The organism is Paenibacillus ihbetae, assembly GCF_002741055.1.
Classification (GTDB): Bacteria; Bacillota; Bacilli; order Paenibacillales; family Paenibacillaceae; genus Paenibacillus_AQ; species Paenibacillus_AQ ihbetae.
Genome location: NZ_CP016809.1, coordinates 1,384,117 through 1,441,787, shown reverse-complemented (window position 1 = coordinate 1,441,787; position 57,671 = coordinate 1,384,117). Strand labels below are relative to the sequence as shown.

Below are 57,671 nucleotides of genomic sequence, written 5' to 3'. Positions count from 1 at the left end.
GGACGAGAGGCAAACTGGAGCAGTACAACAGACCAAGTGGCGCATTCGGCAACCCCACTGCTGATCTAACACGGAGGCGTTGGCTTATTGGGTGTGGGAAATTCTTGAGCATCCCCGCAACTGCTAGAATTAAAGGAAATTCTCCCCCAGGTTAAGACCTGGGGGAGAATTTTTTGTGCCCGGGCATAACGAGCCGAGTATTAACGAGTGAATACGAAGGAAGCAAGGCATAATGAGCCAACGCATACGAGCCGACACATATGGAACCAACGCATACCGGGCTAACACATAACGAGCCAACGCATACAAGCCGACACATATGGAACCAACGCATACCGGGCTAACACATAACGAGCCAACGCATACAAGCCGACACATATGGAACCAACGCATACGAGCTAATGCATAACGAATTAACACATAACGAATTAACACATAACGACCCAACGCATTAACGAGTCAATGCGAACGAATCAACGCGTAACCAGTCAAGTACAACATGTAACCGCTATGTATTACCCTACAGCATTACATTACAGCAAGGCTACAGGTCGTAACCCGATCGCTGGTACGAACCGTCGCATCATGATTCTCCGCTCCGTATTGGATCGCGTCATAAAACGGATCATCCCAAATGTGCAGCCTGCAGCTCAACGCTCTAGCCCAGTGGACGATCCGCCTTCGACGGCGAGGGTAATTTCGCCGAGCATGTACTCGGCGAAGCCAACAAGCCCGGCATTATCGATCACAAAAGCGTCATTTGCACCAGCGTATTCGTGAAGCGCATGCTTCACGATGGGGCGGTACTCCGGGGGAAGTATGTCCAAGCCCCATTTACCACCTTCCTGTTTGGACGAGACGACACCCTCTTGGAGGTAGTGCAGCACCCGGCACAGATTGAGCGTATAGTACAGCGGAGATTTGTTAATTTCCTGTACGGCTTCGCGAACATCATGGAGGAGCGCTTGTACAACATATGTCCGGTCGATCGGCCTGAACATCTCGCGAATCGGCATGCCGTACAAGGTCCGTCCCCGATGGTATATCACCGTGTAATGAGCGGCCAGATCGGGGTCGCCGAATCCGCCGCAGAAGTGATTCTCATCGGCGATATATTTCTCGCGGTGAAAGTCCGAGTAATGAAATTCAAATGGCGGCGGATAGACGAAGTCCCGGATGCTCGATGCAAGCACGGCGCTCAGCTCAAGCCCCCGCCCGCTCAGAAGATTGTCTTGAAAAGCGATGATTCGTTTGGCTAGCCGCTTCCATTGCTCCTTTGAACATGTTTGATGCACCACGAGCAGCAGGTCCACATCGCTTTTTGCCGGGTTGAAGCAGCCCATAGCCAAGGATCCATGCAAATAAACCCCGGCCAGATTGTCGCCCAGCTCATGGACAAATAATTCGACGGCTTGCTCCAATACGACTGTCATATCCATACGTGATCCCACCTTCGGGTATATAGTTGTATATTATTTTGTGGGATATCCCCCCGTCAATGGAATGAAAGCTTATAAGAATTCTGTGCGCCTTGACCAGGTCAATGATTCGTACAGTAACCAAACTGAGTCAGATTCAGGTCAGATCATTCTCTTGCAGGAGATGATAGGTTCGGCAGCAATGATAGCAGTTGTTCGGCCCATTACCTACAGATAAAATTAAGGGGAAAGTGGTAGGGCCGGTAGGTCTTAAAAAAGCTAAAGAAAAAGCGGTAGTTCAAATTAAAATAGCGTGGAACCAAGACTCTATCCCGTGCCTTAGTTCCACGCTTTTTTTGCTTTCAAAGCTCCAAGTTACTCAATTCGCATTCAATAAAACCTTGAGCACCAGCTCTACGTGTTTTCACCAACAATTCCTTACACCGAATTCCTTATACCGGGCGCAGCGCCGGCCATTTCAGCTCGATTCCTTCACTCGTCAGCCTTTGCTGGAAATCGGCCAGCGTTTCCTCGTTGTTGCGTACGTTCGTAGGGAGGAGGCCGTGATCCAGGCAATAGCTGACGCAGTAGCCGGCAGCTTCCCCGATGTTCCATTCTACAGGGTGAAGGCGATAGCAGCCGTTCGTAATGTGGGTAACACCGATGTTCTTGCTGGCGGCCAGCACATTGGTCACCCGTTTCGGGATCAGGCTGCCGAGCGGAATTTGAAACGGCAAGGACGAGATGTCAATATACGGGCGATTGCCCGTGCTTGGATGAAGGTCAATCCGGTAGCAGCCGATGCCAACGGAATCATGGAACTCTTCCGCCGTTCCGCTTGGCCTGGAATCGGTGGCCACATGCTGCTCCAGGACGGTAAATTCGGCCTGAATGCGTCTGGATTCCCGGATATACGGATACATCGCCATGCCATCCTCCGTGCCGACAACATCCGGACGTAGACGCAGTCCCGGATAGCCTTGCCCTCCGTCCGGCCGCGGCGCCTCCGTCTGAAGCCAGTACAGGAGGGACAGACTCAGCTGCTTCGCCTCGTTTAAATGGCGTGCCGCCTCTTCCTCGGGAACGTCGATAATGGATCCAAGCCAGTAATCATTCTGCGGCCAGTTGACGAGCGATACCGAGGTGTCGAAGGTCCCTTCCGCGAAGTGCCCCGGGTCCAGGATCTGACGGTATTGATACAGCGGGAATTTGCCGTGACCAGGAAATATTTCATAATCGACCGGCTCGTTCGTGGAGGGCTTTACCGCTGTCAGACTGAGCAGACGGTCCGGCCAGAAATCCGGCTTGTACTGACGCCAGAAATCATACATTTGCGGTTTTTCGATCGTATGGTCTTCGCCCTCCAAGTAATCCACGGCGAAGCAATAGGTGAAGCCTTGCATATCCTGCGGCAGCGCTTCTCCGTTCACCGCATGGGGCTCGCCGGTCTGCTCCACGGATTCGGCTCCGGTCACATACTCGATTCCGGCCAGCGGAAGCAGGTCCCCGAGCTCTGTTGCATCGATGAAATAAGGGGCTTGAAGGATGATGCGATCCCCGGTCTCAAGCAGCTTGACCGTTACACTCTTCACCTGGTCGCCGTCAACTTCAGCCTGTTCGGCTACCGATTTGTACAGAATCTTGATTTTGCCGCTGTGAACGTAAGGCGCCAGCATTTGGTGCAGCACGGCCAGCGCGGTGCGGGGCTCGTGGCACAGCCGGCTGACGATGCCGCTGCCCGGATTGAGATTCACCGTAGCTCTTGCCTTGGGAGTCATCGGGAAATGATCCCGGTAGTACTGCCGGACACCTTCACGAAACTGTCGATAGCTTCGGGTGCATCCGAATGACTCGATCCACGGATGTTCGTCCGGGGGGACGGCCTGGCTAGTCAGCTGCCCGCCGATCCATGTGGTTTCCTCGGTTATGATGACGGTTTTTCCGGATTTGGCGGCGGCGAGGGCGGCGGCCGTTCCGCCTGTTCCGCCCCCGAGAATAACGATATCGGCCTGCATTTCTCGGTTCATGGCATAGATCTCCTTTGGTTGGATGGACATCGTCCAGCTTTTAAAGAATACTATTTTCATTGTAGAAGCACAGCCGGCTGAAAAGTACCGGACGGAGGTGACCTTTTTTGGTAATCTGATGTGTTTTTAGGAATAATCATTAGATTTGGGCTCCGCGGCACAGGGGTTCATTCGGGTGTCAGGACATGGGCTTATCCAGGGATTGTATGCGGAATGCACGAATCTCTACTATGATAAGGATATCGATAATTAGAATATAAATGATAACGATATCGAGAATTTCCCCCGAGAAAACCATTTAGGGAAGGGAATAACGGTTTGCGACGGAGGGATACGGGGTGATTGAAAATGTCAGGGGAGGGCAAGAGCATGAGGATATTGCCGGAACAAGAGAAGCAGCGCCTGATTACGGTAGCGCCCGATGGAAGCGGGGATTATCGCAGCATTCAGGAAGCCGTGGACCATGCGCCGAGCGGAACGGCTGAGCAACGAACCGTCATCCATATCCGCGATGGCGTGTATAAGGAGAAGCTCCATATTGAGAAGCCCTTTCTTTATCTCGTAGGGGAAAGTGCCGAAGGAACCATCATTACATATGACGACTACGCCAGAAAGACGTTCCCTGACGGCAGTCCGTACCACACCTTTAACTCCTACACCGCTTTGTTCGGAGCGGACGATCTGACGGTCGAGAACATGACGGTAAGAAATGACGCCGGCCGGGGCGAGCTTGTCGGACAGGCGCTGGCCGCCTATGTGGACGGCGACCGCATCCGGTTCCGGAATTGCCGCCTGATCGGACATCAGGATACGCTGTTTACCGGTCCGCTGCCGGATAAACCGCTGAAGCGGGGCAGCTTCGGAGGACCCCGGGACGGTCTGCGTAAGGCAGTCGGGCGCCAGTGGTATGACGGCTGTTATATCGAGGGGGACGTCGATTTTATCTTTGGCTCGGCGACAGCCGTATTTACGGACTGCGAAATCTTCTCCCGCAACCGTCTGACCGCGGACAATCTCCCTAACGTGGAGCGGCATCCGGAGATTAACGGCTGGATTACGGCCGCATCCACGCCGGAAAGCAGCCCGTACGGCTATGTGTTTATCCGGTGCAGGCTGACGGGCGATGCGCCCGCGGGCTCCGTGTATTTAGGCAGGCCATGGCGCAATCACGCGAAGGTGGCATGGATCGACTGCTGGATGGGAGCGCATATTCGAGCCGAAGGCTGGGACAACTGGAACAAGCCGGAGAGCGAAGCAACCGTGACCTATGTGGAATACGGTTGCCGCGGTCCCGGAGCAGACCGGCAGCACCGGGTATCCTGGTCGGGCACGCTGCCGGATGAACAAGCCGATCAATATACGCTAGGCCGCATCTTCGAGCAGGGAGCTCCTTGGAGTCCGTTTTCAGACTCGTAATTGCCCGAATCGAAGTAAAGAAGGAGGGATGAAGCCAGCCCCAAGGCTGTTCCGTTCATCCCTCCACTCCCTTATATTTGGCCCGGTATTGACCCGGCGTCATCCCTTCCAGTTTGCGGAAGGAGCGGATAAAGTTCTGCGAATTGTTGTAGCTCAGCTTCTCGGCGATGTCCTTGATCGGCATGTCGGTCTCCACCAGCCACTTCTTGGACATTTTGAACCGGTACTGCGACAGATATTCGCTAAACGACATATTCGTTTCTTTCTTGAACACGCTGCTTAAGTAAAAATTGTTGTAATGCAAGCGGGAGGCGCATTCCTCCAGCGTAATGTTGCGGTCGAATTCATTGCGGATGATCTCGATGATCTGCTCGGACAGATTTTGATATTGGGAATCTTGGCGATCGCGGAACACCTTCACCATCGGGCGTATGACACGGGTTTTGAACCAGCCTTCAATATCCGGTCCGGTATACAGCGACAGCAGCTCCTCAACCAGGGAGCTGTTACCAAAGTCGGGCTGCTCCAGCACGATGCCGTTCTCCTGCATCACGATCATCAGGTCATTCAACAGCCGAATCAATGAGATTTGGTATTCATGCGGCGTGCGGTCCTTCTGAAATACCTCGGCGAGCCACTGCTTGAGGAGCTCAAGCGCACGCTCTTCCTCCGCCAGCTTAATGGCGTCGATCAGCTCGTTCTCTACCTGCATCGGATAGAAGTAGACCCGGGTATGCTTGCCTGAATTCACGCTGAAATAAGGGATGATGACGCCGGTACCGAGCTTGATCCGGTGCTTTAAGGCTTCCATTCCTTCCTGGTAAGCGCGGGACGTCTTCATCAACGTCTTATACGGAAGGCTGATGCCGATGCTGACCTCCAGATCGAGGAAGCTGCGGGTCGTCCGCTGGATCTCCTCCGACAGCTTGTAGATATAATCATTGAATGCCTCCAGCGAGATTCCGCCCCGTCCGATCAGCGTTACCTGGGTCTGGTCGATAATGACGGGCGGGAAACGATACATCGATGGGATCATCTCTTCCATCATATTATTGATGGCAAACAGGAGCAGATCCGAATCCTTGCGCTCGTACCGGGTATCGTCGAGCGTATCGATCTGGAGCGTGAAGACGGCGAGATGCTCCCACTGCGCGACCTGCTCCTGGAAGCCGAACAACGCGATCTGCTCCTCTGCTTCAGGCGGGCTGATTCTGCCGAGAAACAGCTTGTGCAGAAAAAAGGTTCGCACCTGCTGGCTGTTCTGGCGCAGCTCGTTCCGAAGCTGGGTGTTCGAATTGAACATATCCCGGATATGCTCATCGATAATCTGAAGCTCGTTCTTTTTATTAGCCTGGAGATCCGGGAGGCGCTCGGCGATGCCCTGCAGGATGAGGCGGATCGGCGAGTATACTCTTCGGGAACCGAGCCATACCAGCAGAATGCTGAGCCCGATCATCAGCAGGCAAATATACAGCGTGAACCAGCCGATGGAGCGGGATTCCTTGGTCACCGCCGACATTTCAGTAAAGGAAGCGTACAGCCAGCCGTTAAAATCCGATTTCACATAGGTAACGGAGATCGGCTTGTTATCAATTCGGGTTTCGAACTGCCCGCTTTTGCTGTCGAAGCGATCAAGCTCTTCCTTGTTGTACCCGGTCTCGGTCAGGGCTTGGCCGACCTTTCCCTGATCCGGATGCACCACGATTCGGTAGTTGTGATCAAGCACCATGACCTCTCTGGAAGGCGAGGGGCTGTCCATCATAGCGGCAAGACTGCAGCTCGGGATTGTGGCTAGGGCGATGCCCCGGGCGGACGAGGTAGACATGGGCATTTTTTTGACAAGAGCAATCGTGTACGGGCAGGCATAGCTGAGGGTATCGCTTGAGCCGAGCGATTCGGTGTCAAGCATGACCCAGTTGGAGCTGCCCTGCATATCCATGAGGGACAGCAGTGTTTCTTTGGAAGCGTATTCATTAAATTTGTACATTCCCCGGTTATTGATCAGCCAGTTCGTGGTCGTATTAGCCAGGATGACATCGGTGACCCTCGTCTCCGGGGATTGGAGGAGGCTGAGCTCTTCCTTAAGCTTGTTATACAGCTGAAAGTCGTAATAGGATAAGGGTCGGTAAAGGGCACCCTGCAAAATATTGGAGTTGATGACGTAATTCAGAGTATAGTCCACGGTCCTCAGCACCTGCTCCAGATTGCTGTTCGTCTGATTCATGAGCTGGATATTGCTCGTATTGACATGGTTCTGAACCGATCCCGACGATTTCATAAACGAGAAGAACCCGAGGGCCAGGAGCGGAATGATACTGATGATGCAGCCGAACAGGACCATTTTAGAATAAAGACTATTTTTTGGATGCAATAGGTACACTCTCCTGTTTAACAAAGTGTATAATCATTGTATGGGTTCTACCGATCCCGTTCAATAATCATTTCCTAGGGAATAATCCTTGCATTTGATGTTGGAAGCTTCACGTCTGAATACAACTGCATAATAGAATGGATTTCGGTAATCTGTCTACAAGGATGTCGGGAAACGGAGGTTGTCGTGCTGTGAGTATCCGTATCAAGCGTTATGTTTTGCTGCCCTTGATCATGCTGGCGCTGATGGCTGCCTGCGTCGGCTTATCACGGGTTTGGACAAGCGGGCCGACCAATGCTTCGGAGAACCACCGGCCCCATATTTCGATAATGGCTAATCTGCATACGGCAGAAGTTCCATCGGATACGATCGAGAAAATCATCGAGGAGAGAACGGGGACGCAGCTGAGCATTCAATGGGTACCGGACGGCAGCTATGATGAAAAAGTCTATGCCTCGATTGCGACAGGAACGTTGCCGAAGGTGCTGTATTTAAAGAATGCAGCCTCTCTGTCTTATTTTAAGGATGAGATCCGCAGCGGTTTGTTTTGGGAGATCGGGCCATACCTGGACAGCTATCCGAATTTGAGCGCATTGAAGCCGGAGGTGCTCAAGAATACGTCGGTGGACGGCAAATTATACAGCCTCTATCAAGAACGCGCGCTGTCTAGGCAGGGGATCATTTACCGGAAGGACTGGGCGGACCGACTTGGGCTGTCAGCGCCCGGGACGCTGGAAGAGCTGTATGAAATGTTGAAAAGGTTTACATATGACGACCCGGACGGTAACGGACTCGATGATACGATCGGGCTCACGGACCGCAATGACCTGATTTACGGAGCATTCAAGACCATCAGCTCCTATTTTGGAACGCCGAACAATTGGGGCTGGTATCAGGATTCCCTGCAGCCCGAGTTCCGTTTTCCCAAATATATGGAGACGATGAAGTTTTTCCGCAAGCTGCATGAAGAGGGGCTGATCAATCGCGATTTTCCGATAACGAGCAAGAAGGACCAGCAGGAGCTCTTCATTACCGGTAAGGCGGGCGTGTATGTAGGGGCGATGAGCGATGTGCTGTCTCTGGAAGCGAAGCTGAAGGCCAATGACCCGGATGCGGTGCTGGATGTCCATAACCGGGTGCGGGGGCCGAACGGATACGGGGTTTGGGCTACGCAGGGATACGGCACGGTCGTCCTGTTTCCCAAGTCCGCGATCCCGACCGAGGCGGAATTGAAGGAAGTGCTGGCCTTCTACAATGAACTAATGAGCGCCGAGCTGGCCAATTACATGTATTGGGGAATCGAAGGCGAGCATTATACGGTTCAGGACGGTAAAGCCATGGCCGTGGATTCGTACAACCTGCGGGAGAAGGACGTGAAGCCGTATCAAGCGCTCATGATCGGAGGTTCAAGCACCATCGACGGCATGCTTCAACCGGTGAACAAGAACGAGGCTAAGGACAAGGCGGAGCGCCTCATTCTTGACAATGAGAACTTTCTAATCAACGATCCGACCGTTCCGCTTGAGTCCGTCCGATATAATGAGATCGGCGTCAGGCTGGAAGAGAGCATGCGTGATGCGACCTATCAGTTCATTCTCGGGATGATCGATGAAGCGGGGTATGAAGCGCAGGTCGAGCGCTGGCTGGAAGAGGGCGGGGAAGAGATCATCAGAGAGTTTAACGAATCGTACCGGAGTTCGACTCCGCTGTATAACTCGATTCCGCAATATAATCATGAGAACTACCGTTAGGGAGTAAATGCCCTGGCGGTTTTTTTTTGCGTTTTTCTGGAAGGAGCGTCCAGACGTAATGTGCAAATGCGGAAGTAATCACTGCTTGCCCGTGAGCCCCTCGCATAGCCTGGCAGCTTCCGGCATTCGCTCCGGCTCAATCGATGCAGGCGTTGACAGCATAATCATTAGATTTGATGGCGCTTCTGCAGCGCAATCCCAGCCGTGCAAGCCGCACACCCAATCCCGGGATTATATGCGTACCCGCCATCCCTCCGTTAAGCTGTTCATGCCAGCCCAAATCGAAATTTTAAAAATGGAGGTCAAAATGATGAAAAAGAAACAAGCCAGTACCATACTGGCAATTGTAACCGCTTTAGCGGTATTGGCAGGCTGCGGCGGCGGCTCCACAGCGACAGGCGGTCAGAGCGGCGAAGCGCCTGCAGGCGGCGAACAAGCGAAGGGTCCGGTGTCCATCTCCATCATGGCCAACCTCCACACGCCGGAAGTGCCTTCGGACAAAATTGAGAAAATCATCGAGGAAAAAACGAACACGAACCTGGAGATCCAGTGGGTGCCGGACGGAACGTATGACGAAAAGGTAAATGCTTCCCTGGCGACAGGAACGCTGCCTCAGGTTACCTATCTAAAGAATGCGGCTTCCCTCGTCAATATGCGGGATGCGATCCGAAACGGCCAATTCTGGGAGATCGGACCTCTGCTGGACCAATACCCGAATCTCAGCAGGCTGAAACCGGATGTCTTGAAGAATACGGCCGTGGACGGCAAAATTTATGCGCTATACCGCGAGGTTCCGCTCTCCAGGCAGGGCATTATTTACCGCAAGGACTGGGCTGACAAGCTCGGGCTCAGCACGCCAACGACGATCGACGAATTTTACAATATGCTGAAGCAGTTCAAGGAGAATGATCCGGACGGCAACGGCAAGGACGATACGATTCCGCTGACGGATCGGAACGACCTCATTTACGGCGCCTTCAAAACGATCAGCTCCTGGTTCGGCACGCCGAACAACTGGGGAGAGAAGGACGGCAAGCTCGCACCTGAATTCATGTTCCCGGAGTATATGGAAACGATGAAATTTTTCAGGAAGCTTCATCAGGAAGGATTGATCAATCAGGACTTCCCGGTGACGAGCAAGACGGACCAGCAGAATCTGCTGATTACCGGCAAGGCCGGGGTATACATCGGTGCGATGGGCGATGTGTCCAGCCTGCATCCGAAAGTGGTGGAGGTTAACCCGAATGCCGAGCTGGACGTGCAGAACAAGATCGAGGGCGGACCTAACGGCTTCGGCATCTGGTCCGTTCCGGGATACGGCTCGGTGATCCTCTTCCCGAAAACCGCGATCAAATCCGAAGAGGAGCTGAAAGACGTGCTTGCCTTCATGGATCAGCTGATGAGCACGGAGCTCGGAAACCTCATTTATTGGGGCATCGAGGGCGAGCATCATAAGCTGGAAGACGGCAAGGTCGTTCCTTCGGAGGACACGAAGCTGACCGACCGCGAAGTCAAGCCTTACCAGGCCATGCAGGTTGGAGGACCGTTGACGGTTGAAGGCTTCCTGGAAGCGAAGCACATCCTCCCGGTCAAGGCGAAATCGGAGCAATTGATCGTAGAGAATAACGACTACTTGATCGAGGATCCGTCAGCTGCGCTGGATTCCAAAACGTTTAATGAGAAGGGCGTCCAGCTGCAGGAAATGATTAAAGACGGCACCTACCAATTCATGCTGGGCGATATTGATGAAGCGGGCTTCCAGTCCGTTATCGATAATTGGCTTAAGAGCGGCGGACAGCAAATTATCGACGAATACAACGCATCCTATGAAGCATCCAAATAACGAAGCATGCCACCATCCCGGAGCAGGGAGACTGCAGATCATGCAGTCTCCCGTTTAAACCGGGGACAGAAAGGAAGTCGAAGTCATGAGCGAAACCGCCGTGCAGGCCGGAATGGGCAAAGACGCCAAGACGAAGCCGGATTCCGGACGAATGAGAAGGATTTGGAAGAACCGGGCGATCTATCTCATGATTGTTCCCGGATTTTTATACTTTTTGATCTTCAAGTACATTCCGATGTCGGGATTGATTATCGCATTTCAGGATTACCAGGCCTATCTCGGCGTGATGGACAGCCCGTGGGTCGGGCTCAAGCATTTCGAGCGGCTGTTTACCGAGCCGATGTTCTTTACGATTTTGCGCAATACGCTGCTGCTGTTTTTTATGAATCTGCTGTTTTATTTTCCGGTGCCGATCATTCTTGCCCTCATGCTGAATGAAGTGCGGCGCGAGGTGTTTAAGCGGTTTATCCAAACCTTGGTCTACATTCCCCATTTCATGTCCTGGGTCATTATCGTATCCATTTCGTTCGTTATGCTGTCCATGGACCGCGGGATCATCAACGAGCTGCTGGTCATGGCCGGATTCGACAAGATTAACTTCTTGATGAGCAGCGATTGGTTCAGACCGATGTATATCGTCCAGGTGATATGGCGGGAGGCCGGGTGGGGTACGATCATCTATCTGGCTGCCATGGCCGCGATCGATCCCGGCTTGTACGAAGCATCCCGGATCGACGGCGCCAGCCGTTTTCGGCAAATGTGGCATATAACGCTCCCTTCGATCCGCAGCGTGATCGTCGTCCTGCTGATCCTGAAAATCGGGGACGTACTGGAGCTTGGGTTCGAACATATCTATCTCCTCCTGAACTCGATGAATCGGGATGTGGCGGAGATATTCGATACGTATGTGTATACGGCCGGTCTTAAGCAGGGACAATTCAGCTTCAGCACAGCGGTTGGATTTTTCAAATCGCTGATCGGCCTGATCTTGGTCATGCTGGCGAATTGGCTGGCCAAAAAGGCCGGAGAAGAAGGAATCTACTAATACGAGAAAGGTTGATCGCTATGGTCCAAGATAAAACGATCTCGAGCCGCATCTTCGATTTCGTCAACTATACGCTGCTGCTGATCATCGGGCTGGTTACGATTTTGCCTTTCATCCACGTCATCGCCGGTTCGTTCACGACGGTGACGGAGCTGGCGCAGAAGCAGTTCGTCCTCTTTCCAACCGTATGGTCGCTTGATGCCTACAAATATATTTTTTCAACCAATACCGTGTTCAAATCGCTTGGCGTATCCGTGGGCGTCACATTCTTCGGCACGCTGTTCAGCATGCTGCTCACCTGCCTGATGGCATACGGCTTATCCCGCAAGGATCTGGACGGCCGGAATTTCATTATGTTCATGGTGCTGTTTACGATGCTGTTCAGCGGAGGCATGATTCCAACGTTTCTCGTCGTTAAGGAGCTGGGGATGATCGATTCGTATGCCGCGCTGATCGTGCCGTCCGCCATCAATGCCTTTAACCTGATTATCATGCGAAACTTCTTTCAAAATTTGCCGGAGGGGCTGGAGGAATCCGCGAAGATTGACGGGGCGGGCGATTGGGGGATCCTGTTCCGGATCGTCATCCCTTTGTCGATGCCGGCCATTGCTACCATCTCGTTGTTCTATGCCGTTACGTATTGGAATACGTACATGCAGGCGATTTTGTATTTAAACGATGCGGCCAAATGGCCGGTGCAGGTCATCCTGCGGCAAATCGTCATCCTGGCCAGCGGCTTGGCGGCGGATACCTCCGGCATGGAGGACATCGTTCGTCCGCCGGAGCAAACGGTGAAGATGGCGGTCATCGTTGTGGCGACGCTCCCGATATTATGCGTATATCCGTTCCTGCAGAAGCACTTTGCCAAAGGGGCGCTGCTTGGTTCCATCAAGGGATAGAAGAGGTGGGGAAAAATGTCGCATGCAGAAGCAGAATCGCACGGTGAGGGGTATGGCCTTAACAGGCCGGCCCGTTCGGAGCTGGGCGATGCATCCGGCCAGGATGTCGTGCTCCAGGACTCTGTAACCCGAGATCCCGTTCACGAGGATTCCGTGTTCCGGGACACGGATGCGGGGATGTATGCCCCGATCATCGCGGGCAACTATGCCGACCCTTCGATCATCCGGGTCGGCGACGATTACTATATGACCCATTCATCGTATAAGCTGACCCCGGGGCTTATCATCTGGCACTCGCGGGATATGCGGAATTGGCGCCGCGTCGGCGCAGCCCTCACCCGGTATGCAGGGGATGTATGGGCGCCGGATTTCGTGATGCATAACGATAGCTTCTATATCTATTATCCTGCAGGCGGAACCAATTGGGTCGTTACCGCCTCTGACCCGGCAGGGCCTTGGAGCGAGCCGGTCAGTCTCGGGATTCGCGGCATCGATCCCGGACATACGGTGGCACCGGACGGCAAAAGGTATTTGCACATGTCCGGCGGAGCGTTCGCGGCATTGTCGGACGACGGGCTGTCGGTCACCGGCGATGTCAAGCATGTGTATGACGGCTGGAGGTATCCGAAGGATTGGGTTGTGGAGGCCTACAGTCTGGAGGGGCCGAAGGTGACCCGCCATAACGGCTATTATTACTTGACGGTGGCGGTTGGCGGAACGGCAGGACCGCCGACCAGTCACATGGCCGTTTCGTCGAGATCGAGAACGCCATGGGGTCCATGGGAGCATTCCCCCTATAATCCGATCGTCCGCACGTGGTCGAAGGAAGAGCCTTGGTGGTCCAAGGGCCACGCCTCTTTGATTGATACGCCTGACGGCGAATGGTGGATGGTCTACCACGCGTACAGGAACGGTTACCATACGCTGGGCCGCCAGACCCTGCTGGAGCGCGTCGAATGGACCGCTGACGGCTGGTTTCGAGCAGCCGGCATGGGCAGGGGCGTGAGCCCTTTGCCGCCGCAAGCGGTGTTCCGCGATTCGCTGAACGGGGCGGAGCTCGGAGTGCACTGGCAGTGCGAGGGCTGCGCGCCATCGTGCAGATTTCGCGCCGGGAATGAAGGCCTGACGGCGGAGGGGCCGGCCGAGGGAATGGAACGTTCGCCGCTCTTCTTCATGCCGGGACACGAGCGGTATACGGCACAGGTGGAAATTGCCGTGGAAGGGGCCGCCGAGGGCCGGCTGCTGCTATATTACAACGAATCGGCCTATCTGGGCATCGGGATCAGCGCTGAGGGGGTCCGGCATTTCCGGTCGTTCAAAAGCTACGCGGTCATCCCGACCAGAGGAGGGCATGCATTTCTGCGCATCGTCAATGACGAGCATATCGTGTCTTTTTACTATAGCTCTGATGGAGCGGAATGGTTCCGATACGACAAGACGGTAGAAGTGTCGGGCATGCATCATAATACGCTCGGCGGCTTCCAAAGCCTGCGGATCGGGCTGGATGTCGCTGGGGCCGGCAAGGCAATCTTTCGAAACTTTTCGTATGAAGCAGAAGCATGGACAGCCGGACAATGAGGGGAGGAGGTGGCGGCATGCAGCGGTTACAGGACATTTTAGAGAGCGGGGACGGGCTCTTCGAAGGCTTCTTCGAATGGCTTGAGGGACAATATGATCCCGAGTCGGGCGGCTTTTATTATGCCCGGAGCTCCCGGAACTCGCCCGGGTTCACCCCGGACATCGAATCGACGGCTCAGGCGCTTGGCATTATCGAACGCTGCGGCCTTACAGCGGGTTTGACAGAGGACGTGAGGGGGCGCATGATTCAATTCTTTCAGTCGAAGCAGGATCCCGTTACGGGCTATTTCTATGATGCGAATCCGGATATGAGACGAGATGAGGTCATGGTAGGACGTGCGCTCGGCTACAGCATCGGCTCCCTCCGTAAGCTCGGTGCAGCCCCGATCTATCCGCTGCCCGGAGCGGGGGGCTCCGAAGAGGCGGCACCGGATTATTGCCGCAGCCCGACCGCATATCGCGAGTGGCTGCGCTCAATCAGTCTGGTGAACAGCTGGCGCGGGTGCGACAGGCTGTGCAACTCGGCGCCGTACCTGCTGCAAATGCCTTCGGAGAAGCGGGAGACGTGTCTCCAAGAGGCGTTATCGTATTTTGCCGAAATTCAGGATCCGGATACAGGCTTATGGGGCGAAGGCGCGCCCTATGTCCGCATATCCGGCACGTTTAAGCTGTTGACGTTTTATAACCGGTTTCGGATCCCGCTGCCGCGCGTCCCGGAATTATACCGCTCGCTGCTGCATATTCTGCGAACCGAAAGGGCGGAGGATATGTGCTATATCCGCAATCCAATCAGTCTTCTGTCATCGATGAACATGGATATTCCCGAGGATGAAATGGTGGAAATCGCGGAAATTACGCTGTGGAATATGGCGAGGCTCAAACGTGCGGACGGCGGCTTCTCTCGAGAGCTGCATCACTCGCCGCCGGCACCGAACGTCGCCCAGGTCAAGCCGGGGGAGAGCTACCCGGACATGCCGGTTCCGGTCCCCCTCGGCCGGGGAGAGGCCGAAGGAGATATGAATGCGGGTACCCAGGCCATCCTGATCCGCTACACGCTCCGCGAGCTCGGCGGGCTTCCTGCCTCTCCGCTTCAGGCAGCGACATTTAGTCCCCGATTCCATCGAATTGCAGCGGATGAATAGGACACGGTAGCAGGGAAGCGCTCGGCCGGGCAGCGAACGAAGACGCCTTTCAAGGGAAGCGGGCGTTACTCTATTCAATCATGGCATTTATCAATTCGGCAATGCCCTTGCGGCGATTCTCGTCAACCTGTATTTGTGGCGGCTCACGAATGATCTATGGGTAAACGGCATGTTTAATCTGATTACGCTCGCTGCCGCCCCGGCAGCTTCCGTATATATTGGCAAGCTGGCCAAGCTGAAAGATCGGCTGCTGGCATATCGGCTCGGAATCGGATTGACAGCCTTGTTCTATCTTGGCATTCTGATCGCGGGCGAACGGATGGCCGATTATTATGTCGGGTTTGCCCTATTAAAAGGAATATCGACTGCCTTTTACTGGCTGGGTCATTTTACGCTAATCAATGATGTAACCGATCATGACAACCGCCATCGCTACCTCGGGGTCAATCTGACGATTACCAACCTGTCCATGCTTGCCGGTCCGGCCGCAGCCGGCGCTCTGGTGGAATGGTCCGGGGGAATGCAGGGTTACGCGTTCGTATACCTGCTTGCTTTCGCCATGTTTGTCTATGCATCGGTAAACAGCTTTAGAATGAAGAAGCGAGCGACCCATCATAAGACCTATTATCTCAAATACGCCTTCAGGATCATGCGCAAATATCCGGCATTCGGCCGGTCACTGGCGGGCTGGTTTCTGTTCGGCCTTCCGCAGGGCATTCTTGGCTATATTCCGGCGATTCTGCTGTTTCAAGCCGTTCCCAAGGAATCCTTCGTCAACTATATGAACGTGGCGTTTCTGGGGGTGACGATGCTGTCCGGTCTGGTGCTCGCCAGATGGGGCAGGGCCGAATGGAACCATTTCTACCTGGCCGCGGCCGCGATCGGGTTCATCGCGGGCGTCATCCCCTTGTTCATGGGCGTGCAGCTGTGGACGGTCATCCTATTTATGGCGGTGTTCTCGCTCGTAAAGCCGCTGCAAAACAACGCCTATACCTCGCATTATTACAAGCTGAGCGGGGAACTCCCGCTGAAGGAGCATTTCAAGGTGGAGTCAGTCGTGCTGCGTGAAATATTCACCAACGCCGGACGCGGTGCCATTCTCGTCCGGGACGGAGAACGGGAACAGCAGATCCTGCGCCTCATGGAGGAGGCCGATTTCGCCAAAACGGACGGCGGATACTATATGAACGACGAGGATGCGGAATTTGATTTTCTGCACCATATCGTTCCCGAGCTGGAGAAGCTGCTTACGGTATATGCCACGTCAGCCGTGAAGGAGCGAATATTCCGGGAGCATGCTGCGCCGAAATTGAAAGTGGACATCGATGAGCGGACCGATTGGCTGGAGCTGAAGTTTGAGCTTGACGGCATACCGGAATCCGAGATTCGAAGCTTGATCCGCTCGCTCGAGGAGAAGCGGAAATATCACCGTCTTCCAAGCGGTAGCGGAACCGGAGTCGCCATATACATGCTGATTCCCGGTTCCCTGACGGACAGCCCGATTGCCTGGATGCTGATGGCCATCGCGCTGCTGCAGCTTCTTATCGGCTGGCTTGCGTCGCCGGTATTTCCAGCGATGCGGATCACCGTATCCGGCCAGCGCAATCGAGATCTGTGACGGGCAAGGCGATGGATGTTGAAGTCTTTGGTTATTAGAGGGGAATTGGGGCGCATCGTCTGGGAGGCAGTGACCGGATGTATGGCAGAAAACGGGTGTGAGAAACAGGGCAGGAGGGAGACGTTCGAGATGGGATCCGATCCGGAAAAATTGTTGTTTTCGTCATAGGAATTCAGGCTTTCCCTGCCGAAATAGGTACGGTGCTGCATGCAGTGAAATGAGCGGTCCGAAGCGGCGAGCGTTCAATAACAGGAAAACGCGACGGCGAATAAATGTTGTGCAGTCTAGTGTTGTTCGGGTGACAGGGCTGCTCATCTCCTGAGCGCTTTGAAATTGTATCCATTACGACCCGAAAGGAGGAATGATCCATGGCGGTCATCGGCAGCTGGGAGCAGGCCGAGCCCGGCGTGAAACGGAAAGTGTTTCAGCCCGGGAAGGAGCTGATGATGATGGAGGTTCATTTTGAGAAGGGAGCCGAAGGTGCCCTGCACAGCCATCCGCATGAGCAGATGAGCTATTGTCTCCAGGGGCGGATGGAATTCCGCATCGGCGGGGAGTCTTTCATCATCCGTCAGGGAGAGGCCATTGTGATTCCGGGCGGCGTGGAGCATGGTGTTATCGCGCTGGAGCCGTCGGCGCTGCTAGACACATTCACCCCGCTGCGAACCGATCTTCTCGGGAAATCAACAGCTCCTCGGATTTGAAGTCGGTCCAAGCATTGCATGCATGCAGTTAAACGATTTGTATACTAAACATGGAAGGCTGAAAGGGGACATCCATCATGAAGCTGTGGGAAGTGGAAACACCGGGTTACGAGTCGGCGGAGGAACGGTTTGAACCTTATATGAAGCCATACTTGCTGGAAAGGAATAATCCTGGAGGAGCCGTGATTGTCCTGCCGGGCGGAGGCTATCAGGGACGGGCCGATCATGAAGGGGAGCCTGTCGCCCTGTGGCTGAATTCGATCGGCTTATCCGCTTTTGTCGTTCAATACCGGGTCGCGCCATACCGGCATCCATATCCGCTGCTCGATGCGCAGCGGGCGATTCGGCTGGTGCGACACCATGCCCAGGAGTGGAGCATCGACCCGGAACGGATTGGAATATTGGGATTTTCCGCCGGAGGGCATCTGGCGGCTTGGGCGAGCAATGACCACGATTCCGGAGATCCGGAGGCCCTGGATCCCGTTGAGCGTCAGAGCAGCCGTCCCAATGCGTCCATCCTGTGCTACCCGGTTATTTCGTTTAACGAGTTTAGCCACGAAGGCTCGGTACATAACCTGCTGGGCGAGCGTCCGTCCGAAGCGATGAGACGAACACTGTGCATGCAGCACGCGGTGAAGCCGGGAACACCCCCTGCATTTCTCTGGCATACGTCGGATGACGGTGCGGTCCCGGTGGAGAACAGCCTGTTGTATGCCGGGGCCCTAAGCAAGCATCAAATTCCGTTTGAGCTGCACGTTTTCCCTCACGGTCGCCATGGCCTCGGATTAGCCGAGGAGGAGCCGGATGCTTCGCGCTGGACGGAGCTGTGCGAGGGTTGGCTGCGCAGCATCGGATTCATGGCGCAAGCGGCTATTACGGGAAGGTAAGGCGGCTAAAGCGTCTTTGCTTGCCGGATTTATCTTATTGGCCAGCTGCAGGACATCTATCCAACACGAAGCTCACCCGATCGCTAGGTTCGGGTGAGCTTTTGAATGTAGGCTCACACCATGGGCGTCATCTTAAAAGTGAAAGTCCCGGAGCCCTGAACAGGGACTGGGGAGAGCAAACATCAAGAATGCCCTTCCCGCTTCCCTATCTGGAAGCGAAAGGGCTGAACGAATTCATCTGCCGGATATTAATTGAGAATGATTATCACCCCGACTATAATAGGGTAAAACCAATGTTACAGTCTGAAGGGGTGGCCGCCAGTATGGAAGAAAGGCAATATTCGTTGTTTGGAGTACGCTGTATCCAGCTTGATCCTGCCGAAGAGGCTGCCGGCGGATTCATGGAAACACATACCATATTCTTGGTAAGCAAAGGCTCAGGCGATTTGTATTCGAATGGAGTCAGGCATCGATTGAAAGCGAAGGCGGTCTGTTATTGTTCGCCGGGAACGATTGCCGATATACGCCGAACGCCAAACTCGTCGATTCCGCTCGAGCTTTACGAATTGCAATTCGATGTATGGGAGTCCAAGGAGCGGACAACAAGCCGCATCGAATACTGTAAGCGAATCTCTGCGCTGATGGACTCCGGCAAGCTTCCCGTTGCCGCTAGTCACGAGGCTCTTGTTCTTGTTCAAGAACTGTACCAATTCAAGCAAGTTCCCGGACTCGGCGGGAGACCTGCTGCTAACCTTCGCAAAGAGGCGGTATTTAAACAACTGTTGGGTACGCTGCTGAAGTTAACCGATGCCGAGGAACGGGAACAGGATTGGATGGAGCGAATGAGGCTTGCGGTGGATTATATGGAGAAGCATTTCGCCGGGACGATTACGCGCAACGACATGGCAAAGAGGGCAGGGCTAACGCCGGAGCACTTCTCTGTATCGTTCAAAAGAGCAACGGGAGCCGGTTTCACGGAGTACCTGACGCGGCTCCGCCTGGAGAAAGCCAGGGAGGAATTACTTTGCGGCGACGACCGCAATCTCGATCGAATCGCACGGGAAACCGGCTACCAGGACGGATTATATTTAAGCCGTAAATTCAAGCAGCATTTCGGTTGCTCTCCTCGCGATTATATCCAGCGTCCGAAACGTATTGTGGCCCTGCAATATGTGGGCCATTTGCTTGCGCTTGGACTTATGCCCGCAGGAACTTCGACCAATCTGCTGCGAGCCCGCCCCTACGCCGGAAAGCTGGAGAATGTAGCGGACGTAGGAGACGCTCGATCGCTCCAGAGGATATCATCGCTGCAGCCCGATCTGATCGTCACGTCCGGACCGAACAACGAGCCTTTAGCCAAGCTTGCTCCAACCATTTCACTCCCTTGGGGGCGGGAAGATCCATTGGACGAACTGCTTCGATTAGGCAGAGCACTCAATCGTGAACGCGAAGCGAAGAGCTGGATTGATGGATTTAGAGCGAAGGAAGAACTAGCTGCTGCTCAAGTGGCTAAAATGATCGGCTTACATGCTACGGCAGCCGTGTTTGAGTTTTGGGAGGATCGGTTATGGGCGGTTAATATGGCGTACGGCAGAGGCCTGCGCAATTTATACCGGACATTCTCGTTTCGGCCGCCGGAGCCGCTCGCTGAACACGTTCTAGGTGAGGGAGTCGGCTTGGAGCTAACGCCGGACATGCTGGCGGCTTATGCCTCGGATTATATGTTCATAACCATTTGGGAGGGTGGAGGCGGTGCAGGCTATGCGGAACGTGTCATGAACAGCAAAGAATGGAGGCGATTGCCTGCCGTTCGAAACGGGAAGGTGTTTTTTCTCGATCTGGAGCTATTTAAATATAATGATCCCCTTGCTTGGGAGCAGCAATTGACGATACTCACGGAAATTCTAACAAATGTCCATAGAACCGCTTACGGAACGCAATAGACTCGTGCAACCCCTTCCCTTATCATGATAATAATGATAATCATTATCAATATGATGGAGGGTACGAAGATGCGGTTGCTTAAAGGAATGATGTTGTCTCTGCTCGGGAGTATGGTCATTGTGTTGGGAGCGTGCGGAAACACGCAGCAGCAAAGCGAAATTGCCGAAACGAATGGCGACCCGCAAACAGGGGCAGCACGTAAATATGAAACGGTCATGGGCGAGATTGAGATTCCGAAGGATCCGAAGCGAATTGTCGCGACGCAGTATCTCGGCCATCTGCTAACCTTGGGCGTTAAGCCCGTAGGCGCCGGCACGGCCAGCCTGAATCAGTATTTTTTGCAGGATCTGACCGACGGAATCGAGGATATCGGTGACGATAAAGCAGCGCTTGAGAAAATCGTAGCCCTTGATCCCGATCTCATCATTAGACCTTCCGATAAAAACTATGAGGAGTTCGCTAAAATCGCACCAACGATCGTCATTCCCTGGGGAGCGAAAGATGTGTATGCCGAGCTGCGTGAATTCGGAGAAATCCTCGGAAAATCGGAGGAAGCGGAGGCAGCCATTCGGCGTTACGAGGAGAAGCTTGCAGAGGCCAAGGCGAAGCTGGACGGAGTGGTGAAGGAAGGAGAAACGGTTGGCGTCTATGAGATTTGGGCCAAAAATTTCTGGGTCGTAGGCGAGAGCTTTGGGCGCGGTACCCGCAACCTGTATTCGGGACTCGGCTATCAGCCGCCGGAAGCCGTGAAAGAGCATATCGTCAACGGAGGAGCCGGCCGGGATATTTCCCTGGAATCCCTGCCGGAGATGGCCGCAGACTACATGTTCGTGACGGTTTACGATGCGGACGGAGGCGGAGACCGCGCCAAGGAGATTTTGGAGAGCGCCCTCTGGAAGTCGCTTCCCGCATACAAAAATAATCGCATTTATCTATTGGATATCAATCAGTTCTCGGCGGGCGACCTCATCTCGCTGGAGAAGCAATTGGAGATTCAGACGAATCTGCTGCTCGGCAGCGGGAAGTAGCTGCATCGTGACAAAGCGTCAATTGGATAATTATGGGGCTATCGGAAATGTCCCGAAGCATGAAGAATGCCCTTCTTCGCTTCCTACTTGGAAGCGAAGAAGGGCTGTAAAGTTTGCTTTCCCGTTAGCTGGAGATTAGTTAACCTTATGCAACCGACGTATGCGGATCCCCCATCCCATGATAGGTAGTGAGGATGGGGTTGCCGTCCCCTCCTATTCGATCATAAGGAGACAGCGGCCATTTGCCGGCTGCCTGCGGCTGCGGCCTCCATGCTCGGTCGGCTTGGACTAGCCGGCCTTCCGATTACGAGCGTCCTCGAATCTCTTGACGGAGGAAGAGGACGTAGGACAGGGCGAAGCAGATCAAGGTAAGCGCCGTGAGTCCCGTAATCTGCGGCCATACGAGCAGCAAGCTTTGCCCGAATGGCAAGGGGCTCGCGATGGCTCCGACCACCTGCTCGTTCGTCAGCGGTCCCAGATTTCGGACCGACGGGACGAGCAGCGTGGTGGTTGCTTCATTGAATAAGGTGTAAGGCGATATGCGGTTCAGCCACATCATCAGATTTTGGTAGTTGAGCACGTCCTGAACTGTGGTTGTAGGGGCGCTCGGCGCGATTCCCTTAGCGATCAGCTGCAGGATCATATCGTAGAAAAAGCTGAAGAACAGCCATACCGCAATACAGGACAGCGCCGATGTCGCCGGCTGGCGGAAGCGGACCGAGAACATTATGGACAAATTCAGCCAGAAACCGACGTAAAAGATCGTCACAAGCAAAAAGCTGATGATTCGCAGAAATTCCTCGAAGGTCGGCGGAATGCCGATGATCAGGGTTCCCAGCGCCATGGTCAGGAACCCGAGGGTCAGGAACATGATGCTGATGACGATCAGGGATGCGACGAATTTAGCGTTCAGCAGGTCGTCACGGTGAATCGGCTGAGCCATGATCCGGCTGAGCGTGCCTTTGTTCCGCTCGCTGTTTACCGCATCAAAGCCCATGCCGATTCCGAGCAGCGGCCCGAGAAACCCGACAAAGCCGATGAACGTCGGCAGGGTTCCGTCGGAGATGGTAAACAGCTTCAGCAGGACGAATTCCTGCACGCCGTCCTCCGAACCGAGGGCATCCCGGATGCTGTTCAGCGCCGTATACAGAGAGGCTACGCAGGTAAGGGCAATAATGCCCAGAAGCAGAATAAAGCGCCAGCTTCGGATATGGTCGGATACCTCCTTGCGTACAAGGACGCCGAAGGCACCGGGCATAGAGCGGGATCTGCGGCCGCCGTCCGCCGCGCCTTCGCCGGAGGCGCGCACCGGCTTTCTCAGCATGTCTCGGCGGCTATGAAGCCATGCCTTCGCTTTGCTGGCGTAGCCGTTCAGTTTAGCCGCTGCGTTTGGCGTCGTCTCCTTTGCCATGAGGCTCACCTCCTGCAAAATAACGATGGTAGATTTCATCAAGGCCGTACTCCTGGCGGTGCAAAGCGAACAGGCGCGCACCGGAACCGACTATGGCTCCCGCAATGTCGGGACTGCAGTCGGTATCGCACCGGATCTGCAGCCTGCAGCGGCCATCGGCGGACGGGGCACCTTGGTGAACCGCAGCCCCTTGCCCTACAGTCTCGATTTCCAGGCGATGCACGCCTTCAATCCCGCGGATGCTCTCCTCCAGGTCAGGCGATAGGCCTTCGATGTCCGCTGTAATCAGCAGCGGATCGTCGGCGAACAGCGTCCTCGACAGGCTGGGGACATCGCCTTCGGCGAGCAACCGCCCCCGGACGAACAGGCCGACTCGGTCGCAAATCTGCTGAACCTGATGGAGCTGATGCGAGGACAGGAGCACCGTCAGATTCTGCTCACGGCTTAGCTTGCGAATCAGGCTGAGCAGCTCCTCCATCCCGGTCGGGTCGATGCCCAAGGTCGGCTCGTCAAGAATGATGATTTCCGGGGACTTGACGAGCACATCCGCAAGCCCCAGACGCTGGCGCATGCCCCGGGAATAAGCGCCGGTCTTCTTATGGGCGGCGTTATCCAGCCCGACCTGCTCAAGCAGCAGCTTTGCCCTCTCGCGTGCGGCATCCTCCGGGATGCCGTTCAGCCTGGCGGTAAGCATCAAGTTCTCCAGTCCCGTGCGGTCCTCATAGAAACCGACGTCATCAGGGAGGTAGCCGACCCGCTGCTTAACCGGAATCGGCTCTCGGGTCGGATTCATGCCGAGTACGTTAATCGTTCCGGAATCGGGCTCGCTCAGCCCCAGCAGCATCAAGATCGTGGTCGACTTGCCTGCCCCGTTCGGACCGAGCAGGCCGAAGATTTCGCCGCGCGATATTCGCAGGGAGAGGCGGTCGACGGCTTTCGCCTTGCCGTAGCTCTTCGTCAGCTCGTGAATGTCTATGACCGTTTCCGTCACGGTTATCTCCTCCCGTATTTGCGAATCAGATAGTAGATGCCGCCAATAATGGCCAAGATGATCAGGACGCCGATCCAGCCCCACAGCATCGAGCCTTTCACCGAAACGCGGAATTGGGCATCCGAGCTGGCCTCGGCCGCGGAAGCCTTCATGTTCGTTACATAATCACCGGCGATCGCTTTATCGCTTGCGGTCAGCTTCGCCTCCACGGTCGTGGATTGGCCGGCCGGCAGGTTCTCGATCGTCTTCGGATTGAAGGTCACCTCCCAATCCACCGGTGCTTCGGAGCTCAAATTGATGTCCGACAGATCGGCGGTTCCCGTATTCTTTACCTGCAGCTCGACCGTCTTGCTGCCACCGGCGATCACGCTCGTGCTCAGGAGGCCGGTCGGCGTGGTCAGCTCAAGCCCATAGGAACCGGTGATGACGGCTTCCAGCGTCAACTCGGACGAGGTGGATTGGTTGGAGGCCCGGATCGGAATCTTGAAGGTTCCTTCTGTAACCTCAGCCGGCGGTTTGACATCAACCGTGATCGATTGGTTCGCACCCGGTTCGATCTCTACGGAAGACACCTGGTTTCCCCCTGAGGTGAATTTTACGTCCCAGCCTGCCTGGGCATCGGCTTGCAGCGCGTAATTTTGCTTACTGGCCGTACGGTTCTGCAGATTCACTGTGTAGGTGAAGGTGGAATCGGCATGTCCTTCCAAATTTGCCTGGTCGGTGGTCAGCTCCGTCTGATACGTTCCCTGCTCTGTAATATCTACGGTGAGCGGAAGGCTGCCCATGGAGCCGGCCGATAACTGGAAGCTGTAGGAGCCCTTGTTCACCTTGAGCGGAACGGTCACCTCAAGCGTTACGGATTCAGCTTCTCCCGGCTTGACCGATACCTCCTTCAGCTGCCATCCACCCCCGCTCAGCTTGGCTGTCCAGCCGTCGGGAAGGTTGTTTAATTGAAGCGGCGCCGTAACAACGCCGCCGGTATTGTTCTTGACCTCAACCGGATAATTTATCGTCTCTCCCGGCGGAGCGGATATGGAGGTATATGGCGTATACAGTGTAACTTCCCCGGCTGCAAACACCGGCCTGCCTCCCGTCAGCAAGCTTGCGCCAAGCATCATGAGGAGCAGCAAGCTCAGCGATTTTATTGACTTTCCAGCGATTTTCATGACAAAACCCCTCCTAGTGATTTCATTCATCCTTAGTACGAAGTAAAGGCGGGGATTGGATTTACGCGGAAGCTTAAAAACACATAAAAAATTCATTAAAGGAAGCTTAAAAAGCGAATGCTCCGTTCAAAACCGAAATCCGCTTTGCTACAATAATGAATCGAAAATAGCTGTCATAGCGCGTTTATGGTCAGCTTCGGGTTCCTTCATGTTGGACAATCGCCTGGTTCGGGCGAAGACGATAAAGTCAGGTTAGGGGGAGAAGATGGTGGGCGAGCATCCTGCGGAATGGCTTGCAGAGATAGCAGACGGATCGGCTGCGGCATTCGGGCGGTTCTATGACAACTACGCCCAGATGGTATATCGGCTGGCGCTGACGATGACCAAGGATCCGGCTGATGCGGAGGATTTATGCCAGGATATCTTTATGGAAGTGCTGCATAAGGCGGATCAGTACGATCCCGACCGGGGGAGCGTGGAGGCATGGCTTGCCGTACGTACGCGCAGCCGGGCGATGGACCGGCTCCGCCGCAAGCAGCGCATGACGGTGTGTGATTGGAATGAGGAGGAGCTGCCGGAGCCGATTCTGTTCAGCGAACGGGAATCCGTCGAGGTGGCCGCCCTGCGCCGCGTGGAGCTGGATCAGGTGAAGGAGGCGCTGCGGGCCATTCCGCCGCTGCAGCGCATGGCCGTATATGGCAGCTACGTCGAACAGCTGTCCCACAGAGAAATGGCGGACATGATGAAGCGCCCTGTCGGGACGATCAAATCGCTGATCCGCTACGGAATTCACAACGTGAGGCGGCGCCTCGACGCCGCCGATCCGAAGGAAGGGGGAGAGGCGAAGCATGATGCATACAAAGCATAGTCCTCACGAAGATGATGCTGTCGTAAGCTGTCCGTTGTACCCGGAGGAGAAGCTGGCCGATTACGCGATGAATCGGCTGTCTGAAGCGGACCGTTGTGCAGTGGAACGCCATTTGCGGCATTGCGAAGCCTGCGCCCGGACGACCGCCGAGTGGCAGGTGATCTTGGGCGAAGCCGGGGGCTTCAGCGGCGGCTTGGTTCAGGAAGCCAGTGAGGGGGAAATCCCCGGCGGTTTCGATGCGGAGCCTGCATTCAGCACCGGGAAGGCATCCGATCAGACCGAGCCCAAGCCCGAGCCGTCCCAGCGGCTGCGAAAGCGGTTGATGCGCGCTGCTTATGCGCGATCCTTGCGCAAACGGGCAGCTGCCCATCGCCGTTACGCGCTGCAGGCAACCGCGGGTGCGGCCCTCCTTGTCCTGTTCGCCGGGCTGTTTGCCTGGAAGGGGGCTGCGGGCAAGGAAGAAACCTTCGATCATGCGGTGAATCAGCGGATTGCGCATATGCAGAGCGCCGATACCGAACGGTATGCCATTCAGCCGGTAGAGCCTTTCTACGGCAGCGGATCGGTATGGTTAAAGCGCGGTTCCGGGGAAATGCTGATTGTCGTTAACGGATTGTATTCCTTGAAGGAGAAGGATTACCAGGTATGGCTGCAGGATGAGGATGAGCTGTCGAGCGCAGGCTTTATGCTCGTTCAAGGGACGCAGGGCCGAAGCTATTATTACGGCTTTGGCGCTAAAAAAGCCAAGCGGATTGTCGTCAGTATGGAGCCTAAAGGAGGAAGCCTGCGGCCGACCGGTCCCGAGGCGGTGCTCGTCGAATTTGAGCAGGAATAACCCTGAGCGCGAATCCGCAGCAGCTGGAGACAGCCGATCGGCGAGACAGCAGATTGCCGTCAGCAGCAATTCACCGTTTCCCTTGAGATTGCGTCTGGTCAGGCAAGCCGGTATGGGAGGGACCATGCTTATGCCGGCTGTATTTCTAGCATCTGTATTGAGAAATCATAGTGCAGCCGGCAGCCGGAGCAACGAAAATGTGATGCAAGCTAAAAAATACAAAAAGGGCGGTGTAACAGCAAATGTGGCATGCGGACGAATATTTGGAGAAACTGTACGACAGCAGCATGAAGCGTATAGAGACGGCGAAGGCGTTCCGTACGGCAGAAGAGCGGAAGCTGTACTTGAAGCAGAAGCTTTGGCAGCTGCTCGGCGATTTCGAAGCAAGCGAGGACCGGAAGCCCGTACTGCTCGAACGTACGGCCTGTGACGGTTACATTCGGGAACGGGTTGAGCTGTCGGCGATACCGGGACTGTCGTTCGCCGCGTACGTGCTCGTTCCGGACAGCTATAGCCGGGAGCCGCTGCCCGCTGTCGTTGCCCTTCACGGCCACGGATATGGAAGCCGGGAAATTGTCGGATTAACGCCGGACGGCTCCCCGGACATGGAGCCGCCGGGAGCTCACGGGCATTTTGCCATCCAATTGGCTAAGCGGGGGATGATTGTCATCGCGCCGGACGTTGCCGGCTTCGGAGAGCGGCGGCTTCAGGCGGATGTGGCGGCTAACCCGGACGTGAACCATTCCTGCCTTCGCTTATCCACCCAGCTAATGATGCATGGCAAGACGCTCGCAGGCCTGCGCGTGACGGAAACGATAAAGACGATAGATTATGCCGCCGGCCGGGCAGAGGTATGCAGCGACCGAATCGGCATCATGGGTTTCTCCGGCGGGGGAATGATCTCGTTTATGACCGCGGTGCTGGACACGCGAATCCGGGCTGCCGTCATTGCGGGGTATCCGAATACGTTTAAGGACAGCATCTTGGCGATGCAGCACTGCGTATGCAATTACATCCCCGGCATGCTGGCCCATGCCGAACTCCCCGAGTGGCTGGGGCTGATCTCGCCGAGACCCTTGTTCGTGGAATCGGGCAGTGATGATCGGATCTTTCCCGAGCAGGGCTTTCGTGCCGCCGCTGATCAGCTCCGGGACATCTACCGGCGCGACGGGGCGGAGGATCGGCTGATGGCCGATCTGTTCCCGGGAAAGCACCAAATCAGCGGCAGGTACTCATACGATTGGCTGTTCGATCAGCTGAGCAAGCCGGGAGCGATAGAATGAGCAGGGATTCTGTAGCTCATTGGTGAGGTTCCTAATCTGTTATGAAGCGCTGTATTGCGAAGCTCCCTACTATGAAGCTTTCTGTTGTGAAGCTCTCTAAGGAGCATCTCTTTTATTATGGACCTCCCCGGCTTCACATGACGGCAAGACTGGAGCTCGCCTAGGCGAAGCCGAACGTCAGCTGGATGCAAATCGCGGTCCTTGCAGAACGCCAACAGACATGCCGAGCACCCGCTTCCTGATCGATTTTATTGGACGCATTTCCAAACGTACAGGCACTTCTGGGCCACAGCCTACATACAATGAGAAGACCGAGAACCGAGCGCGTATAGGGCCGGTTGCATTGTATTTTTCGCAGGAGGTGTCCTACAGTGCCTGGATTGTTTACCGCAATTGCTTTGTTCATTAAAGAGTTGACCCTGCTCGTTTCGTACGTGAAAAACAATGCGTTTCCCCAGCCCCTAACGGAGGATGAGGAAGCAAAGCATCTGCAGCGAATGGCCGAAGGCGACCCTCAATCGCGCAACAAACTGATTGAGCATAACCTCCGGCTGGTCGCGCATATCGTCAAAAAATTCGACAATACCGGCGAGGATTTGGAAGACTTGATTTCGATCGGGACGATTGGACTCATCAAGGCGATTGAAAGCTTCCGGCCGAATAAAGGCACGAAGCTGGCGACATTTGCTGCCCGTTGTATAGAAAATGAGATTCTGATGCATCTTCGTTCCTTGAAGAAGACGCGAAAAGACGTATCATTGCATGACCCGATAGGAACGGACAAAGAGGGAAATGAAATCACATTGATAGATATTCTCGGAAGCGAAGCGGATGATATCGTTGATGCGGTGCAGCTGAAGATTGAGAAGAGCAAGATTTACCGCAATCTTGATATTTTGGATGACCGGGAGAAGGAAGTCGTGATCGGACGGTTTGGGCTCGAAGCGGGGGGAGAGGAGCGTACCCAGCGGGAAATCGCCAAGGAGCTCGGGATTTCCCGGAGCTATGTGTCCCGGATTGAGAAGCGGGCGCTGATGAAGCTGTATCATGAGTTTTATAAGAAAAAATAACGAGATTCGTGATTTTAGGATCGGGCCATGCCCGGTCTTTTTTGACTTTAAGTTTCATGCGGCGCTTTTTCCCCTGGGTAGCAATCCGGCAGAATTCACTTTAAAATGTAAGACACACGGCCAAGAATAAGCCTCCGTGAATGCGGGATCATAACTTTGATCATAGGAACAAAAACAAGAAGAAGTGGTGAATCATATGGGGTAACCGTTAAAGATATATTGCAATTGCCTTCATTCCGGGGCGCCAAGGTGTTGACCGGACGGAACAGCCTTCATCGTACGGTTTCCTCATTATCCGTATTGGAGGTTTCCAACGCTGATTTTTCTTCCAAAATCGTCCGTTCCGTTCAAGAGGAGTGGTATGCGGAGGAAATTGTGATCAGTTCGCTATACTCCATCAAGGACAGTGTGGACAAGCAATGCGAAGCGATTCAATACTTGATTAATCTCGGTGAGGTAGGACTGATTTTATATTATGTCGGAATTGTCATTCCGAAGGTGCCGGAGGAACTGCTTCAATTAGCCGAGTCCCAAAATTTCATTATCATCTGCATGCCGGAGAACGACTCCTCCTTGCGTTACAATGAAGTGATTTATGAAGTGATGGAAGCGATCGTGCTGGACAATCAGACGATCAATGATAATTTTGTCAATGAGTCGCTGGAGAAGGTATCGTACCTTCCGGAGCATTCGCGCAGCGTTGAAATCATGCTGAAATTGTTGTCCGACCGGCTGAAAGCCAACATTGTACTGACCAACACGAAGCTTGAGATCGTGAATCAGGTCATGTGGCCGCGCAACTCTACGTTGGATGTTGTAAAAATCATTCACGAGCACGCGCTTCAAATGGAGAAGAACGGCAGTGCCGGAGCGATCAGTTCCGGCATCTCCTGCTTTGTTGATCATAAGGTCCTTCGTCAAAAGAACGGGGAGGCGCTGAACCTTTTTTTAATCAAAGAAAATTCGAAGCTGCCTGGGAAGACGATCGATAAAATCAGTGAGGTTGTGCAGGTAGCCATCAATTTATGGGGAGACAAGCATAATGAGGTCAGCGAATATGCCTTGGTCAAGGCGATTATCAATGATGAGAGCGAGAAGATGCGAAGACTCGCCCATCTGCTTCATATCGATGTCGCGTCGATCCAAATGATGTGGCTGGTCTACATTCAGGATTTAACGGAGGAAAAACGCATCCGCGAGGAACTGGCGGAGCATCTCGCCAAATATTATAAAACGACGGTCATTCAAACGATCGATCATTGCATCATCGTGCTGCTGGGTAACTGCTCGTATAAGTACAACGAGGTGGAAGTGGCTGAAGAGTATATCGATACGACGAGCTTCCAGCCCTCCATATCCGAAATGGTGTATGCGCCAAGAATGAGGAATACGACGGATGTGCGCAGGATGTATCAGCTCGTAAACCAAGTCGGGCAGAAGGTGCACCTTATATATCAAGAGCGGAAAATGTTTACGGCCGCAGAAATCCGCTCCATGAAGCGGGCGATCGACTTGAGCGTGCAAGGAGAAGAAGTCATTGAAGAATGGATGGCGGTAATCGCGCCTATTCTCGATGACCTAGAATCGGTTCGAACATTAACGATCTTTCTTCTGGATGCGAAGGGAAATTTCGATGTCTGTGCCAAGCTCCTCTTTGTCCACAAGAACACCGTAAAGTACCGCATCAAGAAAATCAGCGAGCTGCTGGGCTACGATATCACGATGAATTCCGAATTTTATGATGTGTATTTGGCCTGCATGATCTACCGGTTAATCCATAACTAAGTTCCAAAATCCGAACGTTTGTCGAAAATGACAAAAATTCGGATTTTTATTTTTAGTTCCGAAAAAGACGCTTGGACGCTCTTCTTTTACAATAAGAAAAATAGTTTTTGGTCACTCGATCAAGATGGGAGGAGCGATAGGATGAGCAATTCAGGAAAAACGCAGTCTTGGTTCACGCTGGGGATCGTCTGGGCCGGCGCGATGATCAGCATACCGGGTCTTCTGGTAGGAAACGCGCTCATCACCGGAATGAGCTTATCCCGAACCTTAGTCGTTACTTTGGTCGGGTATGCGATTATCGTAGCCATCATGATTTTACAGGGGATTCAAAGCACGGAGCTGGGCAAGTCGACCGTCCAGGTAGCGAGTCAGGTGTTTGGCACCAGGGGATCCCGGACGATCCTTTCGATCCTTTTGACGATTGCCTGCCTCGGCTGGTTCGGGATCCAGGCCAATGTGTGCGGCGCGGCGCTGGCAAATTTGCTGGCCGAGTTTGATATTGCGGTTCCGGTCCCCGCAGCCTCGCTCATCAGCGGTTTGGTGATGGTCGTATCTGCCATGTACGGAATCAAAGTGCTGCGCGTGCTCAGTTATATTGCGGTGCCATTGCTGGTCGTGCTCTGCGTGTATGGTTTGGTCAAGGTGCTGCGAGGAGAAACGCTGCAGCTGATTTCGAATTACAGACCTGAGCAGAACATGAGCTTCATGGACGGGCTGGCGGTAACGATGGGCTCCTTTGCGCTCGGCGCGGTTATCGCAGGGGATTATTCGCAATTTTCCGGGAAGCGCTCCGATGTGTGGAAAGCCGCCCTCTTCGGGATTATCCCGGCAGGCGTATTGATGATTAGCGTCGGGGCCGTCTTGACGGTGGCTTACCAAACGAATGATGTTACGGCCGTCTTTTTGAATATCGCCACTCCGTTGATCGGCGGCATCGTGCTGATCCTGGCTGCCTGGAAGACCAACATGGTGAATGCGATCTCGGGCGGGTTCGCGTTGATCAACGTGTTTAATGTATCCAAGGAAAAAGAAAAATGGGCGGTAGGCGCCGCCGGACTGATCGGAACGGTGCTCGCCGTCGCGGGCATCCTGGATTACTTTACGCCGGTCATGTCCGTGTTGTCAGCCATGGTGCCTCCCGTTGCGGGCGTCATGATTGCCGCTTATTGGGTGATGAACAAAGGGGATAAAAGCCGCTGGAAGGAGACGGAGGGCGTTAATCGACTGGGCGTATACTCCTGGCTGACCGGTTCGGTCATCGCCTGCCTACCCGTCGTATTGTCGTTCTTCCCCAGTTTACCGCAGGTATCTAATCAGCCGTTGATCGGCATTGTCATTTCATTTGTCATTTATGTGGTAGGATATCGCTTTACCGTTACAAAGTCTGTCATATTGGAGGAACCATGATGAGATATTTAGATAAAGCCTCGATTGAACATATTGCGATTGGCGCTGCTTTCCTGGGAACAGGCGGGGGCGGAGACCCGTATATCGGAAAATTGATGGCGATTTCGGCCGTTGAGAAGAACGGGCCCGTCAAATTGTATTCGGTCGATGAAATCGGCGATGAAGACTTTTTTATTCCGGCAGCCATGATGGGAGCCCCTTCCGTATCATCCGAGAAATTTCCGAACGGAAGCGAGTTTGTGAAAGTGTTTCAGAAGCTGGCCCGGTATTTGGGAGAGGACAACATCGCAGGCACGTACCCAATGGAAGCGGGCGGCGTCAATTCGATGATCCCGATCGTCGTCGCGGCGCAGCTCGGTCTGCCGCTGATCGATTGCGACGGAATGGGCAGAGCCTTTCCCGAGCTGCAGATGGTGACGTTTCACCTGGACGGGATCTCGGCAACGCCGATGGCGATTACGGACGAGAAAGGAAATATCGGCATTTTTGAAACGATCGATAACAAATGGACGGAACGCTTGGCCCGGGCAGCTACGGTCGAAATGGGCGCGAGCGCTCTGGTGAGCCTGTACCCGACGACCGGGGCTCAAATGAAGAGAAGCGGGGTCCATCATGTCGTTACGTTGTCTGAGCAAATCGGGGAGATTATTTCCTCGAACCATAGAGATGCGAAAGAAAAGCTGCAGGAGCTTTTAACGTTGGTGTCCGGCTACGAGCTGTTCCAAGGAAAAATCGTCGATGTGATCCGGGAAACCAAGGGAGGATTTAATCTCGGCAAAATGAATCTGGAAGGCATCGAAGCCCATACAGACGGGAATATGAAGGTGCATTTTCAAAACGAGAATCTCGTGGCCGAGAGGAACGGACAGGTTGTCGGGATGACCCCGGATTTACTCTGTCTGGTGGATTATGAAACGTTAACGCCCGTTACGACCGAGAGTCTGAAATATGGCAAGCGCGTGCGGGTAATCGGACTTCCGGCTCATGCAAAATGGAGAACGGATAAAGGAATCCAAACGGCCGGCCCAAGGTATTTTGGATATGATTACGATTATGTTCCGATTGAAGAACTGGTGAAAAAGGCGGTGGCTGATCATGTATAGAATCGGAATCGATGTGGGCGGAACGAATACGGACGCCATTATTCTGGACGAGCTTCATCAGTTGATTCACTCCGTAAAATCTCCGACGAGTCTGGACATCAAGACAGGGATTGAAGCATCGCTCAGGAAATTACTCCAGGAATCGGGGATCGACAAAACCCAAATTACGCATGCCATGCTTGGCACAACGCAATGCACCAACGCGATTGTGGAACGTAAAAAGCTGGCGACGGTAGGCGTCATCCGCCTAGGCTATCCGGCAACGGCTTCCGTCCCTCCGTATACGGCCTGGCCGAACGATATGGTTGAGAAGCTGTCCGGCAACTACGCTTTGGTCCATGGGGGGTATGAATACGATGGTCAAGTGCTGGGCGAGGTCGATGAGAATGAAATTCGCGAGCTATTGGCGGCATGGCAGGGAAAAGTCGAGTCCATCGCGGTCATCGGCGTATTTTCTTCCATAAAGAATGACCAGGAGCTGCGCGTCCGCGATCTTATTCACGAGGTATACGGAGAGGAATATCCGGTTTCCTGCTCGTCCCTGATCGGCTCCGTCGGACTCATTGAGCGCGAGAATGCAACCATCCTGAATGCGGCGTTGTGCAAGGTGATCGAGACAACCACCCAAGGGTTCGTAAACGCCCTGGAGGAGGAAGGAATTACGGATGCGGCTGTGTATTTATGTCAAAATGACGGCACATTAATGTCCATTGATTACGCCAAGCAGTTTCCGATCCTCACGATTGCCTGCGGCCCGACGAACAGCATTCGCGGTGCTTCTTATTTGGTGAAGATCAAAGACACGATGGTGCTGGACGTCGGCGGTACGACTTCGGATATCGGCGTTCTGCAGGATGGATTCCCGAGAGAGTCGTCGGTTGCCGTAGAAGTCGGCGATATCCGTACCAATTTCAGAATGCCGGACATTATCTCCGTTGGGCTGGGCGGCGGCAGTATTGTCCGCGTGGACGAAGGCGGCAGGATTACGGTCGGACCCGACAGTGTCGGCTACAGGATCGGGGAAGAAGCGCTTGTCTTTGGCGGCAGCACGCTCACGACCACCGATATCGCTGTCCGGCTGGGACTGGCCGATGTAGGCGACAGGAGCCTGGTGTCCCACCTTGACGAAGCCTTTGCAAAAGCGGTGCAGGCCGAAATTTCCGCAATCGTTGAGCAAGCGATCGATAAAATGAAAATCTCCTCGGGGGACGTTCAGCTCGTTCTAGTCGGCGGGGGCAGCATTATTATCCCGGATTCGATTCGGGGAGTGGGCGGCATGATGAGAGTGGAGAACGGAAGTGTGGCCAATGCCATCGGGGCATCTATTGCTCAAATCAGCGGGCAATACGAACAGATTTATATCTATGCGCGGGAACCGCGCGAGGCTTCGCTTGCGGATGCGGAGGCAAAAGCGGTCAAGCAGGCCGTATTGGCCGGAGCGGATGCGGATACGATCGAATTGGTCGAAGTGGAGGAAACCCCGCTCGCTTATCATCCGGAGAATGCAACAAGGTTAAGAGTCAAAGTTGTCGGGAAGATGAAATAGAATGTGAAATAGCCGGACCCTTAGGCGTTGCGTCAAGGTGTCCGGCTATTTGGCTTAGAGGCTGATCAGGACTCTTCCTGATCGAATTCGGTCTGAATGATTTGATCCTCGGACGGATAGTCGCGCTTCAGCTCCTGATGAAGCTCCCGATTTTCATAGTCGAAGCGATTCGGTGGCCGCTGATCGGCTCTCCATGGGCTGCTCTTGCCTAGCGATTCCGTCATTAGGCTTGAGCCGAAAGGACCTTCGGGAAACTCTTCCGCAGTCAGATCATTGCGCTGGGACTCTACGGTTGACAGATCTGTGTATTCATCCCGTTCTTCCTTCTTAAACCGGTTCATCGTGAAGCCCTCCTGCAGGGTACTTGATATACCCTCAGTGTCCCCTGTGATCCCGGAAATCATGCGGGATAACCGCGGCCAATCTGAAATCAACAGCGATTGTAGGAACATTTTACGTACTTGCCCTACATCCATTCATTGTTCACTTATATAGTCACGGTCCGGCATCCGGCCCTTTGACTATTTCAACCCTGCGGCCTGGAACACCTGATCAAACGCTGCGCGTGATCGGATAACAAGATCTTCAGGCGAAGCTGTCGGCTGGGCAGCTGTCAATATCTCTTGGCTGACGGGACCCGTATACCCGATATCGTTCAGCGCGCCAAGGAAGCCTGCCAAATCGATGACACCCTCACCGGGATACAGCCGATCATTATCGAGGACTTCATGCAATGGAACGTCCTTGGCGTCATTAATATGAACATGAACAATCTGGTCCGCGCGCAGCCGGCGTATATCCGATACGCTCATTTCATTGGTGTACCAGTGGTAAGCATCATACAGAAGCCCGACATTCGGTTCGCCGATGGCATCGATCCAATCCAGCGTTTCTTGAACGGTCCAGATGAACGGATGCTTCCACTGCGTGCGCAGATGATGCGGCCCGACGAATTCCAGCCCCAGCCGAATGCCGTAAGCGCCCAGAATATTCGCACAGCTGCGAAGGCGCTTGGTTGCGACGGCCATGAAATGCGCAGCCGGCGCATCCGTGGAAGGAAGAATGTATGTACAGCAGCGAGTGCAGCCCAACGCAGCAGCAGCGGCTGCTGCGGACGGAAGCTTCTCCAGCCCTTCCAGGAACTGCTCATCCGTTCCTCTCCACTCCACAGGCAATCCGATGGCGCCGATTTGAATATTGCTCGACTGCAGCAGCGCTGCCGCTTCTTCTGTTCCCAAACGGTCCACCAAGCTCTTCGCATCTAAATCCACGCAATCAAAACCGTAGCGGGAAGCGAGTTCGATCAACTGTAAATCGCTTTCAAGTTTCCCGAGTCCTGCAGCTGTTAATCCTTGAAGCATTTCTATCGTCTCCAATCTCTTAAAGTTCATCTCTATTATAGTTATGTTTTCGCCTATAAATCTATGAATCCTTTTTATTAGGAGATTTAAAGTTGAGTTAAAGACATCGAATTTTATATCAGGCAGAGAGGGAAAGCAAACCAAGGTGCAGAAATATTGTTGTTATAGAGACTCCCGTGGCTGCGTATTAATTCTGATTTCGCTTGGGCGCCAATCAATCGGGATGATCGTACAGTAAACGAAGAATCGTAAACCAAGCGACGGTAAAGGAGACGAACAACCAAACCAATGAATACGATACAGATTCGCAAGAGGGAACTGAACAACTGCCGTCCGGAACCGACGATGAACGAGAACGAGCTGAATCGATTCTGGGATCATTATCTCCATGTATACGCAGGCTCGCCGCTTCAAATCGAAAGTGAGCCGGAAGAAACGCCGTATCCCTACATGAAGGTGTCGAAGGTAACATACCGCGGCTTTGACCAGACACCGATCCATGCCTGGTACATAACGCCTGCGGATTCCAATGAGACGCCCAAGAGGCCTTGCGTCATTACCTTTCCTGGATATTCCGGAGACCGAGGGCTTCCGGAGCGATACGCCCATTGGCTGATGCTCGGCTATTCCGTGCTGGCTGCTGATGTCCGCGGCCAGAGCGGAGAGACGGGAAACCTGCTGCCCATGGATGGAGGTGTCGTGAAAGGCTGGGTGTCCCAGGGCATTACCGACATTCATCGATCCTACTATATGGCGATGGCCATCGATACCGTAAGAGCCGTTGATGCAGCCCTGGCACAGCCTGGGGTAGATCCTGCCAAAATCGCCGTCGTCGGGGGAAGCCAGGGAGGAGGCCTCGCCCTGCTTGCGGGGGCATTGCACCCTAAGGTGGCGGCAATCGTGGCTGACATTCCGAATCTGTGCAGAATGGATTACGGCGTGCTGCATTCGGCAAGCTCGTTGACCGAAATCGCCCAATACATCAAGCGTTATCCGGAACTTCTGGATCCTATTCTCTATCATCTGGCCCATTTTGATATCCTGAATCTGGCACCGAGAATCAAAGCGCCGGTCATGGTTTCTGTGGGCTGGAAGGATACGGTATGCATGCCGGAGACCATCTACGCGGCTTATAACCGGATTGAGGCACCTAAGGAAATACGGGATTATCCGTTCTCCGGGCATGAGGTGAATGAGTATCAGAAGAGGGAAGCGGTACTCTTTCTGGAGCGGGTCTTGGGGAAAGCTTAAGTCCGGGGTAAAGCTTAATCAACCATAAGAAGTCAGGGAGGGATGGCTGACCGCCGATCTTACCGAATGCCGGATTTTTAGCCTTCGGATATTAAAAAAAGATATCAAGACGTCGGCACTGACTCCCATAGCTAAAAGGGCGGGTCCTGCTTAAACGTTACCAAAAAGTAATTACATCACTTCAAAGTGCGTACTTCCCAAGCCGAATCCTAACGTGCAAAATGACATTAATTAAAACATGACGTTAGGAGATGAGCATATATGAATACGGATCAACGTTCACAGCATTCGCCCAAAACGGCTTTGGTTGTCGGGGCTAACGGGGTCATCGGCCGCAACCTCATCGAGTACCTTGCGACGCTTCAAGACTGGGATATCATCGGCGTATCGCGCCGAGGCGGGGAGTTCACGAACCGCGTTCGTTATGTATCGGCCGACCTGCTGGATCGGGACGATACGGCCGCTAAATTAAGCGGCTTGACCGAAGTGACGCATATTTTCTATGCGGCATACCAGGACCGGCCGACGTGGGCCGAACTCGTCGCTCCGAATTTGGCCATGCTCGTCCATGTCGTGGAAGCGATCGAGCCCATTGCCGTTAACCTGCAGCATGTAAGCCTGATGCAGGGCTACAAGGTATACGGCGCTCATCTCGGTCCATTCAAGACGCCGGCCCGGGAGACGGATGCGAACCATATGCCGCCGGAATTCAATATCGATCAGCAGAACTTCCTCGAGGAACGGCAGAAGGGCAAAGCCTGGACATGGTCAGCGCTGCGTCCATCCGTTGTCAGCGGTTTCGCCCTTGGAAACCCGATGAATCTGGCCATGGTCATTGCCGTATATGCGTCGATTTCGAAAGAGCTTGGCATTCCCCTGCGTTTTCCCGGCAAGCCGGGAGCCTATCACAGCCTGCTGGAGATGACCGATGCCGGTCTGCTTGCCAAGGCAACCGTATGGGCGGCAACCGATGAACGCTGCGCCAATCAAGCCTTCAATATTACGAACGGGGACCTGTTCCGCTGGAACGAGTTATGGCCGAAGATTGCGCAGTATTTCGAGATGGAAACCGCACCGCCTCTGCAGATGAATCTGGAAACGGTCATGGCAGATAAGGAGCCGGTTTGGAATCGCATGGTTGAGAAGCATGGACTTGCGAAGCATTCTTACCAAGAGGTCTCATCCTGGAAGTTCGGCGATTTCGTGTTCTCCTGGGACTATGATTTCTTTGCGGACGGCTCGAAGGCCCGCCGTTTCGGTTTTCACGAGTATGTCGATACGGAAGCCATGTTCCTGAATATCTTTGATGAGCTCCGGCGTCGCAAAGTCATTCCATAAATACCGGGCAGTAACTGAAGCTCCGTAACAAGGCAGCCGGGAGCGCTTCTTCCGTTCATCTCGTCACAACCAGAACATGAACGGTATTTCTGTTTTTGGATAGCACAGCAGAGCCGGCTATACTATTAGCCGGCTCTGCTGTGCTTGTTAATGCGATTCCTCAAGCAGCGGCTTTTCCCGAACGGTTGCGGAATCGCCGTATTTTCGCTCGATATGAGCATCTCCCCATCGGCACATCAGATGCAGAATTTCCTTTAAGCTCCAGCCATACTCGCTCAGTTCATACTCCACCTTGGGCGGAACTTGATTATAAATTTTACGTACGATAATGCCTTCCTCCTCCAGCTCACGGAGATGCTGTGTCAGCATTTTCTGGGTGATTTGGGGAATCAGGCTTAACAATTCGCTATTACGTTTTCTACCGAAGGTAAGATGAAAGAGAATGACCGGTTTCCACTTACCGCCGATCACCTCCAGCGTCGCTTCGACCGCGGTGTTGTACACTTTTTCCTTATGCTCCATGATAAGCCTCGCTCCTTCCACGATATGGTATTTACCAGCGATTTTCCGACCTCGCGCTTTACTTCCTCCACTATAGCACGAACTCCTTCATCCATCTGATCCGATCTTGCTTGTTAATGCAGAAAAGCATGAACTTCTCCCGTACTCGGTAATGGGCAGGAAGAACGGCTAGCACAATACATTGGACTGCCATCGGTTCGATGGACCCCTACGCCATATCTCCAGGTCTCCCGCTTATAATTCTATTTCGCATGCTCAGTTGCCCGATGACTTCTCTCCCTGGAATACCAGCCAGCCAGGCACGTTTCAATGGCTTTCTTCCTCAATTCCATCGATAGCAGACTGTTGTTGCCAACGCAAAAAGACCTCCAAGATTGTCTCCATATCTTACGACACGGCTCATTCTCTTGAAGGTGTTTTAATTGGTCTCATGCTACGGGGTCAGTCCCGTCTATGGAGTCTGGCTTTATCCCTATTGAACTAATTATTCCGTTTACGGTTATGCCCGGTCCAGAATCGTTTGGAGGGTTGTCCGGTCTAGCCCTTTTACCAGTTTGATCAGAAGCTCCTTGGCTGCTTCGTAGTCATCCGTGTGGATGATGGAAGACGATGTATGGATATACCGTGAGCAAATGCCGATGATCGTAGACGGAACTCCGATGCCGCTTAAGTGAACCTGCCCGGCATCCGTTCCGCCCGGAGATACAAAGTACTGGTATTTAATCTTGTTCGTTTCCGCCGTATCCTGCACGTATTCCACCATGCCCCGATGCGTCAGCATCGTCGGATCGAAGATGCGGAGCAGGGCACCTTGTCCCAGCTGGCCAAATTGGCTCTTGTCGCCCATCATGTCGTTTGCGGCGCTTGCATCGAGACCGAAGAAAATATCGGGCTGGATCAAGTTGGCTGCCGTCCGCGCGCCGCGGAGTCCCAGCTCTTCTTGGACGGTGGCTCCGGCATAAACCGTGTTCGGAAGCTTTTCTCCATGAAGGGCTTGAACGAGCTCGATGGCCAGGCCGACGCCGTATCGGTTATCCCATGCTTTAGCCATGATTTTTTTCGGATTGGCCAGCGGCGTAAACTCGCAGATCGGCACGATCTGTTGTCCCGGACGAATGCCGAACGATTCGGCCTCCGCTTTGTTGTCCGCGCCGATGTCGATGTACATGGATTTGATGTCTACCGGCTTGCTGCGCTGTGCTTCGTCCAGCAAGTGGGTCGGGATGGACCCGACCACACCGGCAATCGGTCCGTTGTCGGTAATAATCTGCAGGCGCTGAGCCAGAACGGCCTGGCTCCACCAGCCGCCCAGCGGCTGAAAACGCACCATGCCCGCTTCCGAAATGCCGGTTACCATGAAGCCGACCTCGTCCATATGTCCGGCCACCATGACTCTCGGACCTGCGTCATCCCCTCGCAATACAGCAAACAGGCTGCCCAGCCGATCTTGCACAAATTCTTCGGTATATGGAGAGAGTGCGTTTTTTACCCATGCGCGCAGCTCTCTTTCAAAGCCCGGCGCAGCCGGAAATTCGGTAAGCGTCCGAAACAATTCGCGTGTAGATTCATTCATATGGCTATTCGCTCCTTTGGAAAAGGTATGTATGAGTTCATCCTTTATAGTATGCCCCTATATATTGCAAAAGTCTACATTACAGCCCGTGGAACAATCGCGATCTCGACCTGGAGAAAATACATCGTCCAAGCACCAAAAGATTGCCGGAGAATACGCTGGAATAAAACATGTCAATGAGTCATGGACAGGGGAAGGGCGAAAAAAATGGGCGAATACGGAGTAGATTTATACGGCCGGCATGCAGATTTCCGCGAGTTTCTGCTCATAATCATTCTTTTCATACTGCTCGTCATATTGCTGAAATATTTTTTGGCTTAATGGGCGAACCGATTACGGCTTCATTTAAGTTTCTTGAAAGAGGCGGCTAAGATCGGCGGCATTCCGGTTACGGAAGGCTGCCTTTTTTGCGTTTAATCTTGCCCCATCGGCTAGCCGTGCCGCCGTGAAGCGCTGTTCCCTGAGGAAGGGAATCATTCAAACAGCTATCACACCGCGCGGCAGCGAATGAAGGATGATTTTCCAAACATAAAGGAAGTTCGTTCAAAGCATAATGATTATCGAGTGATATCCATAATGGCTTTCCGAGGCTGGTTGAAGAATCCATACTTAAATATTCAGCGGAGGTGTAACCAAATGTCCGGTTCCAACAACCAAAAGCCAAAGTCTGATATCAGCACGATGAGCTCGTCCGAATATCAGGCGCTTGCGAAGAAACACGAGCCTCCCCGCGCCGTACTTAAAAACTGTGTACGCGCCTTTTTGGTCGGCGGCCTCATCTGTTTGATCGGTCAATGCATTCAGCGCTTTTTCATGACCGTGTTCGATATGAGCACGACGGAAGCGAGCAACCCGACGGTTGCCGTTCTTATTATCATTTCCGTCATTTTGACCAGCTTTGGCGTATACGACAAAATTGCCCAATGGGCCGGTGCCGGAAGCGCGGTGCCGGTTACGGGCTTTGCCAACTCCATGTGCTCGGCTGCTTTGGAGCACCGGGCGGAGGGATTGGTCCTCGGTGTAGGGGCAAGCATGTTTAAGCTTGCCGGCTCCGTGATCGTGTTCGGTACCGTTGCGGCGTTTATCATCGGCATCATCTACGCCGTACTCGGCATCGGAGGGAGGTAACGCGAGATGAAGATTATCGGTCAAACGTGGCAGTTCGAGAACAAACCGGTCATTATCGGCACCGGTACAATTGTCGGGCCTGAAGAGGGAGAGGGGCCGCTGGCGGAAGACTTCGATTATATATACGACAACATCGAGATCAATGAGAAAACCTGGGAGAAGGCGGAACGCAAGCTCCTTGAGGACGCTTCGAGGAAAGCTGCTGAGAAGGCCGGGATTAAAGAGGATGAGCTTCAGTTCTTTGTAGGCGGAGATCTGATGAACCAGATCATCAGCAGCTCCTTTGCCGCAAGGCAGCTGGGCGTCCCGTATCTCGGCGTATTCGGCGCATGCTCCACCTCTATGGAAAGCCTTGCGGTCGCTTCGATGATCGTGGATTCGGGCTCCGCGAAATATGTGATGGCAGGCACGGCCAGCCATAACTGTACGGTGGAGAAGCAGTTCCGTTATCCGACGGAATACGGCTCGCAAAAGCCTCCGTATGCCCAGTACACCATTACGGGAGCAGGCTGCTCCGTCGTCTCCAGTGAGGGGGACGGACCGCACGTCACCTACGCCACGATCGGGAAGGTCGTGGACCTGGGCATCAAGGATCCCTTCAATATGGGAGCCGCGATGGCACCGGCGGCGGCCGATACGATTACGAAGCATTTCCAAGACACCGGCAGACAAGCCAAGGATTATGATTTGATCGTGACCGGTGACCTGGCATCCGTCGGCCTGCCGATTGCCAAGGATCTTCTGAAGCAGAACGATGTCATCATGGACGGCACGGTTTTTGCCGACTGCGGTCTGATGATTTACGATCTGGAAAAACAGAAGTATGTCAATGCCGGCGGCAGCGGCTGCGGCTGCTCAGCCGTTGTGACTTACGGCCATATCTTGAACCGGATGCGTAAAGGAGAACTAAACAAGGTGCTGGTCGTTGCTACGGGTGCCCTGCTGTCGCCGCTGTCATATCAGCAGGGCGAGAGCATCCCGTGCATTGCTCATGCAGTAGCTATAGAGACGGGAGGATCCAAGTGATGCAGTTTTTATGGGCTTTTATCATTGGCGGTCTGATCTGTGTGATCGGGCAAATCATGATGGATGTTATAAAGCTGACCCCGGCGCATACGATGAGCACCCTCGTCGTGGCCGGCGCAATTGCCGACGGGTTCGGACTGTATGAACCGCTTGTCAAATTTGCCGGAGCCGGAGCCTCGGTTCCGATCACCAGCTTCGGCAACTCCCTCGTTCACGGAGCCTTGACGGAGCTGGAGAGGGACGGCTGGATCGGGGTCGTCACGGGGATATTCGAAGTAACGAGTGCAGGGATATCCTCGGCGATCATTTTTTCTTTTATTGCCGCACTGCTGGTAAGGCCGAAAGGCTAATGCTACAGCCGTCAAGACATCATGCGCCCTGGTTAAACAACCAGGGCTTTTTGCCGTTTAGGGCAAGCCCGGGATTTGGTTAAGGAACAAAATATGGCTTCGAATGTACTCCGCGACCTCGATCATGTACAATAGTACTAAATTAAGTATTTATTCCCTTACAGGAGGTTAGTCATACATGCCCGTAAGCCAAGAATCCATGAAAATCATTTCCTCGGTGCGATCCAATCTGGAGTCGTGCCTGCTAGGCAAAGAATTCGAGATCCAATTGCTCCTTACGGCGCTGCTCGCTGGTGGACATGTTCTGATCGAGGACGTTCCCGGAACGGGAAAAACGCAATTGATCAAAGCTTTGGCTAAATCCATGCAGGGAGATTACCGGCGCATTCAATGCAATCCGGACATTCTTCCGAGTGATATAACAGGGGTTTCCGTATTTCACCCCCGTGATGAAATGTTTTATTTCCGGCCGGGACCGGTCATGACCAATATTTTGCTGGCGGATGAGATTAACCGGGCCACGACCAAGACGCAGTCCGCTCTGCTTGAGGTCATGGAAGAGCGCAGCGTGACCGTGGACGGAGAGACGCATGAGCTTCCGCATCCGTTCATGCTGTGCGCCACCCAGAACCCGATTGATTTTGAGGGAACCTACATGCTTCCGGAGGCGCAGCTTGACCGTTTCATGCTGAAGCTAAGCCTCGGATATCCCGATGCGGCAACCGAGAAGCAGCTCATGTATGCCTCGAAGGACGGACAGCTGTCGGATCGGCTGAAGCCTGTGACGCATATGGATACCGTCTCCGCGATTCAGCGCGAGATCCGCGACATATTTATCGGCGAACCGGTTGCCGATTACTTGTTGAACATCACCCGCTCGACGCGGGAGCATCCTTCCGTCATGCTGGGCGCAAGCCCGCGGGCAACGCTGTCCTTCATGAATGCGGCCAAAGCCTTTGCCTTCCTACAAGAACGTGATTACGTGCTGCCTGACGATGTGAAGACGCTTGCCCCTTACGTTCTCTCCCACCGGATTATGCTGCGTCCGGAAGCACGGCTCGATAATGCAACGCCCGAGTCGGTGCTGGACTTTATTTTGCGACAGGTTAAAGTGCCTGTTCAAATGGGGAGATAAGCATGCGGCGCGCCGTTTCCGTATTTCTTAATGGCATGCAGCCGTCCAGACTGGCAGCGGTATTGACGGTTTGGTGCTTATGTCTTCTGTACGTGTTGTTTCAAGGGGGGAAAACCTCGCTCATGCTCTTTTCGATGGTCAGCCTCTTATCCGTCTATGTCATCGGAGCAGGCTTTGGCGGAGTGAGGCGTGTAAAAGCGAAGCGCGTCATTCTCGGTGACCGGGAACGCCGTGATCAGCTTCATGCAGGGGAGCAGGTACGCGTTCGGCTCGATGTGAACGTTCCAGGGTTGTTGCCGATGCCGTACCTGGTCGTCAAGGAAGTGCTGCAACGACATAACGGCGATTCCTGGTCATTCGAAGACAGCATCATCCCGAACATGCGCGGTGCCGGGGTACTCGTCTTCCTGACTCCGCCTCTCGAGCGGGGACGGTATGCGTTCGCCGGGACGGAATGTATCAGCGAGGATATCTTCGGCATCATGGAGCATCGGGGACGGATTGAAGTGAACACCGAGTTCCGGGTCCTCCCCAGAACGATTTATATTCCGAAATGGAACCGGAATATCCATAGATCCCGGCTTGGCGGGACCCACACGACGGTTTCGGCCTCAAGGCGGGAGACGACGCAAATTAATGGGGTGCGTGACTATGTTTATGGAGACCGGATTTCTCGGATTCACTGGAATGCGACGGCGAAGACCGGTTCGTGGAAATCCAAGGAGTTCGAGCACGAATCCTTTCCCAAGACGCTGATCGTCCTGGATGGCGCCGAGAACGCTTATGTGAGCGATCAGCAATTCGAGGTTGCCGTCTCTGCGGCCGCTTCGCTGATTGAATATGGGGCGAAAGAGCATGCGGGAACGGGCTTGTTTACGGCCACAGAGGAAGGCAAGCTGTTTCCTCCGACAGAGCAGGCAGGGGAGCGTATGCGGATGATTCAGCATTTGGTTGATGTCGATTACAACCGCAAGGGGAGCCTGATTGCCGAGCTTGAGCGCTCTTACCGCCATTTCCCGCAGGGAGCCGTGCTCCTGCTCATCAGTCCGATGAGCGGCCGGGAGGCATCCGAAGTTCTGCGCTGGGTGGAAGCCCGAGGCATGAATCCATGCTTCCTGCAAATTATGAACCCTGGGGGCAAGGCGCTTCGCGATGAATCGATCTCGATCCTGAGGTCGCGGGGGATATCATGTTATTCCGTCTCGTCGCTCGAGGAGCTGCCTGCTGCGTTGGGGGGTGGAGTTGCTTGAAGCTTTGGCTCGATAAGCTGTCAACGACATTTTTTAATACGCTGACGGTGCTGTGGATTTGGATCATCGGCATGCAATGGGTATCCTTCACGGAATCCATCTGGCTGTCGGAGACGACGGCGATCGTCATTGCCGCCATTACCATTACGGCAGTAATTGAAGCGCTGATTCCGCTCAAGCAGGTGTTGAGGCTGGTATTGCAATTCCTATTGATCCTGTACAGCGTGTTCAAGCTGCTGGAAGCCGGCGGCAGGCCGGTGCCTTCATTCGGACCGGACACGGTATTATCCGATGAATTGATGTATTTATTTCCTTATGTATGGTTTGCTGTCGCAGCGTGGGCAATTTTCGTCTTTATATTTCTCTGGGCGAAGACCAAGCGGCGCATTCTGTTTGTTGTCGGACTGAACGTGATCGGCCTTGCGGTTCTGGATTCGTTCACGAAGGTCACCCTTTGGGATGAGACGGCATGGGTAGCCGGAGCAGGCATGGGCTGGCTTGTGACGAACCACTTCAACCGCTTTCGGAGACGGTTCCCGCAAGGATGGGTTAACTTATCCAGATCTCCGTTTAAAATCATTGCCAACATTCTCGTCATCTTCTCGCTCATTATCGTTGCAGGGGTCAATATGCCGCACATCAATCCGACGCTGACCGACCCTTATACGGCGTGGAGAGAATGGAGCGGAGTGCCGTTATCGGGCATCAGCACGAACGGTACCGGTACCTTGATCGAAGCTCCGGTGGAGAGCTCGTCCGGGTATGGCAGAGGCGATAATGATCTGGGCAGCGGCTTCAACTTCGATTACTCTCCCGTGATGTCGGTCAGTGCCGAAGAGCGCAGTTATTGGCGCGGGGAGACAAGGGCCGTGTACTCCGGAACAGGCTGGGCCGACCGGAGCGGAAGACGCTCGGGGGCCGATGTGGGGATCGGGGAAAGCCTTTCCGATGAAGAGGCCAGCTCCGTGCCGACCAAGACCGTGAAGCAAACGGTCACGATGCTGAACGATACCGAATATCCGGTCCTGTTCGGTGCTTATAAGATCCGTGAGGTTCAAATGCTGGATGAGGTTATCGATCCGGAGCGGCTGAGCTGGGTATCCGAAGGGGCGGAGCTGCATCTGCAAGAGGAACGAAACGGCGATTACCCGAAGAGCTATACGCTGGTATCGGAGGTCCCTGTCATTCCGCTTGAAGAGCTTAGGGGCAAAACCTATAGTGAACTTTACGGCGGTTCCCCGGATGATGCTTATCTCCAAATCCCGAGGAATTTTCCTGACCGCGTGACCGATTTGGCCGAGCAAATCACGGAATCGGCAGAAACGCCGTATGATAAGGTCATTTTGCTGCAACAATACTTACAGAGCAACTACTCTTACACCAATACGCCTGACCTGTCGCGCAAGCAAAGCGAGGATTTTGTGGACAGCTTCCTGTTTGAAGTCCGGGAGGGGTATTGCGATTACTTCTCCACCGCGATGGTGATGATGACCCGATCGCTGGATATCCCTGCACGCTGGGTAAAAGGTTATGCGCCAGGAAGCAGCTCTGCCAGCGAATACATCCCGATGGACGGGCAGAGTCCGGTCAGCAGCGGGACCTATACGGTAACGAATGCCGACGCCCACTCTTGGGTCGAGGTGTACTTCGGCGATTACGGCTGGATTCCGATTGAGGCAACACCGGGCTTCAGTATGCCGCTCCTTACGGGCGAGCCTGAAGCCGAGCCGGTGGTTCAAGAAGAGGTACAAGAAGAGGAACAGGAAGAGGCGGAAACGACATCTGCCAATACATCTGGCGATCAATCTTCCGGATGGGGGAAAGGCATCGGCATCGCGGCAGCTGTTGTGATTGGACTGTGGATCGTTTATATTTTGTGGAGAATGCGCATTAATCTGCGGTTTGCCGGGGCGCGTCTCCGTGCAGGCAAGCCGCTGTCCGCAGCCGACAAGGTCATTGCGGAGACCGAGCGATGGCTGAGGTCGGTGCAGCGCAAAGGGTTGGTCCGTCAGGACAATGAAACGCTGCGCGAATCGGTCCGCCGCTGGAGCGAGGCCCATCCATTGCTGGAGCCGCAGCTGAAGCCGCTGCTGCAGCAGTTCGAGGCGGCCCGCTATAGTCCGGCTGAGGTGTCGGAGGAGCAGTGGCGTCTTGTTCAGGCCGATGCGGAGGTCCTCAAAAAAATGATTCGGAAGGTACGTCTGGCTTAAGGAAAGCGCGTGGCAGTCCTCGTCCAAGTGAAGAGGAGGGAGTTTCGCCCTTAGCGGCTTGATCCCGGAGGCGGCCTTATTCAGATCTTAACCGGCAACGGTAAATGCATAGGCCGCCCGAGTCCCTTTAGTGGGGATGACGGTGGTCTTTTGCTGAATATTTCGGTATTAACGATTCAAGAGCTTTTGCTCGTGATTATTTTTACTACGGAACCGGATTATGGTATAGTTTTTCGTATGAAATTGAGGTGACGAAATTGTTTGAAATGCTAATTCCGAAGCTCCGTGTCAATACGGTTTTCGATATTGACCTGGAAGAGCTGTACGAGCAAGGATATCGCGGCATCATTACGGATCTCGACAATACGCTCGTCGGCGCGAAGGCGCCGCTCGCCACGCCGGAGCTCGTGGACTGGTTTAAGAAAGTGAAGGAGATCGGCTTTCAGCTGATCATCGTTTCGAACAACCAGCTTGAGCGGGTCTCGAAATTCGCAACGCCGCTCGATATCCAATATGTGCATGAAGCCCGTAAGCCGAGCAATGCGCCGTTCCGCAAGGCGATGAAGATGATGGAACTGACCGCGGACAAAACGATTGTCGTCGGCGATCAAATGCTCACCGACGTTTATGGCGGAAACCGGCTCGGTTTATATACGGTTTTGGTGATGCCCATCGCCATTAATGACGAGGGCTGGTTTACGCGCATGGTGAACCGCCGGGTGGAGCGGATTGCGTTGACCCGGCTGCGCAAAAAAGGACTATGGCTTGAGGAGGAACCGAAATCATGACCTTGTCAACAGGCGAAGACATCAAGAAATGCAGCGGCTGCGGAATCCGGCTGCAAAGCGCGGCCCAGGATCAGCCGGGTTATTTGCCGGAGAAGGCATGGGAGCGCGATCCGGTTATTTGCCAGCGCTGCTTCCGAATCAAAAATTACAATGAAGCGTCCTCGGTTGCCGTCGATCAGGACGAATTTTTACGTTTGTTGGGACAGATCGGCGGAAAGAATGCGCTGGTCATTCATATCGTGGACCTTTTTGATTTCGAAGGGAGCCTGATTTCCGGACTGCAGCGTTTTGTCGGAAATAATCCGGTCATACTGGCTGTCAATAAAACCGATCTCTTGCCGAAGGTAACCAACTGGAACAAGGTTCTGAATTGGGTCCAGAAGCAGTGCAAGGAACATGGGTTAAAGACGGAAGACATCGTTCTGTGTAGTGCGAAGAAAAATCAGGGCTTTGAACGGCTGCTTGAAACGGTTGCTTATCACAGAGGGGACCGGGACGTATATGTCGTCGGTGCCACCAATGTCGGAAAGTCCAGTCTGATCAACCGCTTAATCCGCGACTACAGCGACTTGGAGCAGGAGCTGACCACCTCACGCTATCCGGGGACCACGCTGGATATGGTCCATATTCCGCTGGATGATGGACGGGATATTATCGATACCCCGGGCATTGTGTACCCTTGGCGTTACAGCGAACTCGTGAGCCGGGAGGACCTGCGTGAGGTCATGCCGGAAAATCCGCTGAAGCCGGCGGTTTACCAGCTTAATGAAGGCCAGACCCTGTTCTTCGGCGGCTTTGCCCGCTTTGATTTCGTGCAGGGAGTCCATCAATCGTTTACGTGCTTTATCAGCGGAAGGCTCAACATTCACCGGACGAAGCTTGAACGGGCGGATGCGTTGTTCGAAGAGCATGCTGGGGAGCTGCTCTCTCCGCCGACCCGCGAGAGGCTGGCCGAGCTGCCGGAATGGACAAGGCATGAAATCCGTATTCCGAAAGGCTCCCGGACCGATGTGTTCATTTCCGGCCTCGGATGGATCAAGGTTAATGGCGACCAAGGGGCGCTCGTGGCCGTTCACGCGCCGAAGGGAGTCAAGGTGCTGACTCGTCCTTCGCTGATTTAAATACGTCGTTAACGCGTCTTCCAGGCCGAAGACGGTTATTCACGGGAGATACGGGGGAGATACAATGAAGGAGACACAAGCCGGCACCGATTATTTGAAGCTCGGCGTCATGGGAGATCCTATCGGCCATTCCAAATCGCCGGCCATGCATAACGCGGCACTTGCCGCTTTAGGCTTGCAGGGGGCTTATATACCGCTCCATATCCGGCCTGAACGATTGGGGGAGGCGATTGATGCGGTGAAGACGCTCGGATTTCGCGGAGTGAACGTAACGATCCCCCATAAGGTGGAAGTCATGCAGTATTTGGATGCCGTTGATGAGGGCGCGGCCCGGATCGGCGCCGTCAACACGATTGTGAACGATAACGGCAGGCTGACGGGCTACAATACAGACGGAATCGGGTATGTGCGTTCCTTGAAGGAGGAGGCATGCCCAGATCTCAAGGGCAAGCGTATTGCGGTGCTCGGAGCCGGCGGTGCTGCCCGCGGCATCATTTATGCCTTGATCGGCGAACAGCCGGAATCGATCTCCATCATTAACCGGACCGAAGACAAGGCCAAGGCGCTTGCGGAGGAATGGGGAACGATGGCCGAGCTTCACGGCTGCGGCGAAGAGCATGCTAAGGACGTGCTTTCGCGAGCGGAGGTCATCATTAATACGACATCGGTCGGCATGCACCCCCGAATTTCAGAAATGCCGGTTCATCCGGAATGGATTCCTGAGGGGGCGGTCGTCAGCGACCTGATCTATAATCCGCTGAAAACCGAGCTGCTGCTGCAGAGCGAGCAGAGGAATTGCACCGTGCACGGGGGACTGGGCATGTTCATCAATCAGGGCGCTTATGCCCTGGAATATTGGACCGGTCTCAGGGCACCGGTGCAGGCGATGAAGGAAGCGGTACTCGCAAGCTTGCTGTAAAGGATTCATTCTTATTGATTAATGGGTAAGCTAAAGCTACAATATAGTTTTCAAACAAGCGAAAAGGCTTGTATAGATGATGAATTAAGGGGTAATGACCAAGCATGTTAACAGGAAAGCAAAAACGACACTTACGTTCGCTTGCCCATCATTTGGATCCGCTGTTCCAGGTAGGCAAAGGCGGCAGCAATGAGCATCTGATCCGCCATATCGAAGAAGCAATTGAGAAGCGGGAGCTGCTGAAAATATCGGTGCTCAACAACTGCCTGGAGGATCCTCGCGACATCGCCGAGGAGCTGGCCGAAGGGGCCGGCGCCGAATTGGTCCAAGTTATCGGAAAGACGATTGTTCTCTATAAGGAATCGAAGGATCATAAGACGATCGAACTGCCTTAAGGCAGAGGATCGGTGTTCAGAGTAATCATAGTCCTCTGACTAGGGGAGGTGAGCCGAATGAAAATAGGGATCATGGGGGGAACCTTCGACCCTGTTCATATCGGACATATGCTGGCGGCTGAGGCGGCGCGCGTCGCTTATGGCCTGGAGGAAGTGTGGTTCATGCCAAGCCATATTCCTCCGCATAAGGAGGATGCGGGCGTCACCGGGATGATGCGGCTTGAAATGACGGCCGAAGCGGTTGCCGGCCACCCGTCCTTCCGCACGCTGGACATTGAAATCAGGCGCGGCGGCATTTCCTATACGGTCGATACGGTCAAGGAGCTTCGGGAGATGTATCCCGAGCATGATTTTGCTTTCATCATCGGGGCGGATATGGTGGAATATCTCCCGAAATGGAACCGGATCGAGGAGCTTGCGGGAATGCTGACGTTTATCGGGGTCAACCGTCCGGGGACGAAGCTGAACGTAGAATCGCTGCCGGATTTTCTTAGACGGGTGGTACGGATCGCGGACATGCCGTTGATCGATATTTCATCCACGATGATCCGGCAGCAGGCAGCCGCCGGCGGCTCCATCCGCTACATGGTGCCGGATCGCGTGTACGATTATATTGTTAGGAGCGGTATATATGGTGTACAGCCGTGAAGACCTGATCGAAGCCGTCTCCTCCCAGATGCCGGCCAAGCGCTGGGAGCATACGAAGGGTGTTATGGAGACGGCCGTTATATTGGCCGACCGGTTCGGGGCCGATCCCCGGAAAGCGGATTTGGCTGCGATTTTACATGATGTAGCCAAATACTGGCCGGTCGAAAAGCTCCGGAAGGTGCTCGAGGAGCAGGGAGAATCCTCGGAGCTGCTCCAATATGACAAGCAGCTGTGGCATGCCGAAGTGGGCGCGATCGTCGCAGAGCGGGATTATGGGGTAACGGATGCCGAGGTGCTCGATGCTATCCGCTATCACACCTCGGGGCGCGTCGGGATGAGCCTGCTGGACAAGGTGGTGTGTTTGGCCGATTATATTGAGCCGGGGAGAGATTTCCCCGGTGTGAATAATATTCGGGAACTGGCCAACCATAGCCTTGAAGAGGCGCTCGCAGCCGGGTTTGATTCGACGATCGGACATCTGCTGTCACGCAGACAGATCATTTTTCCGTTGACGGTGCTAGCCCGCAACGATCTCATTAAGCAATTGGAGGCGAATTCATGACGATAACACCGGAAGAATTGTTAAATATAGCGGTAGAGGCCGCAGAGGATAAGAAAGCGAACGATTTGGTCGTTCTGGATCTGAGAGGCATCTCGCTTGTGGCGGATTATTTTGTTATTTGCCACGGGAATTCGAATACGCAGGTTCAGGCGATCGCAACGGAGATCCGCAAACGGATCCATGATAAAGGCGTAGCTCTTCGGGGGCTGGAAGGCATGGATGCTGCCCGCTGGGTGCTGATGGATATCGGGGATGTTGTCGTCCATATCTTCCACCGGGACGAGCGCGAGTATTACAACATCGAGCGCTTGTGGTCGGATGCCAAAGTGGTGGAGAACGTATGAGCCTGATCGCGGGCACGATCGTCCAGCTTACGGTTTCCAGGGAGGTTTCGCCTTACGGCTACTTTCTTGATGGCGGCGACCGGGATGTCCTGCTGCACTATTCGGAAGTGACCGGGAGCATTGCTCCGGGGGATACCGTCGAGGTATTCATCTTCTTCGATACGGAAGACCGTTTGGCAGCAACGATGAAAAAGCCGCTGCTTACCCTTGGTGAAACGGCAAAGCTGGAGGTGGCGGACGTTCATCCCCGGCTCGGCTGTTTTCTGGAAATGGGACTCGGAAGGCAGCTGCTGCTCCCGATCCGGGAGCTGCCCGAGATGAAAGAGCTCCATCCGCAGGTGGGTGATCACGTTTTCGTAACGATGGAGCATGATAAGCAAGGCAGGCTGCGCGCCAAGCTTGCGGGTGAGCAGGAGCTCGCTCCGCTCGCCTTCCACGCGCCGAAATCGTGGATGGGCGAATGGTTTACGGCACTGGTGTACAAACCGCTGCAGATGGGAACCTTCGTTATCGTCGACGGGGGCGTGGTCGGATTTGGGGCGATCGGCATGATCCACTCCTCGGAGCGGACGCGGCTTCTTCGTCTTGGCGAAGAGGTTCGCGTACGGGTGAGCCATATTCGCGAGGACGGCCGGGTGAATCTGTCGATGGTACCTCGCAAAGAGATCGGACGTAACGATGATGCAGACCGGCTGCTGGCGTTCCTGAAGGAACGTCCGGGTGGCGCAATGCCGTACTCCGATGAAACGCCTCCCGACATTATTAAGCAGCGCTTTGGCATCAGCAAATCTGCATTTAAGCGTGCGCTCGGGAAATTGATGAAGGATGGCCTGGTCACACAGAAGGAAAGCTGGACGTATCTGGTGAAAAAAGAGGAGAATTCCGGTTCGGCCGAATAGCGACCGAAGAAGAAGCTTCTGGGAAAGTGGTGTCAGCATGTTGTCTTACCGAAAGTTTGCTTACGTATATGATCAGCTTATGGAAGATATGCCATACCCCGACTGGATCCGCTTCGCGAGAACGGCCTGGGACAAGCATGGCATGCCGAGAAGCATCGCGGAGCTCGGCTGCGGAACCGGCAGCATAACGATACCGCTGGTGAACTCCGGTTTTGAGGTGACAGGCATCGATTTGTCGGCCGATATGCTGTCTGTTGCCAGGCGGAAACTGGAAGGATCGCCGCAGGGCAGCCGGCTGTTCCGCGAAGGGAGCGTCCGCTGGGTCCAGCAGGACATGCGTTCCTGGGAGCTGCCGGAGCCGGTTGATTCGGTCATCTCGTTTTGCGACTGCTTCAACTATTTGCTGGAGGAGAAGGATATTCGTTCCGCCTTCGTCCGTACGTATGAAGGGCTCAAGGAAGGCGGGACGTTTTTGTTTGACGTGCACCATCCGAACACGCTGATCCGTTATGATGCGGAGCAGCCATTCGTGCTGGATGAGCGGGAGGTCTCCTACATATGGACCTGTGATTTGGATGAGCCCCGCTGTGAAATCGAGCATCATTTGACCATCTTCGCACGGGATCATCAAGACCCTGCCGTCTACCGCCGCTTTGAAGAAACGCATATCCAGCGGGGATATGACCCCGAATGGATGAAGGTAGAGCTTATCAAAGCAGGCTTCCGCGACGTCAAATGCTATGCCGATTTCGAGTGGGTGGAAGCCGGTGACGACGCTGCCCGACTGTTCTTCGTAGCCATTAAATAAGATGACGGGAAAACCTTATATCATGTTGAGACTGCCTCAAGGTCATTGACCTTGGGGCAGTCTCTTTATGCATGAGTGGAGCCTTTTTGCATATGCAAAGGCATCCGGCTTGCGTCTCCCAGCGCGCGGTGTAGTGATGACTGCTGCATGATAACCATTATAATCTGAAACGCTTTTTACGCTCATTATTTGATTGTGGTTAAGGTCCATAGACGGAGCTATAGGTTTGCAGATCGGACTGTGCTACGATGGATCATATCCGGCCATAGCAGGAATGGCAGCGCTGTCTTCGTAGAGGAGCCTAAGATCGTAACCGCTGGCAGGCGGGATTGGAAGAGTCCAATTATAGTTAAATTTCCCCGATGATCGGGGATATGAGAGGATGGGCGTACCATGAAATTGTCTGTATTTACGGTTGCAACCCCCGACTTGCAGCCAGAACAGCTGGCTAAGGCCGCAGCCGTTGCCGGTATCGAGGGGATCGAATGGCGATTTAAGGAAATCCCGGTCGGAGCCGAGGAGGAGAAGCCTTCCTTCTGGAGGCATAATCAATGCTCCATGGACCCCGGCGGGACGGAGCAGGACTGGCTGCGATTCAAGCATGCCGCGGAGCTGCACGGCAGGCAGAGCATTGCCGTCGTTCCGTATTTAACCTGCGGCGACCTGGCAGAAACGGAAAAAGTGATGAAGGCGGCCAAGCTGGTCGGAGCCTCTTTCATACGCGCCGGCATTCCGGCTTACAATCGAAGCGCCAACTACAATGAGCTGTACGAGCAAGCTGTAAAATACCTGCTGGAGGTTGAGGAGTTGGCTGCCGCTTACGATGTTAAGGCATTGGTTGAAACGCACCACAACACCATTGCGCCGAGCGCCGGGCTTGCATACCGGCTCGTATCGCATTGCTCTCCCCAGCATGTCGGCGTATTGTACGACCCAGGAAATATGGTTCATGAAGGCTACGAAAATTATCGCATGGGACTGGAGCTCCTCGGTCCTTACTTGGCCCATGTTCATGTGAAAAATGGCGGTTACCGCAAGCAACCGTCAGAGGACGGGACCGAGGCGACGTGGAGCGGAGAATGGACGCCGCTTGCGCAAGGCGCCGTTCCGTGGCGTCAGGTTATCCGGGATTTGAAGTCGGTTGGTTATGACGGCTTTTTCGGTATCGAGGATTTTAGCGGCACGTACGGTTCGACCGAGATGCTGCTTCGCTTTGCCGAGCAGATGAAGCAGTGGAGCGAAGATAAACAATTCGCGTAAGGTAGGATTCGCTTAATTAACATAGATGCGTAATTGAAAATGCATACGTATGAGGGAGGATTGCAGTATGGAGCAAGTTCGTATTGGTGTGATCGGTCTCGGAATGGGCTTCTCGCATGCCAAGTCGCTCGCGGCTGGACGGATCGCGGGAGCACGTCTCAGCGCCGTATGCGATTTTAATCCGGCCAAGCAGGAGACGGCCAAAGAGACGCTGCCTTCGGATGTGCAAATCTTTAGCGACGTGGATGCGATGATGACATCAGGAGAGGTGGACGCGGTCATTATAGCAACTCCGCATTACGGGCATCCGCAGGAAGCGATTCAGGCGCTGAACCGGGGGCTGCATGTGCTGATCGAGAAACCGGCCGGCGTCTATACCAAGCAGGTCCGCGAGATGAATAGCGCAGCGGCTGCAAGCGGCAAAGTGTTCTCGATCATGTACAATCAGCGATGCAATCCGCTTTATAAGAAGCTGCGGGAGCTGATTGCGGATGGAGAGCTCGGCGAAATCCGGCGCATGAACTGGATCGTGACCAACTGGTACCGTTCCCAGAGCTATTACGATTCGGGAGGCTGGCGTGCGACCTGGTCCGGGGAAGGCGGCGGGGTGTTGATCAATCAATCTCCGCACCAGCTCGATTTATGGCAATGGACGACCGGCATGATGCCGAAGAGAATTCGGGCATTTTGCGCGTTCGGCAAGTACCGCAACATCGAAGTCGAAGACGACGTGACCGCTTACGCGGAATACGAAAACGGCGCCACCGCCGTATTTATCACGACCACCGGCGAAGCGCCGGGCACGAACCGGTTTGAAGTGACGGGAGACCGCGGGAAAATCGTCATCGAAAACGGCAATCTTACTTTTTGGAGACTTCGGGTGCCGGAGCCGGAATTCAACCGTCAGTATACCGGCGGCTTCGGCGAACCGGAATGCTGGAAGTGCGACGTTCCGATTGTGGGAGACAATCCGCAGCATAACGGCATTATTCAAAATTTTACGGATGCCATATTGCACGGCACCCCGTTAATCGCCCCGGGCGAAGAAGGAATCCATGGACTTACCCTGTCGAATGCAATGCATCTGTCCACGTGGACGGACAACTGGGTGGATCTGCCGCTGGATGAGGATCTGTACTATGACCTTCTGCAGGAGCGGATCGCCGCCTCGACCGGAGAGAAGACGGTGCGGGAGATCGGCCCCGTCGATATGAGCAAAACATTCGGAACCTACTAAATACAAGAAATAGGGGAGGCAGCAATATGAACCGGAGTGATGGAATGCGATATGCGCCGGTAGGCAAAGCCCAGCCGGTCTGCAAGCCCGGGGAGTTCGCGATAGCGGCCATGGCTTTGGAGCATGGGCATATTTACGGTATGTGCAACGGCCTTATCGAGGCGGGGGCAACGCTGAAATGGGTGTACGATCCGGACCCTGGGAAGGTAAAAGCATTCTGCGAGGCATACCCCGGCGTACGGCCGGCTTCCTCCGAAGCGCAAATATTGGAGGATCCGGAGGTGAAGCTGGTCGCGGCTGCGGCCATCCCTTCGGAACGCTGCGGGCTTGGGCTCAAGGTAATGGCGCACGGCAAGGATTATTTTACCGACAAAACGCCGTTTACGACGCTGGAGCAGGTAGAGGCCGCC

General features: G+C 54.2%; 49 protein-coding genes and 2 pseudogenes (1 of these 51 running past the window's edge). 41 read left to right on the top strand and 10 right to left on the bottom strand.

The window, feature by feature from the left end; genetic code table 11:
• Positions 1–650: 650 nt before the first annotated feature.
• Both BBD41_RS06625 and BBD41_RS06620 read right to left on the bottom strand, forming a co-directional pair.
• Positions 651–1,439 carry an aminoglycoside adenylyltransferase domain-containing protein gene (locus tag BBD41_RS06625; protein ID WP_077564832.1) on the bottom strand — a complete coding sequence of 263 codons (789 nt, stop codon included), beginning with the start codon at positions 1,437–1,439 and terminating at the stop codon, positions 651–653.
• Between the two features lie 431 nt (positions 1,440–1,870).
• On the bottom strand, positions 1,871–3,445 hold the full coding sequence (locus tag BBD41_RS06620; RefSeq protein ID WP_099477069.1) for an FAD-dependent oxidoreductase: 1,575 nt from the start codon (positions 3,443–3,445) through the stop codon (positions 1,871–1,873).
• A 369-nt stretch (positions 3,446–3,814) separates the two neighbouring features.
• On the opposite strand from BBD41_RS06620, the gene BBD41_RS06615 reads away from it, so the two are divergent.
• Positions 3,815–4,861, top strand: a complete 1,047-nt coding sequence (locus BBD41_RS06615) for a pectinesterase family protein (RefSeq protein WP_077564834.1) — start codon at positions 3,815–3,817, stop codon at positions 4,859–4,861.
• Between the two features lie 55 nt (positions 4,862–4,916).
• On the opposite strand, the gene BBD41_RS06610 is transcribed toward BBD41_RS06615, so the two are convergent.
• On the bottom strand, positions 4,917–7,232 hold the full coding sequence (locus tag BBD41_RS06610) for a helix-turn-helix domain-containing protein (RefSeq protein WP_206098291.1): 2,316 nt from the start codon (positions 7,230–7,232) through the stop codon (positions 4,917–4,919).
• A 233-nt stretch (positions 7,233–7,465) separates the two neighbouring features.
• Between BBD41_RS06610 and BBD41_RS06605 the strand changes: the two genes are divergently transcribed.
• The 12 genes and pseudogenes from BBD41_RS06605 (at position 7,466) to BBD41_RS06555 (ending at position 21,671) form a co-directional block, all read left to right on the top strand.
• The gene (locus BBD41_RS06605; RefSeq protein WP_418304248.1) at positions 7,466–8,983 is read left to right on the top strand and encodes an extracellular solute-binding protein; all 1,518 of its coding nucleotides are present in this window, start codon (positions 7,466–7,468) and stop codon (positions 8,981–8,983) included.
• A gap of 310 nt (positions 8,984–9,293) precedes the next feature.
• On the top strand, positions 9,294–10,826 hold the full coding sequence (locus BBD41_RS06600) for an extracellular solute-binding protein (protein ID WP_099480491.1): 1,533 nt from the start codon (positions 9,294–9,296) through the stop codon (positions 10,824–10,826).
• An 85-nt stretch (positions 10,827–10,911) separates the two neighbouring features.
• Positions 10,912–11,871, top strand: a complete 960-nt coding sequence (locus tag BBD41_RS06595) for an ABC transporter permease (protein WP_099477066.1) — start codon at positions 10,912–10,914, stop codon at positions 11,869–11,871.
• A 20-nt stretch (positions 11,872–11,891) separates the two neighbouring features.
• On the top strand, positions 11,892–12,770 hold the full coding sequence (locus BBD41_RS06590; protein ID WP_077564836.1) for a carbohydrate ABC transporter permease: 879 nt from the start codon (positions 11,892–11,894) through the stop codon (positions 12,768–12,770).
• A gap of 15 nt (positions 12,771–12,785) precedes the next feature.
• A complete protein-coding gene (locus BBD41_RS06585) occupies positions 12,786–14,348 on the top strand; it encodes a family 43 glycosylhydrolase (RefSeq protein ID WP_237087021.1) in 1,563 nt (520 codons plus the stop codon).
• Positions 14,349–14,365: 17 nt separating this feature from the next.
• Positions 14,366–15,490 (top strand): hypothetical protein, encoded by a 1,125-nt coding sequence (locus BBD41_RS06580; RefSeq protein ID WP_099477065.1) that lies wholly within the window; start codon positions 14,366–14,368, stop codon positions 15,488–15,490.
• A gap of 169 nt (positions 15,491–15,659) precedes the next feature.
• Positions 15,660–16,481 (top strand): annotated as a pseudogene (locus BBD41_RS30625) (MFS transporter); the annotation flags it as partial.
• A gap of 90 nt (positions 16,482–16,571) precedes the next feature.
• Positions 16,572–16,937, top strand: a pseudogene (locus tag BBD41_RS30620) (SNF2 helicase associated domain-containing protein); the annotation flags it as partial.
• A gap of 539 nt (positions 16,938–17,476) precedes the next feature.
• Complete coding sequence (locus tag BBD41_RS06570) at positions 17,477–17,812, top strand: cupin domain-containing protein (protein WP_099477064.1); 336 nt, start codon at positions 17,477–17,479, stop codon at positions 17,810–17,812.
• A 77-nt stretch (positions 17,813–17,889) separates the two neighbouring features.
• Positions 17,890–18,699: an alpha/beta hydrolase gene (locus BBD41_RS06565; protein WP_099477063.1), complete on the top strand. Its 810-nt coding sequence runs from the start codon at positions 17,890–17,892 to the stop codon at positions 18,697–18,699.
• 323 nt (positions 18,700–19,022) lie between these two features.
• Positions 19,023–20,642, top strand: coding sequence for an AraC family transcriptional regulator (locus BBD41_RS06560; RefSeq protein WP_099480487.1), 1,620 nt, complete (start codon positions 19,023–19,025; stop codon positions 20,640–20,642).
• A 69-nt stretch (positions 20,643–20,711) separates the two neighbouring features.
• Positions 20,712–21,671, top strand: coding sequence for an ABC transporter substrate-binding protein (locus BBD41_RS06555; RefSeq protein WP_099477062.1), 960 nt, complete (start codon positions 20,712–20,714; stop codon positions 21,669–21,671).
• A gap of 304 nt (positions 21,672–21,975) precedes the next feature.
• Here BBD41_RS06555 and BBD41_RS06550 read toward each other — a convergent pair whose 3' ends face one another.
• Genes BBD41_RS06550 through BBD41_RS06540 form a run of 3 tightly spaced genes read right to left on the bottom strand, consistent with a single transcriptional unit; the run spans position 21,976 to position 25,239 of the window.
• Positions 21,976–23,082: an ABC transporter permease gene (locus BBD41_RS06550; RefSeq protein WP_099477061.1), complete on the bottom strand. Its 1,107-nt coding sequence runs from the start codon at positions 23,080–23,082 to the stop codon at positions 21,976–21,978.
• Positions 23,048–24,073, bottom strand: a complete 1,026-nt coding sequence (locus tag BBD41_RS06545) for an ABC transporter ATP-binding protein (RefSeq protein WP_099477060.1) — start codon at positions 24,071–24,073, stop codon at positions 23,048–23,050. The genes BBD41_RS06550 and BBD41_RS06545 overlap by 35 nt, the downstream gene beginning before the upstream one ends.
• A 2-nt stretch (positions 24,074–24,075) precedes the next feature.
• Positions 24,076–25,239: a COG1470 family protein gene (locus tag BBD41_RS06540; RefSeq protein ID WP_099477059.1), complete on the bottom strand. Its 1,164-nt coding sequence runs from the start codon at positions 25,237–25,239 to the stop codon at positions 24,076–24,078.
• Between the two features lie 265 nt (positions 25,240–25,504).
• On the opposite strand from BBD41_RS06540, the gene BBD41_RS06535 reads away from it, so the two are divergent.
• The 8 genes from BBD41_RS06535 to BBD41_RS06500 all read left to right on the top strand — a co-directional run bounded on the left by BBD41_RS06535 (position 25,505) and on the right by BBD41_RS06500 (position 35,136).
• Positions 25,505–26,107 (top strand): RNA polymerase sigma factor, encoded by a 603-nt coding sequence (locus BBD41_RS06535; protein ID WP_206098289.1) that lies wholly within the window; start codon positions 25,505–25,507, stop codon positions 26,105–26,107.
• Positions 26,088–26,942, top strand: a complete 855-nt coding sequence (locus BBD41_RS06530) for an anti-sigma factor (RefSeq protein ID WP_099477058.1) — start codon at positions 26,088–26,090, stop codon at positions 26,940–26,942. The genes BBD41_RS06535 and BBD41_RS06530 overlap by 20 nt, the downstream gene beginning before the upstream one ends.
• 242 nt (positions 26,943–27,184) lie before the next feature.
• Positions 27,185–28,225 (top strand): dienelactone hydrolase family protein, encoded by a 1,041-nt coding sequence (locus BBD41_RS06525; protein WP_099477057.1) that lies wholly within the window; start codon positions 27,185–27,187, stop codon positions 28,223–28,225.
• A gap of 371 nt (positions 28,226–28,596) precedes the next feature.
• Positions 28,597–29,295, top strand: coding sequence for an RNA polymerase sporulation sigma factor SigK (sigK, locus tag BBD41_RS06520; protein WP_007129338.1), 699 nt, complete (start codon positions 28,597–28,599; stop codon positions 29,293–29,295).
• A gap of 225 nt (positions 29,296–29,520) precedes the next feature.
• A complete protein-coding gene (locus tag BBD41_RS06515; RefSeq protein ID WP_237087020.1) occupies positions 29,521–31,080 on the top strand; it encodes a PucR family transcriptional regulator in 1,560 nt (519 codons plus the stop codon).
• Positions 31,081–31,221: 141 nt separating this feature from the next.
• Positions 31,222–32,487, top strand: a complete 1,266-nt coding sequence (locus BBD41_RS06510; protein ID WP_099477055.1) for a cytosine permease — start codon at positions 31,222–31,224, stop codon at positions 32,485–32,487.
• Positions 32,487–33,590: an S-methyl thiohydantoin desulfurase family protein gene (locus tag BBD41_RS06505; RefSeq protein WP_099477054.1), complete on the top strand. Its 1,104-nt coding sequence runs from the start codon at positions 32,487–32,489 to the stop codon at positions 33,588–33,590. Before BBD41_RS06510 ends, BBD41_RS06505 begins: the two co-directional genes overlap by 1 nt.
• A complete protein-coding gene (locus BBD41_RS06500) occupies positions 33,583–35,136 on the top strand; it encodes a hydantoinase/oxoprolinase N-terminal domain-containing protein (protein WP_099477053.1) in 1,554 nt (517 codons plus the stop codon). Before BBD41_RS06505 ends, BBD41_RS06500 begins: the two co-directional genes overlap by 8 nt.
• A gap of 65 nt (positions 35,137–35,201) precedes the next feature.
• On the opposite strand, the gene BBD41_RS06495 is transcribed toward BBD41_RS06500, so the two are convergent.
• Positions 35,202–35,477 carry a hypothetical protein gene (locus BBD41_RS06495; RefSeq protein ID WP_077564858.1) on the bottom strand — a complete coding sequence of 92 codons (276 nt, stop codon included), beginning with the start codon at positions 35,475–35,477 and terminating at the stop codon, positions 35,202–35,204.
• A 180-nt stretch (positions 35,478–35,657) separates the two neighbouring features.
• Positions 35,658–36,497, bottom strand: coding sequence for a sugar phosphate isomerase/epimerase family protein (locus tag BBD41_RS06490; RefSeq protein WP_099477052.1), 840 nt, complete (start codon positions 36,495–36,497; stop codon positions 35,658–35,660).
• A gap of 288 nt (positions 36,498–36,785) precedes the next feature.
• Between BBD41_RS06490 and BBD41_RS06485 the strand changes: the two genes are divergently transcribed.
• On the top strand, positions 36,786–37,748 hold the full coding sequence (locus tag BBD41_RS06485; RefSeq protein WP_099477051.1) for an acetylxylan esterase: 963 nt from the start codon (positions 36,786–36,788) through the stop codon (positions 37,746–37,748).
• Positions 37,749–38,009: 261 nt separating this feature from the next.
• Entirely contained in the window at positions 38,010–39,086 is a 1,077-nt protein-coding gene (locus BBD41_RS06480; RefSeq protein WP_099477050.1) for an SDR family oxidoreductase, read from the top strand.
• Positions 39,087–39,233: 147 nt separating this feature from the next.
• Here the strand turns inward: BBD41_RS06480 and BBD41_RS06475 are convergent, their stop codons facing one another.
• Both BBD41_RS06475 and BBD41_RS06470 read right to left on the bottom strand, forming a co-directional pair.
• The gene (locus BBD41_RS06475) at positions 39,234–39,608 is read right to left on the bottom strand and encodes a winged helix-turn-helix transcriptional regulator (RefSeq protein ID WP_077564865.1); all 375 of its coding nucleotides are present in this window, start codon (positions 39,606–39,608) and stop codon (positions 39,234–39,236) included.
• Between the two features lie 499 nt (positions 39,609–40,107).
• On the bottom strand, positions 40,108–41,181 hold the full coding sequence (locus BBD41_RS06470) for a M42 family metallopeptidase (RefSeq protein ID WP_099477049.1): 1,074 nt from the start codon (positions 41,179–41,181) through the stop codon (positions 40,108–40,110).
• A gap of 636 nt (positions 41,182–41,817) precedes the next feature.
• On the opposite strand from BBD41_RS06470, the gene spoVAC reads away from it, so the two are divergent.
• The 18 genes from spoVAC to BBD41_RS06380 form a co-directional block, all read left to right on the top strand.
• The gene (gene spoVAC, locus BBD41_RS06465; protein WP_077564869.1) at positions 41,818–42,309 is read left to right on the top strand and encodes a stage V sporulation protein AC; all 492 of its coding nucleotides are present in this window, start codon (positions 41,818–41,820) and stop codon (positions 42,307–42,309) included.
• 6 nt (positions 42,310–42,315) lie between these two features.
• Entirely contained in the window at positions 42,316–43,335 is a 1,020-nt protein-coding gene (gene spoVAD / locus BBD41_RS06460; protein WP_099477048.1) for a stage V sporulation protein AD, read from the top strand.
• A complete protein-coding gene (gene spoVAE, locus BBD41_RS06455; RefSeq protein ID WP_077564873.1) occupies positions 43,335–43,685 on the top strand; it encodes a stage V sporulation protein AE in 351 nt (116 codons plus the stop codon). The genes spoVAD and spoVAE overlap by 1 nt, the downstream gene beginning before the upstream one ends.
• 178 nt (positions 43,686–43,863) lie before the next feature.
• Positions 43,864–44,820 (top strand): AAA family ATPase, encoded by a 957-nt coding sequence (locus BBD41_RS06450; RefSeq protein ID WP_077564875.1) that lies wholly within the window; start codon positions 43,864–43,866, stop codon positions 44,818–44,820.
• A gap of 2 nt (positions 44,821–44,822) precedes the next feature.
• Positions 44,823–46,070: a DUF58 domain-containing protein gene (locus BBD41_RS06445; RefSeq protein ID WP_099477047.1), complete on the top strand. Its 1,248-nt coding sequence runs from the start codon at positions 44,823–44,825 to the stop codon at positions 46,068–46,070.
• Entirely contained in the window at positions 46,067–48,280 is a 2,214-nt protein-coding gene (locus BBD41_RS06440; protein WP_237087019.1) for a DUF4129 domain-containing transglutaminase family protein, read from the top strand. Before BBD41_RS06445 ends, BBD41_RS06440 begins: the two co-directional genes overlap by 4 nt.
• Positions 48,281–48,537: 257 nt before the next feature.
• Entirely contained in the window at positions 48,538–49,068 is a 531-nt protein-coding gene (locus BBD41_RS06435) for a YqeG family HAD IIIA-type phosphatase (protein ID WP_007129358.1), read from the top strand.
• Positions 49,065–50,189 (top strand): ribosome biogenesis GTPase YqeH, encoded by a 1,125-nt coding sequence (yqeH, locus tag BBD41_RS06430; protein ID WP_099477045.1) that lies wholly within the window; start codon positions 49,065–49,067, stop codon positions 50,187–50,189. The genes BBD41_RS06435 and yqeH overlap by 4 nt, the downstream gene beginning before the upstream one ends.
• A gap of 64 nt (positions 50,190–50,253) precedes the next feature.
• Positions 50,254–51,108: a shikimate dehydrogenase gene (gene aroE / locus BBD41_RS06425; RefSeq protein ID WP_099477044.1), complete on the top strand. Its 855-nt coding sequence runs from the start codon at positions 50,254–50,256 to the stop codon at positions 51,106–51,108.
• Between the two features lie 104 nt (positions 51,109–51,212).
• Positions 51,213–51,503 carry a ribosome assembly RNA-binding protein YhbY gene (gene yhbY / locus BBD41_RS06420; RefSeq protein WP_007129361.1) on the top strand — a complete coding sequence of 97 codons (291 nt, stop codon included), beginning with the start codon at positions 51,213–51,215 and terminating at the stop codon, positions 51,501–51,503.
• Positions 51,504–51,560: 57 nt separating this feature from the next.
• Positions 51,561–52,151, top strand: a complete 591-nt coding sequence (locus tag BBD41_RS06415) for a nicotinate-nucleotide adenylyltransferase (RefSeq protein ID WP_099477043.1) — start codon at positions 51,561–51,563, stop codon at positions 52,149–52,151.
• Entirely contained in the window at positions 52,135–52,713 is a 579-nt protein-coding gene (gene yqeK, locus BBD41_RS06410; protein WP_099477042.1) for a bis(5'-nucleosyl)-tetraphosphatase (symmetrical) YqeK, read from the top strand. The genes BBD41_RS06415 and yqeK overlap by 17 nt, the downstream gene beginning before the upstream one ends.
• Entirely contained in the window at positions 52,710–53,057 is a 348-nt protein-coding gene (gene rsfS, locus BBD41_RS06405; RefSeq protein WP_099477041.1) for a ribosome silencing factor, read from the top strand. The genes yqeK and rsfS overlap by 4 nt, the downstream gene beginning before the upstream one ends.
• Positions 53,054–53,956 carry a CvfB family protein gene (locus BBD41_RS06400; protein ID WP_007129365.1) on the top strand — a complete coding sequence of 301 codons (903 nt, stop codon included), beginning with the start codon at positions 53,054–53,056 and terminating at the stop codon, positions 53,954–53,956. The genes rsfS and BBD41_RS06400 overlap by 4 nt, the downstream gene beginning before the upstream one ends.
• A gap of 37 nt (positions 53,957–53,993) precedes the next feature.
• Positions 53,994–54,764, top strand: coding sequence for a class I SAM-dependent DNA methyltransferase (locus BBD41_RS06395; RefSeq protein WP_077564894.1), 771 nt, complete (start codon positions 53,994–53,996; stop codon positions 54,762–54,764).
• 393 nt (positions 54,765–55,157) lie between these two features.
• Positions 55,158–56,024 (top strand): sugar phosphate isomerase/epimerase family protein, encoded by an 867-nt coding sequence (locus tag BBD41_RS06390; protein WP_099477040.1) that lies wholly within the window; start codon positions 55,158–55,160, stop codon positions 56,022–56,024.
• A gap of 67 nt (positions 56,025–56,091) precedes the next feature.
• Positions 56,092–57,261 (top strand): Gfo/Idh/MocA family protein, encoded by a 1,170-nt coding sequence (locus tag BBD41_RS06385; RefSeq protein ID WP_099477039.1) that lies wholly within the window; start codon positions 56,092–56,094, stop codon positions 57,259–57,261.
• Positions 57,262–57,287: 26 nt separating this feature from the next.
• A protein-coding gene (locus BBD41_RS06380; protein WP_099477038.1) for a Gfo/Idh/MocA family protein crosses the window boundary here: on the top strand, positions 57,288–57,671 show its 5' end (the start). It continues 690 nt past the right edge of the window; the window shows 384 of its 1,074 coding nt (coding positions 1–384); its start codon is at positions 57,288–57,290; its stop codon lies beyond the right edge, outside the window.

What these genes read in the sequence shown, in the direction of transcription:
- BBD41_RS06625 (WP_077564832.1), bottom strand. Translation starts at nt 1,439, where the DNA reads ATGGATATGACAGTCGTATTGGAGCAAGCCGTCGAATTATTTGTCCAT.
- BBD41_RS06580 (WP_099477065.1), top strand. Translation starts at nt 14,366, where the DNA reads ATGCAGCGGTTACAGGACATTTTAGAGAGCGGGGACGGGCTCTTCGAA.
- yhbY (WP_007129361.1), top strand. Translation starts at nt 51,213, where the DNA reads ATGTTAACAGGAAAGCAAAAACGACACTTACGTTCGCTTGCCCATCAT.
- BBD41_RS06590 (WP_077564836.1), top strand. Translation starts at nt 11,892, where the DNA reads ATGGTCCAAGATAAAACGATCTCGAGCCGCATCTTCGATTTCGTCAAC.
- BBD41_RS06475 (WP_077564865.1), bottom strand. Translation starts at nt 39,608, where the DNA reads ATGGAGCATAAGGAAAAAGTGTACAACACCGCGGTCGAAGCGACGCTG.
- BBD41_RS06615 (WP_077564834.1), top strand. Translation starts at nt 3,815, where the DNA reads ATGAGGATATTGCCGGAACAAGAGAAGCAGCGCCTGATTACGGTAGCG.
- BBD41_RS06530 (WP_099477058.1), top strand. Translation starts at nt 26,088, where the DNA reads ATGATGCATACAAAGCATAGTCCTCACGAAGATGATGCTGTCGTAAGC.
- BBD41_RS06415 (WP_099477043.1), top strand. Translation starts at nt 51,561, where the DNA reads ATGAAAATAGGGATCATGGGGGGAACCTTCGACCCTGTTCATATCGGA.
- BBD41_RS06485 (WP_099477051.1), top strand. Translation starts at nt 36,786, where the DNA reads ATGAATACGATACAGATTCGCAAGAGGGAACTGAACAACTGCCGTCCG.
- BBD41_RS06445 (WP_099477047.1), top strand. Translation starts at nt 44,823, where the DNA reads ATGCGGCGCGCCGTTTCCGTATTTCTTAATGGCATGCAGCCGTCCAGA.
- BBD41_RS06585 (WP_237087021.1), top strand. Translation starts at nt 12,786, where the DNA reads ATGTCGCATGCAGAAGCAGAATCGCACGGTGAGGGGTATGGCCTTAAC.
- spoVAE (WP_077564873.1), top strand. Translation starts at nt 43,335, where the DNA reads ATGCAGTTTTTATGGGCTTTTATCATTGGCGGTCTGATCTGTGTGATC.
- BBD41_RS06620 (WP_099477069.1), bottom strand. Translation starts at nt 3,445, where the DNA reads ATGAACCGAGAAATGCAGGCCGATATCGTTATTCTCGGGGGCGGAACA.
- BBD41_RS06600 (WP_099480491.1), top strand. Translation starts at nt 9,294, where the DNA reads ATGAAAAAGAAACAAGCCAGTACCATACTGGCAATTGTAACCGCTTTA.
- BBD41_RS06570 (WP_099477064.1), top strand. Translation starts at nt 17,477, where the DNA reads ATGGCGGTCATCGGCAGCTGGGAGCAGGCCGAGCCCGGCGTGAAACGG.
- spoVAC (WP_077564869.1), top strand. Translation starts at nt 41,818, where the DNA reads ATGTCCGGTTCCAACAACCAAAAGCCAAAGTCTGATATCAGCACGATG.
- BBD41_RS06490 (WP_099477052.1), bottom strand. Translation starts at nt 36,497, where the DNA reads ATGCTTCAAGGATTAACAGCTGCAGGACTCGGGAAACTTGAAAGCGAT.
- BBD41_RS06560 (WP_099480487.1), top strand. Translation starts at nt 19,023, where the DNA reads ATGGAAGAAAGGCAATATTCGTTGTTTGGAGTACGCTGTATCCAGCTT.
- BBD41_RS06500 (WP_099477053.1), top strand. Translation starts at nt 33,583, where the DNA reads ATGTATAGAATCGGAATCGATGTGGGCGGAACGAATACGGACGCCATT.
- aroE (WP_099477044.1), top strand. Translation starts at nt 50,254, where the DNA reads ATGAAGGAGACACAAGCCGGCACCGATTATTTGAAGCTCGGCGTCATG.
- BBD41_RS06400 (WP_007129365.1), top strand. Translation starts at nt 53,054, where the DNA reads ATGAGCCTGATCGCGGGCACGATCGTCCAGCTTACGGTTTCCAGGGAG.
- BBD41_RS06395 (WP_077564894.1), top strand. Translation starts at nt 53,994, where the DNA reads ATGTTGTCTTACCGAAAGTTTGCTTACGTATATGATCAGCTTATGGAA.
- BBD41_RS06540 (WP_099477059.1), bottom strand. Translation starts at nt 25,239, where the DNA reads ATGAAAATCGCTGGAAAGTCAATAAAATCGCTGAGCTTGCTGCTCCTC.
- spoVAD (WP_099477048.1), top strand. Translation starts at nt 42,316, where the DNA reads ATGAAGATTATCGGTCAAACGTGGCAGTTCGAGAACAAACCGGTCATT.
- BBD41_RS06480 (WP_099477050.1), top strand. Translation starts at nt 38,010, where the DNA reads ATGAATACGGATCAACGTTCACAGCATTCGCCCAAAACGGCTTTGGTT.
- BBD41_RS06525 (WP_099477057.1), top strand. Translation starts at nt 27,185, where the DNA reads ATGTGGCATGCGGACGAATATTTGGAGAAACTGTACGACAGCAGCATG.
- BBD41_RS06565 (WP_099477063.1), top strand. Translation starts at nt 17,890, where the DNA reads ATGAAGCTGTGGGAAGTGGAAACACCGGGTTACGAGTCGGCGGAGGAA.
- BBD41_RS06505 (WP_099477054.1), top strand. Translation starts at nt 32,487, where the DNA reads ATGAGATATTTAGATAAAGCCTCGATTGAACATATTGCGATTGGCGCT.
- BBD41_RS06555 (WP_099477062.1), top strand. Translation starts at nt 20,712, where the DNA reads ATGCGGTTGCTTAAAGGAATGATGTTGTCTCTGCTCGGGAGTATGGTC.
- BBD41_RS06470 (WP_099477049.1), bottom strand. Translation starts at nt 41,181, where the DNA reads ATGAATGAATCTACACGCGAATTGTTTCGGACGCTTACCGAATTTCCG.
- BBD41_RS06385 (WP_099477039.1), top strand. Translation starts at nt 56,092, where the DNA reads ATGGAGCAAGTTCGTATTGGTGTGATCGGTCTCGGAATGGGCTTCTCG.
- BBD41_RS06535 (WP_206098289.1), top strand. Translation starts at nt 25,505, where the DNA reads ATGGTGGGCGAGCATCCTGCGGAATGGCTTGCAGAGATAGCAGACGGA.
- BBD41_RS06450 (WP_077564875.1), top strand. Translation starts at nt 43,864, where the DNA reads ATGCCCGTAAGCCAAGAATCCATGAAAATCATTTCCTCGGTGCGATCC.
- BBD41_RS06595 (WP_099477066.1), top strand. Translation starts at nt 10,912, where the DNA reads ATGAGCGAAACCGCCGTGCAGGCCGGAATGGGCAAAGACGCCAAGACG.
- BBD41_RS06605 (WP_418304248.1), top strand. Translation starts at nt 7,466, where the DNA reads ATGCTGGCGCTGATGGCTGCCTGCGTCGGCTTATCACGGGTTTGGACA.
- BBD41_RS06390 (WP_099477040.1), top strand. Translation starts at nt 55,158, where the DNA reads ATGAAATTGTCTGTATTTACGGTTGCAACCCCCGACTTGCAGCCAGAA.
- BBD41_RS06550 (WP_099477061.1), bottom strand. Translation starts at nt 23,082, where the DNA reads ATGGCAAAGGAGACGACGCCAAACGCAGCGGCTAAACTGAACGGCTAC.
- yqeH (WP_099477045.1), top strand. Translation starts at nt 49,065, where the DNA reads ATGACCTTGTCAACAGGCGAAGACATCAAGAAATGCAGCGGCTGCGGA.
- yqeK (WP_099477042.1), top strand. Translation starts at nt 52,135, where the DNA reads ATGGTGTACAGCCGTGAAGACCTGATCGAAGCCGTCTCCTCCCAGATG.
- rsfS (WP_099477041.1), top strand. Translation starts at nt 52,710, where the DNA reads ATGACGATAACACCGGAAGAATTGTTAAATATAGCGGTAGAGGCCGCA.
- BBD41_RS06510 (WP_099477055.1), top strand. Translation starts at nt 31,222, where the DNA reads ATGAGCAATTCAGGAAAAACGCAGTCTTGGTTCACGCTGGGGATCGTC.
- BBD41_RS06495 (WP_077564858.1), bottom strand. Translation starts at nt 35,477, where the DNA reads ATGAACCGGTTTAAGAAGGAAGAACGGGATGAATACACAGATCTGTCA.